At 60.6% G+C, this 55999-nt stretch carries 55 protein-coding genes, 1 tRNA gene and 1 other RNA gene (2 of these 57 only partly in view); 28 read left to right on the forward strand and 29 right to left on the reverse strand.

All coding sequences use genetic code 11. From position 1 onward, the window contains the following. Positions 1–1360 carry the 3' portion of a site-2 protease family protein gene (locus DFO48_RS00250; RefSeq protein WP_199406925.1) on the forward strand. 752 nt of this gene lie to the left of the window's left edge, so 1360 of the gene's 2112 nt are visible here — the last part of the coding sequence; the start codon falls outside the window, past its left edge; it ends in the stop codon at positions 1358–1360. 174 nt (positions 1361–1534) lie between these two features. Here DFO48_RS00250 and DFO48_RS00255 read toward each other — a convergent pair whose 3' ends face one another. From DFO48_RS00255 to DFO48_RS00275, 5 genes are all read right to left on the reverse strand, one after another. Beyond that, on the reverse strand, positions 1535–2122 hold the full coding sequence (locus DFO48_RS00255) for an NAD(P)H-dependent oxidoreductase (RefSeq protein ID WP_114862195.1): 588 nt from the start codon (positions 2120–2122) through the stop codon (positions 1535–1537). A gap of 74 nt (positions 2123–2196) precedes the next feature. Continuing rightward, positions 2197–2577, reverse strand: a complete 381-nt coding sequence (locus DFO48_RS00260; RefSeq protein ID WP_114862196.1) for a MerR family transcriptional regulator — start codon at positions 2575–2577, stop codon at positions 2197–2199. 910 nt (positions 2578–3487) lie between these two features. Further along, positions 3488–3982: a helix-turn-helix domain-containing protein gene (locus DFO48_RS00265; RefSeq protein WP_233506319.1), complete on the reverse strand. Its 495-nt coding sequence runs from the start codon at positions 3980–3982 to the stop codon at positions 3488–3490. 286 nt (positions 3983–4268) lie between these two features. After that, a complete protein-coding gene (locus DFO48_RS00270) occupies positions 4269–5132 on the reverse strand; it encodes a reverse transcriptase family protein (RefSeq protein WP_233506252.1) in 864 nt (287 codons plus the stop codon). Next, positions 5113–5424 carry a helix-turn-helix transcriptional regulator gene (locus tag DFO48_RS00275; RefSeq protein ID WP_114862664.1) on the reverse strand — a complete coding sequence of 104 codons (312 nt, stop codon included), beginning with the start codon at positions 5422–5424 and terminating at the stop codon, positions 5113–5115. The genes DFO48_RS00270 and DFO48_RS00275 overlap by 20 nt, the downstream gene beginning before the upstream one ends. A 776-nt stretch (positions 5425–6200) precedes the next feature. On the opposite strand from DFO48_RS00275, the gene rimO reads away from it, so the two are divergent. Beyond that, positions 6201–7598 carry a 30S ribosomal protein S12 methylthiotransferase RimO gene (gene rimO / locus DFO48_RS00285; protein ID WP_114862199.1) on the forward strand — a complete coding sequence of 466 codons (1398 nt, stop codon included), beginning with the start codon at positions 6201–6203 and terminating at the stop codon, positions 7596–7598. Positions 7599–7902: 304 nt separating this feature from the next. Here rimO and ffs read toward each other — a convergent pair. Then, positions 7903–7998, reverse strand: an RNA gene (ffs, locus tag DFO48_RS00290) — signal recognition particle sRNA small type. Positions 7999–8101: 103 nt separating this feature from the next. On the opposite strand from ffs, the gene dnaX reads away from it, so the two are divergent. The 3 genes from dnaX (at position 8102) to recR (ending at position 11375) form a co-directional block, all read left to right on the forward strand. After that, the gene (dnaX, locus tag DFO48_RS00295; protein WP_114862200.1) at positions 8102–10261 is read left to right on the forward strand and encodes a DNA polymerase III subunit gamma/tau; all 2160 of its coding nucleotides are present in this window, start codon (positions 8102–8104) and stop codon (positions 10259–10261) included. Between the two features lie 27 nt (positions 10262–10288). Then, on the forward strand, positions 10289–10621 hold the full coding sequence (locus DFO48_RS00300; protein ID WP_003066189.1) for a YbaB/EbfC family nucleoid-associated protein: 333 nt from the start codon (positions 10289–10291) through the stop codon (positions 10619–10621). A 163-nt stretch (positions 10622–10784) separates the two neighbouring features. Next, on the forward strand, positions 10785–11375 hold the full coding sequence (gene recR / locus DFO48_RS00305) for a recombination mediator RecR (RefSeq protein ID WP_003066191.1): 591 nt from the start codon (positions 10785–10787) through the stop codon (positions 11373–11375). 127 nt (positions 11376–11502) lie between these two features. Here the strand turns inward: recR and DFO48_RS00310 are convergent, their stop codons facing one another. Then, the gene (locus DFO48_RS00310; protein WP_003080869.1) at positions 11503–13038 is read right to left on the reverse strand and encodes a transglycosylase SLT domain-containing protein; all 1536 of its coding nucleotides are present in this window, start codon (positions 13036–13038) and stop codon (positions 11503–11505) included. Beyond that, a complete protein-coding gene (gene gloB, locus DFO48_RS00315) occupies positions 13038–13811 on the reverse strand; it encodes a hydroxyacylglutathione hydrolase (RefSeq protein ID WP_114862201.1) in 774 nt (257 codons plus the stop codon). Before gloB ends, DFO48_RS00310 begins: the two co-directional genes overlap by 1 nt. A gap of 19 nt (positions 13812–13830) precedes the next feature. Between gloB and DFO48_RS00320 the strand changes: the two genes are divergently transcribed. Next, the gene (locus DFO48_RS00320; protein ID WP_114862202.1) at positions 13831–14664 is read left to right on the forward strand and encodes a class I SAM-dependent methyltransferase; all 834 of its coding nucleotides are present in this window, start codon (positions 13831–13833) and stop codon (positions 14662–14664) included. Then, the gene (rnhA, locus tag DFO48_RS00325) at positions 14661–15110 is read left to right on the forward strand and encodes a ribonuclease HI (RefSeq protein ID WP_003056672.1); all 450 of its coding nucleotides are present in this window, start codon (positions 14661–14663) and stop codon (positions 15108–15110) included. The genes DFO48_RS00320 and rnhA overlap by 4 nt, the downstream gene beginning before the upstream one ends. Positions 15111–15137: 27 nt before the next feature. Here the strand turns inward: rnhA and DFO48_RS00330 are convergent, their stop codons facing one another. The 6 genes from DFO48_RS00330 to DFO48_RS00355 all read right to left on the reverse strand — a co-directional run bounded on the left by DFO48_RS00330 (position 15138) and on the right by DFO48_RS00355 (position 20462). Continuing rightward, complete coding sequence (locus DFO48_RS00330; RefSeq protein WP_114862203.1) at positions 15138–15464, reverse strand: thioredoxin family protein; 327 nt, start codon at positions 15462–15464, stop codon at positions 15138–15140. 53 nt (positions 15465–15517) lie between these two features. Continuing rightward, a complete protein-coding gene (locus tag DFO48_RS00335) occupies positions 15518–16891 on the reverse strand; it encodes a molybdopterin molybdotransferase MoeA (protein WP_114862204.1) in 1374 nt (457 codons plus the stop codon). Positions 16892–16978: 87 nt separating this feature from the next. Further along, a complete protein-coding gene (gene mobA / locus DFO48_RS00340; protein WP_114862205.1) occupies positions 16979–17644 on the reverse strand; it encodes a molybdenum cofactor guanylyltransferase MobA in 666 nt (221 codons plus the stop codon). Next, positions 17637–18779, reverse strand: coding sequence for a GTP 3',8-cyclase MoaA (gene moaA, locus DFO48_RS00345; RefSeq protein ID WP_114862206.1), 1143 nt, complete (start codon positions 18777–18779; stop codon positions 17637–17639). Before moaA ends, mobA begins: the two co-directional genes overlap by 8 nt. Before the next feature lie 97 nt (positions 18780–18876). Further along, positions 18877–19461, reverse strand: coding sequence for a DUF2889 domain-containing protein (locus tag DFO48_RS00350; protein ID WP_114862207.1), 585 nt, complete (start codon positions 19459–19461; stop codon positions 18877–18879). 188 nt (positions 19462–19649) lie between these two features. Further along, positions 19650–20462 carry a Crp/Fnr family transcriptional regulator gene (locus DFO48_RS00355; protein ID WP_370449540.1) on the reverse strand — a complete coding sequence of 271 codons (813 nt, stop codon included), beginning with the start codon at positions 20460–20462 and terminating at the stop codon, positions 19650–19652. 61 nt (positions 20463–20523) lie between these two features. On the opposite strand from DFO48_RS00355, the gene DFO48_RS00360 reads away from it, so the two are divergent. The 4 genes from DFO48_RS00360 (at position 20524) to DFO48_RS00375 (ending at position 25906) form a co-directional block, all read left to right on the forward strand. Continuing rightward, complete coding sequence (locus DFO48_RS00360) at positions 20524–21048, forward strand: DUF962 domain-containing protein (RefSeq protein ID WP_114862208.1); 525 nt, start codon at positions 20524–20526, stop codon at positions 21046–21048. Between the two features lie 227 nt (positions 21049–21275). Then, positions 21276–21803: an inorganic diphosphatase gene (gene ppa, locus DFO48_RS00365; protein ID WP_003080844.1), complete on the forward strand. Its 528-nt coding sequence runs from the start codon at positions 21276–21278 to the stop codon at positions 21801–21803. A 139-nt stretch (positions 21804–21942) separates the two neighbouring features. Beyond that, the gene (locus DFO48_RS00370) at positions 21943–23706 is read left to right on the forward strand and encodes a methyl-accepting chemotaxis protein (protein ID WP_114862666.1); all 1764 of its coding nucleotides are present in this window, start codon (positions 21943–21945) and stop codon (positions 23704–23706) included. Between the two features lie 430 nt (positions 23707–24136). After that, positions 24137–25906 (forward strand): methyl-accepting chemotaxis protein, encoded by a 1770-nt coding sequence (locus DFO48_RS00375; RefSeq protein WP_003080838.1) that lies wholly within the window; start codon positions 24137–24139, stop codon positions 25904–25906. Between the two features lie 59 nt (positions 25907–25965). Here DFO48_RS00375 and DFO48_RS00380 read toward each other — a convergent pair whose 3' ends face one another. Then, a complete protein-coding gene (locus tag DFO48_RS00380; RefSeq protein ID WP_199406926.1) occupies positions 25966–27327 on the reverse strand; it encodes a GNAT family N-acetyltransferase in 1362 nt (453 codons plus the stop codon). On the opposite strand from DFO48_RS00380, the gene DFO48_RS00385 reads away from it, so the two are divergent. Together DFO48_RS00385 and DFO48_RS00390 are read left to right on the forward strand one after the other, a co-directional pair. Beyond that, positions 27326–28972 carry an NAD+ synthase gene (locus tag DFO48_RS00385; RefSeq protein ID WP_114862209.1) on the forward strand — a complete coding sequence of 549 codons (1647 nt, stop codon included), beginning with the start codon at positions 27326–27328 and terminating at the stop codon, positions 28970–28972. The two genes, DFO48_RS00380 and DFO48_RS00385, sit on opposite strands and share 2 nt — an antisense overlap. A 51-nt stretch (positions 28973–29023) precedes the next feature. Beyond that, on the forward strand, positions 29024–29362 hold the full coding sequence (locus tag DFO48_RS00390) for a P-II family nitrogen regulator (RefSeq protein WP_003056652.1): 339 nt from the start codon (positions 29024–29026) through the stop codon (positions 29360–29362). Positions 29363–29496: 134 nt separating this feature from the next. Here the strand turns inward: DFO48_RS00390 and DFO48_RS00395 are convergent, their stop codons facing one another. Genes DFO48_RS00395 through DFO48_RS00410 form a run of 4 tightly spaced genes read right to left on the reverse strand, consistent with a single transcriptional unit; the run spans position 29497 to position 31758 of the window. Continuing rightward, the gene (locus DFO48_RS00395) at positions 29497–30090 is read right to left on the reverse strand and encodes a TIGR00730 family Rossman fold protein (RefSeq protein ID WP_003080827.1); all 594 of its coding nucleotides are present in this window, start codon (positions 30088–30090) and stop codon (positions 29497–29499) included. Beyond that, positions 30087–30485, reverse strand: coding sequence for a diacylglycerol kinase (locus DFO48_RS00400; RefSeq protein ID WP_034350025.1), 399 nt, complete (start codon positions 30483–30485; stop codon positions 30087–30089). The genes DFO48_RS00395 and DFO48_RS00400 overlap by 4 nt, the downstream gene beginning before the upstream one ends. A gap of 12 nt (positions 30486–30497) precedes the next feature. Then, positions 30498–31046, reverse strand: coding sequence for an RDD family protein (locus DFO48_RS00405; protein ID WP_114862210.1), 549 nt, complete (start codon positions 31044–31046; stop codon positions 30498–30500). 58 nt (positions 31047–31104) lie between these two features. Beyond that, positions 31105–31758, reverse strand: a complete 654-nt coding sequence (locus DFO48_RS00410) for a DUF3106 domain-containing protein (protein WP_233506253.1) — start codon at positions 31756–31758, stop codon at positions 31105–31107. Here DFO48_RS00410 and DFO48_RS25525 point away from each other — a divergent pair. Next, the gene (locus DFO48_RS25525; RefSeq protein ID WP_233506254.1) at positions 31757–31954 is read left to right on the forward strand and encodes a hypothetical protein; all 198 of its coding nucleotides are present in this window, start codon (positions 31757–31759) and stop codon (positions 31952–31954) included. The genes DFO48_RS00410 and DFO48_RS25525 overlap by 2 nt on opposite strands. Here DFO48_RS25525 and DFO48_RS00415 read toward each other — a convergent pair. Continuing rightward, positions 31943–32398: a DUF3619 family protein gene (locus DFO48_RS00415; RefSeq protein ID WP_003080811.1), complete on the reverse strand. Its 456-nt coding sequence runs from the start codon at positions 32396–32398 to the stop codon at positions 31943–31945. The two genes, DFO48_RS25525 and DFO48_RS00415, sit on opposite strands and share 12 nt — an antisense overlap. Beyond that, positions 32395–32964 carry an RNA polymerase sigma factor gene (locus tag DFO48_RS00420; protein WP_003080808.1) on the reverse strand — a complete coding sequence of 190 codons (570 nt, stop codon included), beginning with the start codon at positions 32962–32964 and terminating at the stop codon, positions 32395–32397. Before DFO48_RS00420 ends, DFO48_RS00415 begins: the two co-directional genes overlap by 4 nt. Before the next feature lie 265 nt (positions 32965–33229). On the opposite strand from DFO48_RS00420, the gene DFO48_RS00425 reads away from it, so the two are divergent. From DFO48_RS00425 to pbpG, 7 genes are all read left to right on the forward strand, one after another. Then, entirely contained in the window at positions 33230–35017 is a 1788-nt protein-coding gene (locus DFO48_RS00425; protein WP_003080805.1) for an acetolactate synthase 3 catalytic subunit, read from the forward strand. Between the two features lie 158 nt (positions 35018–35175). Continuing rightward, positions 35176–35667 carry an acetolactate synthase small subunit gene (gene ilvN, locus DFO48_RS00430; RefSeq protein ID WP_003056638.1) on the forward strand — a complete coding sequence of 164 codons (492 nt, stop codon included), beginning with the start codon at positions 35176–35178 and terminating at the stop codon, positions 35665–35667. 72 nt (positions 35668–35739) lie between these two features. Continuing rightward, complete coding sequence (gene ilvC / locus DFO48_RS00435) at positions 35740–36756, forward strand: ketol-acid reductoisomerase (protein WP_003080801.1); 1017 nt, start codon at positions 35740–35742, stop codon at positions 36754–36756. A gap of 199 nt (positions 36757–36955) precedes the next feature. Continuing rightward, the gene (pssA, locus tag DFO48_RS00440; RefSeq protein WP_114862668.1) at positions 36956–37825 is read left to right on the forward strand and encodes a CDP-diacylglycerol--serine O-phosphatidyltransferase; all 870 of its coding nucleotides are present in this window, start codon (positions 36956–36958) and stop codon (positions 37823–37825) included. 231 nt (positions 37826–38056) lie between these two features. Next, on the forward strand, positions 38057–39730 hold the full coding sequence (gene leuA, locus DFO48_RS00445) for a 2-isopropylmalate synthase (protein WP_114862211.1): 1674 nt from the start codon (positions 38057–38059) through the stop codon (positions 39728–39730). A 103-nt stretch (positions 39731–39833) separates the two neighbouring features. Further along, positions 39834–41372 carry a 2-isopropylmalate synthase gene (locus DFO48_RS00450; protein WP_114862212.1) on the forward strand — a complete coding sequence of 513 codons (1539 nt, stop codon included), beginning with the start codon at positions 39834–39836 and terminating at the stop codon, positions 41370–41372. A gap of 112 nt (positions 41373–41484) precedes the next feature. Beyond that, positions 41485–42699 carry a D-alanyl-D-alanine endopeptidase gene (pbpG, locus tag DFO48_RS00455; protein WP_003080786.1) on the forward strand — a complete coding sequence of 405 codons (1215 nt, stop codon included), beginning with the start codon at positions 41485–41487 and terminating at the stop codon, positions 42697–42699. Positions 42700–42809: 110 nt separating this feature from the next. Here pbpG and DFO48_RS00460 read toward each other — a convergent pair whose 3' ends face one another. The 6 genes from DFO48_RS00460 to DFO48_RS00485 form a co-directional block, all read right to left on the reverse strand. Continuing rightward, the gene (locus tag DFO48_RS00460; RefSeq protein WP_003080783.1) at positions 42810–43643 is read right to left on the reverse strand and encodes an IclR family transcriptional regulator; all 834 of its coding nucleotides are present in this window, start codon (positions 43641–43643) and stop codon (positions 42810–42812) included. A 98-nt stretch (positions 43644–43741) separates the two neighbouring features. Next, a complete protein-coding gene (locus tag DFO48_RS00465) occupies positions 43742–44512 on the reverse strand; it encodes an arginyltransferase (RefSeq protein ID WP_114862213.1) in 771 nt (256 codons plus the stop codon). A 28-nt stretch (positions 44513–44540) separates the two neighbouring features. Continuing rightward, positions 44541–45290 (reverse strand): leucyl/phenylalanyl-tRNA--protein transferase, encoded by a 750-nt coding sequence (aat, locus tag DFO48_RS00470; RefSeq protein ID WP_114862214.1) that lies wholly within the window; start codon positions 45288–45290, stop codon positions 44541–44543. A gap of 172 nt (positions 45291–45462) precedes the next feature. Continuing rightward, entirely contained in the window at positions 45463–46017 is a 555-nt protein-coding gene (gene efp / locus DFO48_RS00475; RefSeq protein ID WP_003056627.1) for an elongation factor P, read from the reverse strand. Between the two features lie 194 nt (positions 46018–46211). Further along, complete coding sequence (gene earP / locus DFO48_RS00480; RefSeq protein ID WP_114862215.1) at positions 46212–47333, reverse strand: elongation factor P maturation arginine rhamnosyltransferase EarP; 1122 nt, start codon at positions 47331–47333, stop codon at positions 46212–46214. Between the two features lie 4 nt (positions 47334–47337). Then, positions 47338–48252, reverse strand: coding sequence for a LysR family transcriptional regulator (locus tag DFO48_RS00485; protein ID WP_114862216.1), 915 nt, complete (start codon positions 48250–48252; stop codon positions 47338–47340). A 208-nt stretch (positions 48253–48460) separates the two neighbouring features. Between DFO48_RS00485 and DFO48_RS00490 the strand changes: the two genes are divergently transcribed. The 7 genes from DFO48_RS00490 (at position 48461) to DFO48_RS00520 (ending at position 55376) form a co-directional block, all read left to right on the forward strand. Further along, positions 48461–49693: a CaiB/BaiF CoA-transferase family protein gene (locus DFO48_RS00490; RefSeq protein ID WP_114862669.1), complete on the forward strand. Its 1233-nt coding sequence runs from the start codon at positions 48461–48463 to the stop codon at positions 49691–49693. After that, the gene (locus DFO48_RS00495) at positions 49690–50670 is read left to right on the forward strand and encodes a hydroxymethylglutaryl-CoA lyase (protein ID WP_114862217.1); all 981 of its coding nucleotides are present in this window, start codon (positions 49690–49692) and stop codon (positions 50668–50670) included. The genes DFO48_RS00490 and DFO48_RS00495 overlap by 4 nt, the downstream gene beginning before the upstream one ends. Before the next feature lie 165 nt (positions 50671–50835). Next, positions 50836–51822: a tripartite tricarboxylate transporter substrate binding protein gene (locus DFO48_RS00500; protein ID WP_114862218.1), complete on the forward strand. Its 987-nt coding sequence runs from the start codon at positions 50836–50838 to the stop codon at positions 51820–51822. 206 nt (positions 51823–52028) lie between these two features. Further along, entirely contained in the window at positions 52029–53981 is a 1953-nt protein-coding gene (gene uvrC, locus DFO48_RS00505; protein ID WP_114862219.1) for an excinuclease ABC subunit UvrC, read from the forward strand. A gap of 60 nt (positions 53982–54041) precedes the next feature. After that, the gene (pgsA, locus tag DFO48_RS00510; RefSeq protein ID WP_003066269.1) at positions 54042–54605 is read left to right on the forward strand and encodes a CDP-diacylglycerol--glycerol-3-phosphate 3-phosphatidyltransferase; all 564 of its coding nucleotides are present in this window, start codon (positions 54042–54044) and stop codon (positions 54603–54605) included. Between the two features lie 408 nt (positions 54606–55013). After that, complete coding sequence (locus tag DFO48_RS00515) at positions 55014–55286, forward strand: HU family DNA-binding protein (RefSeq protein WP_003056615.1); 273 nt, start codon at positions 55014–55016, stop codon at positions 55284–55286. A gap of 14 nt (positions 55287–55300) precedes the next feature. Then, positions 55301–55376 (forward strand) — tRNA-Val (locus tag DFO48_RS00520). A 59-nt stretch (positions 55377–55435) separates the two neighbouring features. Here the strand turns inward: DFO48_RS00520 and DFO48_RS25085 are convergent. Both DFO48_RS25085 and DFO48_RS00525 read right to left on the reverse strand, forming a co-directional pair. Beyond that, positions 55436–55669 carry a hypothetical protein gene (locus DFO48_RS25085; protein ID WP_147282717.1) on the reverse strand — a complete coding sequence of 78 codons (234 nt, stop codon included), beginning with the start codon at positions 55667–55669 and terminating at the stop codon, positions 55436–55438. Continuing rightward, positions 55666–55999: the final stretch of a diguanylate cyclase gene (locus DFO48_RS00525; RefSeq protein WP_114862220.1), read on the reverse strand. 869 nt of this gene lie beyond the right edge of the window; the window shows 334 of its 1203 coding nt (coding positions 870–1203); its start codon lies beyond the right edge, outside the window — the gene reads right to left on this strand; the stop codon is at positions 55666–55668. Before DFO48_RS00525 ends, DFO48_RS25085 begins: the two co-directional genes overlap by 4 nt.

Genomic DNA, 55999 nt, shown 5'->3' on the forward strand with positions numbered 1-55999 from the left:
GGAGCTGATGATTGCCGCATGGGCCTTGCTGGCGTGGGTCTGGTTGCCTGAAGGAGCCACCAAGTCCATGGCTTTTTTGCTGGCCACCACGACATGGGTCAGCACGCTGGCCATCAATGCAAGTCCGTTCATGCGTTTTGATGGGTATTTTCTGTTGTCCGACTTTCTACAGATGCCTAATCTGCACTCACGCGCCTTTGCGCTGGCACGCTGGGATCTCAGAGAGAAATTATTCAGGCTCGGTGAATCTCCCCCGGAGTCTTTTACCGATGCCAAACGTCGCGGGCTGATTTTGTTTGCCTGGGCTACCTGGATCTATCGACTGGTCCTTTTCTTGGGTATTGCGGCCTTGGTCTATCACTTCTTCATCAAGGCGTTGGGCATCTTGCTGTTTCTGGTGGAGATTGTGTGGTTCATTGCCAAGCCTGTGTGGTCAGAGATTTCAGCGTGGTCTTCACGCTGGCCTCAAATCGTGCGTAGTCGAAGAGCACGTTGGAGTGCCATCGGAGTCTTTGCACTTATTGCACTTTGCTGGCTGCCCCTGCCTGCCCCAATCCGCACCGAGGGTATGTTGCAATCCAGCGAGATATGGCCTTTGCATGCGCTTGATGCATCGCAGCTGCAGCAGCAAATGTTTGGCGACGCACGCATGGTCGAGGTTGATGCCCCTGTCTTTATGCTGGACTCTCCGGCTCTCAAGGCGGCTCAGGCTCAAAACGATGCGCAGAGGACTCAATATTCGCAGCAAATAGCGGCAGCAGGTTTCGACTCGGAGCTGCGCAGAGACTGGCAAGTTCTGCAAGAGCGTCAACTACAGGCGGCCACCCAACAGCAGGCGATGGAAACCGAAGCCAGTCGCTACCGTCTGAATGCCTCGGGCGCTGGAGTGCTGCGCGACGTGGATCCGGATCTTCGAACGGGAGACTGGCTGGCACGGAATGAATTGCTGGGAAGGGTCGTGGGCAGCGATCGGCTTGAGGTTCTTGCCTATGTGCCTGAGGAAGATGTTCAACGCATCAGCATCGGCGATAGCGCAATATTTATCGCTGACGCTGGCGTGGGGCCGGTACTGGATTTGACAGTGCGCAGCGTTGATCAGGATGCGAGTCGTACCCTCTCGGAGGCAGCGCTGTCTGCGGCAGCTGGAGGCATGATTCAGGTCCGAAGCATGCAAGGCACCCTATACCCGGAGCGTCCGGTCTACAGAGTGGTGCTGGATGTGGTGACACCGCTTGAAACAGACGCTGTTTTGCAACACCGTTGGCGTGGCAAAGTCAGCATTCGCGGCCAATGGGAAGCGGCTGCGGCGCAGTTTGTGAAAACTGCGACGAGTGTCTTTTGGAGGGAGGCAGGTTTTTAGCATCAATGAATGACTGCAATGGGCGGCGATTCAACCGGTCGATGCATCCGCCCCGCAGCAGTCTGTGGCCGTATTCCTTGGTTGCGTGGAGCTTCACGCAACGAAAGTCAGGTGACTTGCCGATCCTTCCTGACGCAGCAAAGAGCGGTGGGTGAGAACTAAGGACGGACGCTGTCAGCGTAAGCCTGCACGAGTGCCCAGCATGCGCACGTGCTCTATCCAGGCGGCGCGCTTGGCTGCACTGGACTTGACTACCGGGCCGAAACTGTGCACGCGCACGGGCCGGATCCCGCTGAACTCAAGGATGCTCTGCTTCATTTGCCGATGACCCGGTTGGCGCTGTACCCAGCGGTAGTACCAAGGAGGGAAGTCCATCGTCACAAGCAGCTCGGCAGTGCGGCCGGCGAGCAGGCGGTCCCACAATGCAGAGTTGGATCGGTATTTGAAGGCGAAACCTGGCAGGAAGATGCGATCCAGAAAGCCCTTGAGCAGCGCAGGCAGTCCGCCCCACCATATCGGATAGACCCACACCAGGTGTTGCGCCCAGGTAATGTCGACCTGAGCGTTCCGCAGGTCGGTTTCCAGCGGCTGGCTATGCTCGTATCCGTGGTGCAGGATGGGGTCGAATTGCATTTCACCCAGCTCCAGCAGCCGGACCTCGGCCCCGGCGTGGCGTGCGGCATCGGCATAGGTGCTCGCCAAGGCGGCGCATAGACTGTTGGAAGAGGGGTGGCCGAGGATGATGAGGATGCGACGGGACATGGTGATAGAGGGGCCTGAGTTCGTAAGCCGTCAGCATCACCTTGCCCTTGGGGACAGAGTCAAGCCCTACAACGTCAAATGGAGAGTGGCTCTGGTGAACGGCATGTCTTTGCACCGTCGCATGTGCTCAGTTCCATGGTCAATGCAGCCAGGGCGATGTCGGTAGCTTGGAGTCGCGCCAATTCGTCGGCAATGGCGCGTCGCCGGGTCTGGAGCAGCGCCTGGACGGCAGCAGCGCCGGAGGGGGTGTCGATGCTGCGTAGAGGCTGTAGCGCAGCCAGACGAAAACCGAGCGACAGCGCCTGGCGGATCCACTGCACGCGCTGCACATCTTCCGGGTCGTAGTTGCGGTAGTTGCCCCGGCGTGCCACGGTGCCGAGCAAACCGTGCGCCTCATACAGGCGTAGCGCTTTGGGCGTGCAGCCTGTGAGTGCGGCGAGTTCACCGATACGCATAGGTGACTCCCGCGCGCTTGGAAGCATGTATCTTTCTTGCTGAAAGTGCTGTTGGCTCAGGGTGCATGGATGCTTGGAGTCGTTTGAATATGTTGTGGGAGTTGTTGGCCCATGAATTCCGAGCGGTCGTGACAGGGCGGGCTCACGGTCATAGGCCTTGTCGGGAGCCATTGAGCGAATTTACGCCAATCCCATGGCGCGATTACAGCAAATTTCGGCGCGGCCCTGGCTTGTGTGCCTTGGCCTTCTGTCGGAAAAACTGATATGTCAGGTGTGCTTGCTCTGCGAGGTGATGATGTAGGCGCTGCCCAGGCGGAGTGGATTGGGTGTTTGCGCCGGCCTGCCTTGATGCAACGCATGCTCGACAATCGTCAGGGTTGTCGGCTTGTTCAGTGCTTGTCGGAAATCCTCTGCCAACGGCTTTTCTCTAGTGAGCAATGCCTTGCAGTCGCTCCTTTATCTGCTCATTTATCGGCTCATATTGACTGGGCTCGCTGCAGCGAGCATTGAGGGGCAACTATTGGATGCCTCTGGCTATCCAGAGGGTGAAGGTGGTTGCAAGCTTCCGTCGGCATACCTTAGCCCAGGGGAGACCTGGAGGGCGCGAGCAGCCTGGGGGCGCAGCTGGTAAAATCAGCTGATTAACCTGTTTTGGGCCGTGTCAATGCTTGTTGATGACTCGGTCTTTTAATCCGTTGGTCGCGAGATGGAATCTCGTGGAGCCAGCCAGAATACAGGCGCTACAGCTATAGAAGCGGTAGCGCCTTTTTCGTTTACCAGTTTTTCATCGTGCGTGTGGCTGGCTCGAACAACAGAGTCGAGTCTGCTGATCTGGCCGTTGAAATAAAATTTCTGCTTGGCGCGTAGACGCTGCGCTGCTGGAAAAATCAAATGAAATCAATCGACTCCGTTAGCTCCACGCAAACCGCAATCCCCAAAGTGGGCTTTGTTTCGTTGGGCTGACCGAAGGAGTCTCTATGTATCTTGTAGTGGTCTTCGGTTGGGCCTGATCTTCTCTCTTTCGCGATGAGAGGACCGGTTTATCAGCCAGCATCCGAGCAAAGACCATCAGCATCTCCTGCTTTGTCTCATCGAGTGTTTTGTGAATCTGCAAGAGCTCTGCTTGTGGGTCATCTTCGGGCTCAGCAGATGAAAGCGCAAATCCTGTCCCGTACATGATGAAGCTGGGTGAGGTGCTTAAGCCACGGGATAGCTTCATTAGAGCTTGCGCGCTGGGGTTACGTGCCCCGTTGATGATGTTTGCGATAGCTGCCTGTGTAATGCCAACCTGCTTTGCGGCCGCAGTCTGAGTGAGCTTTCGACGAATCAGCAGCCATTGAACACGTTGACCCAGAGTGAGTTCTTCAAACGGCGTTTGAGGGCGGCGGTACCGTAGTTTCTCCATAATCAGCACTGATGAATTCTATGAGGCAGGGTTGTCACAGTTTTGCTTCTGTCCCAGTCTATATATGGGAAAGGAGGAGACATGAAGCAACTAACAATACTATTGTTGACGCTCGCCATCTGCGTGCTAGTCATAAAAGTCTAAGAAAAAGCGCCTCATGAGGCGCTTTTTTGCTACCGATAAGAGATGTTTACCGTAAGTTGTTCGGGCATCTGACTGGCTTGTGCCTTGGGTTCCAAACTGCTGTGTGCGACAGCCCTTGGGCTGGCTGCATGTCGGGTGACATCTACGGGGAAAGTATTTGCTTGGCTTCTTGCATGCGCCCACGGAGTACTCGCTGAAGACGTGGCTTTTCAGTGTCAGACGCTGCTGCTAGTTCTTTCCGAACCTCGTGAATTTTCTTGTGCCGCTCATTGGGTAGGCGCAGTTCATTGCCAGAAATTACAGCTCCTGTAACAGGCTTGGCCGCCGTGGCTGCATAGGTTTTGGACTTTTTCTGCTTTGTCTTTAGACCATGCTGGTGAACAAGCTTTCTAACTTCACCCAACAAGCTCTTTGAGGCGGAATCACCAGAAATAGTGATGTCGTCAACGTAAGCGGTCATAGTGCATCCCTGAGCAACTGCCAATTTCGAGATGCTGTCGAACAACTGCCGTGCTGCAAAGAATGCAACGCGACCACTTACAGCGCTGCCAGTGGGCAAGTGCTTTTGACGATAGCAGCAAAGATCGGTTAGCCGCTGTGCGACATCCTCTGCGCATTCAAAATCTTCTACAAACATCTTGAACACCATTGACCATGTGGTGCTCGGATAGAACTTGTGAATATCTGTCTTTACTAACGGAATTTCTCCCACGTGTTGTCGAGCGTTGTCCGCGTAGGAGCGGCCACGCTGGGAGTAAAGGTAGTCTGGCAGTTCGATTCGTGCTAGAAAATTACCAATTCGTCGATGCACATCTGCGAGCTGGCCGAGTGGCTGTTGTATCTCCCTGCCTTTTTCATTCACCCAAACTCGATAGAGAGCAGGATGTAAAAGTGAGGGTGCCGTATCCCAATCGATCCCAGTAATGGACTTGAACTGTCCCTTGCCTCGGATGCGAAACAGGGGGGATTGATTGATCGGATACCGTTTACGCGGGGGCTTTGACATTGTTGCGCTCGTCAAGCCATTCCAACAGTCGAAGTATCTTATCGGCAGCTGCAACGCGCAATTTCGTGCCTGGCTTCCCGCCGCTCTCTATTTGCTCAGAAAAGAGCAAGATTGACGAAATAGGCATCTTGAAAATTTCAGCGTACTTGGCTAGTAGCTCCAGAGATGGCTCTTTTCCATCGCCTTTTTCCAGCTCACTTAAGTAGGAGTTGGAAATTCCAAGACGCTTTGCTAATTCGATTTGAGATAGTTGGTGATATGTTCTCAACAACCGCAATGCTCTGTGCAGCATGATCATTCCCTGTTGAAAAGGGGGGAGCCGAAGAGTTACAGCAACTTGCAAATGATCCGAATTAGGAGATCAACAATGCGCAGCACAAAAAATGCTGTCTTGATAGTCTCCGGGCGGATCCAGCGAGAACGCTGTTTCTTCAACTCACGCCGCTTGTGGGTATTCAGAATGTCCTTAGGCATGGACAGTTCTCCTTGGCTGCACCAACCAACAAATGCGATATGCATTTGCTGTGGCTGTCGTCCGCAACCGAGCAGAGCAAACGGCGGTATCCCCATAATCTCTCAACAGCCCATCCGGGAGTCGTCCCGGATGGGCTCGCACCGACGTACATCGTGGAGCTGCGTGGTGTGGCTCCATGGTGCGCGCGTGGCACGAATGCTCAGGGTCTTTCGACCCCACAGGATGTTGGTACATCCCAAATTTAACGACAGTTATCTCTGTTGACCCAGTGTCAGTATAAGCAATTCACTTTTCTTGTGCAAATTATTTTCGCTGACAGCGAAAATTTTTCTCTGCAACGAGATGGCGTCTAGTTGGGCGCATAGTTTGAACTGCAATGCTCGGCGCTCTGATTGCTGGCGTTTGCCTGGTGTAGACGGAATTCTGAGTGCTGGATCACTTGCAGGCGCTTGTGCTGGCAATGTTCGGTTGGCAGATGGCTGATCTGACCTTTAAGGGGGAAAATTAGTGTTGCCTTTGCGTTTATAGCGTTTGAAATAGAATGCTTGACTCCCGAATGAAGGCTGTGCGGCCTAAAAAATCAAATGAAATCAATGGATTACAAAGAAAAGGCTGGCTCTTTCATTCCCAAAATTGGGATGGTCTCTCTAGGTTGCCCCAAGGCCTTGACTGATAGCGAGCTGATTCTCACGCAGCTCAGCGCCGAGGGTTACCAGACTTCCAAGACCTTTGAAGGTGCGGATTTGGTCATCGTCAACACCTGCGGCTTCATCGACGATGCCGTCAAGGAAAGCCTGGACACCATTGGCGAAGCTCTGGCAGCCAACGGCAAGGTGATCGTGACCGGTTGCCTGGGTGCCAAGGCTGGCAAAGAGGGGGGCTCCACCATGGTGGCCGAGGTGCATCCCAGCGTGCTGGCAGTCACGGGACCCCATGCGACGCAGGAAGTGATGGATGCGGTGCACACTCATCTGCCCAAGCCGCACGACCCGTTCGTGGACCTGGTGCCTGGCAGCTTTGGCGACGCTGGCATCAAGCTCACGCCCAAGCACTATGCCTATCTGAAGATTTCCGAAGGCTGCAACCATCGCTGCACCTTTTGCATCATCCCCAGCATGCGCGGCGATTTGGTTTCGCGTCCGATCGGCGATGTGCTCAAGGAGGCCAAGGCGCTGTTCGAAGGGGGCGTGAAAGAGCTGTTGGTAATCAGCCAGGATACCTCGGCCTATGGTGTGGACGTGAAGTACCGTACCGGCTTCTGGGACGGCAAGCCCGTCAAGACCCGCATGCTGGAGCTGGCCGACGAGCTAGGCAAGCTGGCGCAGCAGCACGGTGCCTGGGTGCGTTTGCACTATGTCTACCCCTATCCAACCGTGGATGCGGTCCTGCCCCTGATGGCCGAGGGCAAGATCCTGCCTTACCTGGATGTGCCCTTGCAGCACAGCCACCCTGATGTACTCAAGCGCATGAAGCGACCCGCATCGGGCGAAAAGAACCTGGACCGTATCCGCGAGTGGCGCAAGATCTGCCCCGAGCTGGTGATTCGGTCCACCTTCATTGCCGGTTTCCCCGGCGAGACCGAGGAAGAGTTCGAGCATCTGCTTAACTTTATCCGCGAAGCCGAGATCGACCGTGCCGGCTGCTTTGCCTACAGCCCCGTTGAAGGCGCCACCGCTAACGAACTTCCCGGCATGCTGCCCGAAGAGGTGCGCGAAGCACGTCGTGCGCGCTTCATGGAGGTGGCCGAGGAGGTCTCCACCAAGCGTCTGCAGCGCCGGGTGGGCCAGGTCATGAAGGTATTGGTGGACAAGGCGGTCAGCCTGGGCAAAAAGGGAGGTGTGGGCCGAACCTATGCCGATGCTCCCGAGATCGACGGCGTGGTTCACATCCAGCCGCCTGAAAAGGCCAGCAAGACCTACAAGGTGGGCGAGCTGATCAGCGTGCGCATCGTGGGCACGCAGGGGCATGATCTGGTGGGCGTTCCGGTTTGAGTTTCCAGGGCGCCGCTGCACGGCGCCATGTCAGTCCGGTAAAAACAAAAAGGCCGCAATTGCCATTGCGGCCTTTTTTGCATCCGATTTCTTGGTTGCCACTTTTGTCTGCTGGTGGCCTGCAGGCGATCTCGACGCAATGGCGGGGTCAGGCTCGGCGTTGAGCGGTGCCGCCTACCCAAGCATGGGGCGTCAATGCGAAACACTTTTCCTGGGTAAAGTGCTACAGCATGGTGTTTCTCATGGTGAAAAATGGCCTTTCTCGGAAGACAGCCTCTTGTCTGTAAAGAGGTTTCCATCGAAAGGTGACGAGCCTGATCTCGGCACTGTATCCACAGTTAGGGCTGCTTGGTTCCCCACCTGACCCGGTTGGCTGCTTCCCCATGCGAGGAGGCCCGTCACGCTCGATTATAGATGCAAAACCGACACAGCTTCGAGAGCTGTGAAATGAGATTCCAGGAGCAGGCTTGTTGGCATGTCCCGGCCCCGTAGAATCAGAGGCTATGTCTTATTTAGTGCTTGCTCGCAAATACCGGCCCCGTACCTTCACTGAAATGGTGGGGCAGGAGCACGTGGTTCAGGCTCTGACCAATGCGTTGACCCAGCAGCGCCTGCATCACGCCTATCTGTTCACGGGCACACGTGGCGTGGGCAAGACCACGGTATCGCGCATTCTGGCCAAGTCTCTGAATTGCCAGGGCCTGGACGGTAACGGTGGGATCACCGCAACCCCCTGCGGAGTTTGCGCAGCATGCACTGAAATCGATAGCGGTCGTTTCCCCGACTACACCGAGCTGGATGCAGCATCCAACCGCGGTGTGGATGAGGTGCAGAGCCTGCTGGAGCAGGCGGTGTACAAACCGGTGCAGGGGCGCTTCAAGGTCTTCATGATCGACGAGGTGCACATGCTGACAAACACCGCGTTCAACGCCATGCTCAAGACGCTGGAAGAGCCTCCGGAGTATCTGAAGTTCGTGCTTGCCACGACCGATCCGCAGAAAGTGCCGGTTACTGTGCTCTCGCGCTGCCTGCAGTTCAATCTGCGCCCGATGGCGCCCGAGACGGTTCTGGAGCACCTGACCCATGTGCTGGACAAGGAAAGCGTGCCGGCAGAGCCGCAGGCGCTGCGCCTGCTGTCGCGTGCTGCGCGTGGCTCCATGCGTGATGCGCTGAGCCTGACCGACCAGGCGATTGCCTTTGGCAGCGGTCAGTTGCAGGAGGCGACGGTGCGCCAGATGCTGGGCAGCGTGGATCGCAGCCATGTGTTCCGCCTGATTGATGCCCTGGCCCAGGGTCAGGGGCGCACGGTGGTTGAAGTCTCCGAAGAGCTGCGCCACAACGGTCTGTCTGCAGCATCGACTCTGGAAGAAATGTGCGCCGTACTGCAGCGCATGGCCGTGTTGCAGGCCGTGCCCGATATGCCGCTGGATGCCAGCGACCCGGAGGCCGCGGAAGTAGACCGGCTGGCCAGTCTGATGCCACGCGACGAGACTCAACTGCTCTACAGCATCTGCCTGCACGGCCGTGCCGAACTGGGGCTGGCCCCGGATGAGTACGCTGCGCTGACCATGGCGCTGCTGCGGCTGCTGGCCTTCAAGCCGGAAAATGCCGAAGCCGGCACGGCTGAAAAAAAAACTCCAGCGCTGAGGCCTAGCCGCCCGGTTGCCCAGGCTCCGAATCCGATTCAGCAGCCTTCGGCTTCACCGTCAGCGGCGATGGAGGCACCACCGGCCAAGGTTCAGTCCGTGCAGCCTGTTGTGGAGCCTGCACTGGAGTGCGCACCGGCGCAGGAGCCTGCGTCAGTGGTCGGCATGGCCGAGCCAGAACATATTCAAGCTGTGGCCGATCGCTCGGATTCAGCTGCATATTCCATAGCAGAGCCGGTGGTGCAGGCCGTCCCGGAGTCGACCCGGTCGCCAGTTCCTGCGGTGACGCCTGAGCCTGCTGCGGTTCAGCAAACCATGCCCTCGGCGAATCATGAAGCTGTCGCAGAGGCAGGCCAAATGCCCGCCGACGATGAGTCTGAGAGCGCCGAGGCCGTCGATATGGCTGATGCTCCCGAAGAGCAGGATGCCAGCGAGGCGGCTTGGGCAGGCATGCCCGATGAGGGCTGGTCTGACGATGGGCGTTGGGGCGATGATGCCGACCTGGATGTCGGGCAGCCCCTGCATGCCATGCCGCCCATGGAGTCTGACGAGCCGGCGGCCCAGAGCGCAAGCGGCGGCTATGTCAGCACGGCCCAGGATGCAGCCCCTGTGGAGCGTACAGCCGAGGGCGATCTGTGGTTTGGCGTGGTGCAGCAGTTGCTGCAGAGTGAAGCCGTGGTGGCCGTTGCGCGACAGCTGGCGCTTCAGTCGCAGCTGCTGGGTCGTGAGGGCGATCTGTGGCGATTGCGCGTGGAGTCCAGCTCGCTCAATCAGGCAGGCACACGTGATCGTCTGCGTGCTGCGCTGGAAGCAGCCGGTCATGCGCGACAATTGCAGGTTGAGCAAGGGCCGGTGACGGACAGTCCTGCCCGCCGGCTGGCCCTGGAAAGGCAAGCCAGCCAGTTGCTGGCCGAGGAAATTGTCAAAAGCAATCCGCAGGTGCAAACCTTGATGCGAGACTTTGGCGCGAAAATCGTGCCCGGTAGTATCAAGCCCATATCTATTCAGCCTGAATAAGGCGTTTCAACAAAAGAAGGAATTCTCATGTTCAACAAAGGACAACTCGCCGGTTTGATGAAGCAAGCTCAGGCCATGCAGGACAACCTGAAGAAGGCTCAGGAAGAGCTGGGCAATATCGAAGTCGAAGGCGAATCCGGTGCCGGCCTGGTCAAGGTCGTGATGACCTGCAAGCATGACGTCAAGCGCATCACCATCGACCCCAGCCTGCTGGCCGAAGACAAGGACATGCTGGAAGACCTGGTGGCTGCTGCCTTCAACGCGGCTGTGCGCAAGGCCGAAGAGACCTCTAACGAGAAGATGGGCAAGATCACCGCCGGTATGCCCGGCCTGCCCGGTGGTATGAAGTTCCCGTTCTGACGGATTTTCCCCTGAGCGGCAGTGCCGCTTCCCCGGCCAAGGGATGGCTGCGATGCCGCGATGAGGCTTTTGCTTGCTGCCCCTGGACGGGGTGTGCAGGGGACGAATGGCGATCTGCGCAATGGCAGATCGCTTTTTTTCTGGTGACTGAAAGGACAAGCCCGTGTCTGATGTGCAATCTCTGGATGCCTTGATCGAGGCCTTGCGCCGGCTGCCGGGCGTGGGCATCAAGTCGGCGCAGCGCATGGCGTTTCATTTGCTGCAGCGTGATCAGGCCGGGGCGCTGCAGCTGGCGCGGGCGCTGGATTCTGCGGTGAACTCGGTGCATCACTGCGAGCGCTGCCACACGTTTACCGAAGGCGCTATCTGCAGCATCTGTGATGACGCCGGGCGCGATGGGGCGCGTCTGTGCGTGGTCGAGGCGCCGGCCGATCTGGCTGCCATGGAGCGCACGGGGGCCTACCAGGGCTACTACTATGTGCTGATGGGGCGGCTGTCGCCGCTCGATGGCGTGGGTCCCAAGGAAATCGGCATGAAGCAGTTGCTGGAGCGTGCCTGTGACGGCGTGGTGCAGGAGGTGATTCTGGCCACCAGCTTCACGGCCGAGGGTGAGGCCACGGCCCACGCAGTCAGCGAGGCGCTCAAGTCGCGCGGCATTCTGGTCACGCGGCTGGCACGTGGCGTGCCGATAGGCAGCGAACTCGAATATGTGGATCTGGGCACGATTGCCCACGCACTGGTGGACAGGCGCTGAAAATATGGCTTGAATTGGCTGTCGGCGCCTTTTTATAAAGCGCATGCTGCTATTGATTTCTTTGAATGAACAGAGAAAAAAGCCCGCTGGTTTTGAAAACAGCGGGCTTTTTTGCGGGCGGTGAAGCTTATTTACGCTTCTTGGCTGGTGTGCCGCCGCGTGCCTTGGGTTCGCTCTTGCCGCCGCGGGGCGCGGGGGCGCTGCTGGTCTTGGCGCTCTTGCTGGTGGCGGCTGCCACCTTGCTGCCGCCACGGGTGTTGCGGGCTGACTCGCGTGGGCTGTCGTTGGCCTCGGCGCGTGCGCTGCGGGCTGCGCGGCTGGGCAGGTAGGCAATCAGCGACTGGCCGGGGCGCAAGGATGCCGTGGACTTGAGGTCGTTCCAGTCCGCGAGGTTGGAGACGCTGATGCCATAGCGGCTGGCCACGCTGACCAGCGTATCGCGCTTGCGCGCCTTGACCGTGGTGCGCACGGTCACGACTTCAGGTGCGAAGGAGATCTGACCGTTGTCGGCCACATGGCCGGGCACATCAGTCTTGACATTGGCATCGCGCGGCACCATCAGAGCCGATCCTGCCTTGATCAACATGCGCGGCGGGATGTTGTTGATGGCGCGCAGATCGGCTTCGCCCAGGCCTGCACGCTGGGCGGCTTCGGCCACGGTGATGGTGGTTGGCACGGTCCACACTGTCCAGCTGGCGAACTGGCCTTCGCTATAGGCCTGCAAATTGCGGCGGAAAACCTTGGCGTTGTCCCAGGGCAGCAGCACCTGCGGCGTGGCGCGCGCAAAGATCACCGGCTTGTGAAAGCTGGGGTTGAGTGCCTTGAAGTCCTTGACGCTGACATCGGCCAGCTTGGCCACCAGCTCCACGTCAATGTCGTGCGGCAGATCCACGGCCTGGAAATAGGGGTGGTTTTCGATGATGGGAAGCTCGGTGTTGAACTTCTCGGGTTCGGCCACGATGTTCTTGACGGCTTGCAGCTTGGGCACGTAGTTGCGGGTTTCGGCCGGCATCTGCAGGTCGAGGTAGCCAGCGGGCTGGCCCAGCTTTTCGTTGCGCTTGATGGCGCGGCCGACGCTGCCCTCTCCCCAGTTATAGGCGGCCAGGGCCAGATGCCAGTCGCCGAACATGTTGTAGAGCTTTTGCAGATAGTCGAGCGCGGCACGGGTCGAGGCCAGCACATCGCGGCGATCATCGCGGAAGACATTCTGCTTGAGGTCGAAATAGGTGCCCGTGGCCGGCATGAACTGCCACATGCCGGCCGCCTTGGCGCTGGATACGGCCTGAGGGTTGAAGGCGCTCTCGATGAAGGGCAACAGCGCCAGCTCTGTCGGCATATTGCGGCGCTCCAGTTCCTCGACGATGTGGAACAGGTATTTGCTCGATCGCTCCGTCATGCGCTGGATGTAGTCGGGGCGCGTGGCATACCACTGCTCCTGGTTCTGGACCAGGTCCTGCTCAAGATTGGGCATGGCAAAGCCCTTGCGGATGCGAACCCAGAGATCGCCCGTGGCTTCCAGTTCAGCGACTTCGGAGCTGCCGACTTTGCCCTGGCCCAGGGGTTTGAGAGGGCCGTTCGGATACATGGGGTCGACGCTGCTGGTGGTAGCGCAGCCGGTCAATATCAGTGCGCTTGTCAGCAGCAGGGTGGATAGCAGCTTCATCAGAAAACGTTTTTCCATTGGCGCAGGGTAGCCAGCACGCTGGCGGGCTCCTCAGGCCTGGTTTGAGGATCATGGTGCACGGCGGCTGCGATCACATCGGCAGCGCGGCTTCGCATGAACGGGTTGATGGCCAGCTCGGTCTGCAATGTGGAGGGCAGCGTGGGCCGCCCGCTCTTGCGCAGTAGCTGGCAATGTTCCAGATACTGAGCCAGTTCCGGATTGTTTGGTTCCACGGCCTGCGCAAATCGCAGGTTGGAAATTGTGTACTCATGTGCGCAGCACACCAGCGTGTTGGCTGGCAGGGCGGCCAGTGCGTCCAGCGAAGCCTGCATCTGCGCTGCCGTGCCTTCGAAAAGGCGACCGCAGCCGCCCGAGAACAGCGTGTCGCCGCAGAACAGCAGGGGCTGGTCTTGCGCCTGGGTACTGAAGAAGGCGATATGACCGCTGGTGTGCCCAGGCACATCGATGACCCGCCAGGGGCCGCCGAGCAGCTCCACGCTGTCGCCGCCCTGCACGCGTGTGACGGGCTCGGGCAGGGACTCGTAGGCGGGGCCCCAGACAGGGGCGCCAGTGGCCTCACGAATGGCCTCGACGCCGGCCACATGGTCGGCATGATGGTGGGTGACTAAAATGCCCTGCAGTTTCAGACCCCGCTGTGCCAATGTGCTCAGCACAGGCTCGGCCTGACCCGGATCGACGACCACGGCATGTTCTGCATCGTGGAGCATCCAGATGTAGTTGTCGGAGAAAGCGGGAATGGGCAACAGGTTCATGAACTGCAAAATTATAGAGATGCATCACTGGACGGATTCAGCCCTCGGGCACTATCTCCTGGAATGGGAGCAGCAGCGCTTTGACGAGGCGGTGGCCGATATCTTTGGCTACCATGCCTTGCAGCTGGGCTTGCCGCAGTTGCAAGGCCTGCGCGGCAACCGCATGCCTCATCGCTGGCTGGCGCTGGAGGGCCTGGATCCCGTTTCGGATGCAAAAGCAGGCACTGTAGCGCAAGCGAAGGCGGCTGCAGTGTCGCAGCAGCAGCCGACCGTTGATGAAGTACAGAATTTTGCCCCGTTGATGCCGGCGCTCAGAACCGCCCCGGAAGCCCTGCCTTTTGCCGAGGCCAGCCTCGACCTGCTGCTGATGCCGCATACGCTGGAGGCCTCCAACGACCCGCATGCCGCGCTGCGCGAGGCTGCGCGTGTGCTGGTGCCCGAAGGTCGGTTGGTGATCAGCGGGCTGAACCCCTCCAGTCTGCTGGGCTTGCAGCGCCGTGTGGAGCGCAGTGCGGGTTATTTGCCGGACCTGAGCCTGGGCGTGGGCTACTGGCGCTTGCGCGATTGGCTGCGATTGCTGAGCTTCGAGATCGAAGCAGTGCAATTTGGCTGTTATCGTCCTGCTACTCAAAGTGAAAAGTGGCTGAGCCGCTGGCAGTTCATGGAAGGCTTGGGCCACCGCTGCTGGCCGGTGATGGGGGGCGTCTATTGCGTGGTGGCCGTCAAGCGCGTGCAGGGCATGCGGCTGATGAGCCCGAGCTGGCGCAAGAACAGCGTGCCAGCTGGCATGAAAGCGCCCGTGACCCAGAGACAGCCGCCGGACATGTCCTGGCGTAACAAGGAAGAAAATTGAATCAAGTTGTGATCTATACCGACGGTGCCTGCAAGGGCAATCCCGGCCCTGGCGGCTGGGGAGCATTGCTGCAGGCCGGATCGGCACAGAAGGAGCTCTTCGGTGGTGAACTGGGAACCACCAATAACCGCATGGAACTCAAGGCCGTGATCGAGGCGCTGTCTGCGCTCAAGCGTCCCTGCGATGTGGTGTTGTATCTGGACAGTCAGTACGTGCGCAAAGGCATTACCGAGTGGATCCAGGGTTGGAAGGCCAAAGGCTGGGTTACCGCTTCCAAAGAACCCGTCAAGAATGTCGAACTCTGGAAGCAGCTGGACGCGCTGGTGCAGGGCAGCGGCCACCGTATCGACTGGCGCTGGGTCAAGGGTCATGCCGGAGACCCCGGCAACGAGCGCGCCGATGCGCTTGCCAACAAGGGCGTGGAGCTGGCGCTCAAGAACGGCTGAGCCAGGAGCCGGACCCGTTGCGCTGGCTCAGCTCGTGATCTGGGCCAGCGCTTCTTGGATCTGCTGCTCGGATTCGGGGCGCACGATGCGCGCCACTTCCTTGCCGTCACGCAGAAAAATCAGCGTGGGCCAGAGCTTGACGCGATAGCTGCGTCCCAGCGGCCGGCCGGGACCGTCTTCCACCTTGATGTGCGCCACTTCCGGCTGGGCTTCCAGCGCAGCCTGCAACAGCGGCTGGGCGCGCTGGCAGTAGCCGCACCAGGGCGTGCCGAATTCCAGCAAATTCGCGCCCTTGAGCGCATCGATGGCCTGCCTTGTGGGTTCTGTGGCCCAGTGGGTGGCTTGGTATGGCATGAAATATTTTCCAGAATGGATCGAGGGTCTAAGCGCAGACGGCAAGTCTGTCTTCAGATCAGGCCTTGCAGCAGCAGGACGTTGACGGATTCTCCGGGCAGGACATCGCCGCGCGCATCGTCGAGCACGATGATGCAGTCGGCTGCGACCATGGAGCTGAGCACGCCCGAGCCTTGCGGGCCCGTGGTGCGCACGGCGGCCTGGCCCTTCTCATTGAGTTCGAGTACGCCGCGCAGATATTCGGTACGACCCGGGCGTTTGCGCAGGCGCTCGCTGCTGATCGCCTGCAGCAATGGCACGGGGGCGCCGCGTTCGCCTGCCAGCATGGCCAGGGCCGGGCGCACGAACATCAGAAAGCTCACCATGGCGGCCACCGGGTTGCCTGGCAGTCCCAGCAGCACCGCAGGGCGCTGAGTGGGTGGCGGATTGCTCAGATTTTGGGAGCTGTTTGCGCTTGTCTTGATGGGGATACCTGCCGATTTGGTCAAGGAGATCCCGCCAGCGGGAGCGAGCAGGCCCACCGCCAGTGGCCGACCGGGACGCATGGCTACTAGCCAGAACTGCACGGTGCCCAGGCGTTGCAACATCGCGCGGGTGTGGTCGGCCTCGCCGGCGCTGATGCCGCCACTGGTCAGCACCACATCGGCCAGGGTGGCTGCTTCGCGCAGGCGCTCTTCCAGCGCGGCCGGCTCATCGGGCACGGCTCCCAGATCCAGCACATGGGCACCCAGTCGGCGCAACAGCGCTTGCAGGCTGAAGCGGTTGCTGTCGTAGATGGCTCCTTCGCGCGGCTCGGCGCCTGGGCTCAGCAGCTCGTCGCCGGTGGAGAAGTAAGCCACGCTGAGCCTGCGCCGCACGTTGACCTGGCCCAGTCCCAGACTGGCCAGCAGGCCAAGAGCGGCTGGTGTGAGACGCTGGCCGGCCTGCAGCGCCACAGAGCCTTGCTCCAGGTCTTCGCCGCGCAGACGACGATTGGCGCCCGCACGCAGGGCATGGCCGTCAAACTGAATGCATTCCTGGTCAGCGCTGGCCTGCTCGTGGGCGACTACCGTGTCCGCACCCACAGGCATGACCGCACCCGTCATGATCTTCACGCATTGGCCCGCGCCAAGCCGGCCTTGCCAGGGCCCTCCTGCCAGCGCCGTTCCCACCACACGAAGCATCAGTGGCCGGTCAGGCTGCGCCTGCTCCAGCTCACTGCCGGCAAAGGCATAGCCGTCCATGGCGCTGTTGTCATGGGGGGGGACGTTGACTGGGCAGATCACATCGGCTGCCAGCACACGATCCAGAGCATCGGGCAGGGCGACGGCTTCCACCTCGGCGACCGCACCCAGCGGCTGCAGCAAGGCTTGCAGCTGTTGCAGCACCTGGTCAGTGGTCAGCGTCTGGGCGCTGGTGGAGGCGGCAGGTTGAAAAGTCGCAGTCATAACAGCAAAAAATAAAAAATACCTCATGACGGATGTGGCCATGGGGCTGCGTGGCACTTTACGCTTTTGGCTGGTGGTGCCGGTGACTCAGGATTGGCGTTCGGGGGCGATTTGCTCCAGATCAAGCAACTGGGCCAGCGTGTTGGCGTTGCTGAAGGCCTGCTCGTCCCCGGGGCGATCAAATAGGGCCTGGGCGCAGCGATGCTGGCCGGTCCAGGCGTCTATCTTGCGGCCGCCGCTGGTGATGAAGCGCTCAAGGCTGGAGGCGAGCCCTGCCCGCAGCAGGCAGAACACGGGCTGGGCGCGCAGTTGCGGCGATTGCCCCGGCTTGGAATGCTCGGTATCCCAGCCGTGAGCGATGACGATATCGGCATCGCCGCGCGAGGCCAGCATTTGCGCCGCCAGATCGAGGGGCAGCAGCGGTGTATCGCAGGGCACGCAAAGCAGCCATGGCGTGCGGCAATGCGCGAGGCCGGCCATGAATCCCGCCAACGGGCCGGGGTAGTCGGGAAGGCTGTCGGCGCAGACCTCGGCAGCCAGTGACTGGCCCAGCTCGGCATAGGCCGCTGCATTGCGATTGGCATTGATGAGCAGGGGGCCGACCTGGGGCGCAAGGCGCTGCAATGCATGCAGTGCCAGCGGCAAGCCTTGAAAACGCTGCAGGCCCTTGTCCACGCCGCCCATGCGCGCGCCGCGTCCCCCGGCCAGCACGCAGCCGGTGATCTGCTCAGGAGTGATGTGTGAGTCAGCCACCGATATAGCTCATCTCGATGCGTCGACCTTGCCGCACTGGCGCCACATCGGGGGGCATTTCGCTGCGCAGCTGCGAGTAGCGATCGTCGCGCTGCTGCCAGATGGGGGCGATGGCGCCGGCAATCTCGGCATCGCTGGCGCCGCTGCGCAGCAGGCTTCGCAAGTCCCAGCCCTGGCTGGCGAACAGGCACAGATAGAGCTGGCCCTCGGTGGACAGGCGTGCGCGGTTGCAGTCGCCGCAGAAAGCATGGGTCACACTGCTGATGACGCCCACCTCGCCCAGTTGCGGATCATATTGACCGCTGGCATCGGCATAGCCCCAGCGCACGGCGGTCTCGCCCGGGGCACTGGGCGCCAGCGGGATCAGCGGCAGCTCGGCGCGCAGACGCGCTATGACCTCGTCCGAGGGAAGCACCTCGTCCATGCGCCAGCCGTTGGTGGCGCCCACGTCCATGTATTCGATGAAGCGCAGCGTGATTCCCGTGCCGCGGAAGTAGCGGGCCATGGGCAGGATCTGGTCGTCATTGGTGCCGCGCTTGACCACCATGTTGACCTTGATGTGCGACAGGCCCACGGCCTGCGCAGCCTCGATGCCGGCCAGCACATCGGTCACGGGAAAGTCCACATCGTTCATGCGCCGGAACACGGCGTCGTCCAGTCCGTCGAGGCTGACGGTCACGCGATTCAGGCCGGCGTCCTTCAGAGCGCGGGCCTTGCGTGCCAGCAGCGAGGCGTTGGTGGTCAGTGTCAGGTCCAGCGGCTGGCCATCGGGCGTACGCAGCTCGGCCAGCTGGGCGATCAGGGCTTCGATGTTCTTGCGCAGCAGCGGCTCGCCGCCGGTCAGGCGCAGCTTGCGCACGCCATGGGCGACAAACAATCTGGCCAGGCGCGTAATTTCCTCGAAGCTCAACAGCGAGCTGTGGGGCAGATATTGGTAGTTCTTGTCAAAAACTTCCTTGGGCATGCAGTAGTTGCAGCGGAAGTTGCAGCGGTCGGTGACGCTGATGCGCAGGTCGCGCAAAGGCCGCCCCCATTGATCCTGCAGCAGCCCGGTAGGGGCCTGCAGGGGGCTGGGGACGATTGCGCTGCGGGTTGCCGTACGCTCATCGACCAAGGGGATCACACGTTCTGCCATGGGCTCGATTGTGCCGCAAGCGCGAAGTCCGGGCCGGCTGCGGGCTTGTTGTAGGCTATCAAAATTGATAGCTGGTAGCGCTTGTCGGTATTGTGGATCAGGCTTGTGTAGTGGTTTCCCTTGGTTGCTGCTGGGTCAGCGGCTGCCAGTTTTTGAACTCGGGGTAGAACTCGGCCACGCCGGGGCCGTTGAAGTCCCAGCCCAGGCATTGGCCCAGGTGTCGAGGCGGCAGGCCCGAGCCATTGGGGCCGAACTGGTTGAGCACGGTGTGAAAAGCGGGCGTTGCCATATTGAACAGCAGCTCGCGCAGATGCGTGCAGCCCACCACCCCGCCCAGATTGTCGGCAATGGCACGGCGCCAGCCGCGGGCTATGCAGCAGCCCACCATCTTCTGCATGGACTTTGTGGCCTGGGGGCAGTGGCCCAGAGGGTGGTCGTCCATGGCAGCCTCTATGCCGTGCACCACCATGTCGGCATCGATGGTCAGGCGGATCCACATATGGTGAATCGGCTTGCCTGCCGGCACTTTGCGGCGGCCGTGCAGCTCGATGTCATAGGTTTTCTGGTCGATCAGCTCGGCTTCCACATCCCACATGCCGTCATCACGGGCATAGCCCCGGTATTTGACGTCGCGCATATTGATGGGGACTGGCGTGCGGCTGGCGCTGGGAGGCAGGGGCATGGGGTATCCGTTGTTATGGCGGGCGACGACGACGGCATGTCGGAACCTGGCTGGGTCGCCCGCGCTGATTCTTGAACCGGGTCTGCTGCGTCAGACCCGATTTCATTATCAAAGAGATAGCAGGCTTGTCCAGTACCAAGCGGACAGCGGGGCGGCAGGGGCGAGCCCCTCGTCCCGGCGGCAAGCGCCTAGCTGCTCGTGGGTATCTGCCCGGTGAGCGCTGCAGCCTTGAGTGCGGCCAGGTCGAGAACTTCCAGTTTGCCGCGCCGCAGTTGCAACCAGCCGGCCTGCTGCAGCTCCTGCAGGATCTGGTTGGTGGTCTGGCGTGACAGGCCCAGCATGCGTGCGATCTGCTCCTGCGAGACTGCCAGTTCGCGGTGAGTGCGCATGCGATCGGCCCATTGCTCGTGGCCCATGGCCATCTGCACCAGGCGGCACATCACGCGCTGCGGTGCAGGCAGCACGGTCTGCTCCTCCAGCGCAATCAGGCTGGAGCGCAGCTTGTGCGTCAGCAGCAAGGCCATGTGGCGCCAGCAATGCGGGTTGGCATCCAGCCACTCGCGCAGCGGCGGTATCGGGATATGCAGCAGGGCGCAGGCGGTGTTGGCGCAGGCATCGTGGGTACGGGGCTCGCCATCGAAGAGGGCGATCTCGCCCAGCCAGCTCGGCGGCTCGATCAGGGTCAGCAAGGCTGTGCGGGTGTTTTCCTGAAGTGCTGCCGTGCCGGAGATGCTGAGTGAGCCCCTGGCCACCGCATACAGGCCGCAGGGGGCATCGCCGCGGCGAAAAAGCCATTCGCCAGCGGTCAGCAGCCTTGGCTGGGCCAGTTGCTGCATCTGGGCGGTCAACTCCGGCGGCAGGGAGCGGAACCAGCGTCCGGCCTGCACAATGGCCCAGAGGTCATTGGAGTTGACATGCTCGAAGCTGCCGCGCTGGCGTGCAGTGGGCACTGAGGCCAATGCAGGCCTGGGTGAGGGGTTTAGCGCTTGTGTCGGTGGCATGACAGACGGCAAGGTTGATGCTGCGTCACCATGCTCTGACAAGCGACCAGGAGATACAGCGATGAAAACCCTAATCGATCAACTGTCCAACTACGCCGACTACCACCGCGACCCGCGCAATATCGTCACGCACTACATAGGCGTACCCATGATCATGCAGGCAGTGGTGATTTTGCTGGCCAGGCTGCAATGGGGAACGCTTGGCGGTGTACCGATCTCGCTGGCCCTGCTGGCAGCGGTTGCTGCCGCGGTGTATTACTGGCGACTGGACGGGCGCTATGGCTTGTTCATGAGCGTGCTGCTGGCCGCCATGCTGGCGCTGGCCACTCCCATCGCCGCGCAGCCCATGGGCAACTGGCTGGCCTGGGGGCTGGGTTTGTTTGCGCTGGGCTGGGTGATCCAGTTCATCGGTCACTACTGGGAAGGACGCAAGCCCGCCTTTTTTGACGATGTGATGGGCCTGCTGATAGGCCCGCTGTTTGTGGCGGCCGAGCTGGGCTTTGCGCTCGGGCTGCGCAAGGAAGTGCAGGCGGCGATGGAGCAGCGCAGCGGCCCCGTGCGTCGCCGGCACCCGGTGAACGCCTGATATGCTCTGGTTCTGAGAGCTAAGTCCGCTGTATGTATATTGGTTTGAGTGAGTTTTTATGGGTATTGTGGCTAGCGGCGCCTGGCGGTAATACACAACTACGCGTGCATCTTTCAAACATGTAATGCCTGCGTTAGGGTCATGCGCCTAAAATCGCGGGTTGACCCTCGGGGGCTGATGCCTTGTTGGCTCTTGCGGGGCTTTTTGTATTACTTCACCCAACCATCATGTCTCTGAACAATGTGACCCCCGGCTCCAAGACGCCTGAAGTCTTCAACGTCGTCATCGAAATCTCGGCCAACTCGGCTCCCGTGAAGTACGAAGTGGACAAGGAGTCCGGCTGCCTGTTCGTGGATCGTTTCCTGGGCACTGCCATGCACTACCCCGTGAACTACGGCTACGTGCCCAAGACCCTGTCTGGCGACGGTGACCCCGTGGACGTGCTGGTGATGACTCCCTTCCCCCTGCCCAGCGGCGTGGTGGTGCCCTGCCGTGCCATCGGCATTCTGGAGATGGAAGACGAGTCCGGCGTCGACGGCAAGGTGCTGGCAGTGCCCACACAGAAGCTGCTGCCTTCCTACGACAAGATCAACCACCTCAGCGACATCCATGAGCTGACCCTGCAGCAGATCGCCCACTTCTTCGAGCACTACAAGGATCTGGAAAAGGGCAAGTGGGTCAAGGTTCTGGGTTGGAAGGGTGTGGACGCAGCACACAAGGAAATCGTGGACGGTATCGCCAACTACAAGGGCTGATCCAAACTAGTAAAGGGTCTCTAACCTTTACTTGCAGAGAAGCCCAGCAATCTGCATATATACAATTTGAAACGCACCCGGCGGACCTCGCTTGGTGCGTTTTTTTATGGCCTGCATCGATAAATACGAGGGGGAGCGCATGAGTTGGAAGATTTCGGACTGGCGCGTGGGGACCAAGTTGGGCATCAGCTTTACGGCGCTGGTGTTGTTGTCTGCATTGCTCGGGCTGGTGGCCTGGTTGCAGCTGTCCAGCATTCATGCAGCGGGCCGCGAGGTATCCGAGGTGGCGCTGCCCAGCGTCTACAACGCAGCCTCCATGCGTTCCGAGTACAACCGGCTGCGCCGCCATGAGGCAGGTATCGCCACCGCTCGCACCCTGGTCGAGATTGAAGGCTATGAGCAGCAGATCCAGCAGCGCCTGAAAACCATTGCCGAGCAGGAGAAAGTGGTCAACGACCTGATTGCGAGTCAGCCGCTGCGCGAGGCCTACGAGGGCTATCAGGCCAACAAGGCGAATTTCCTGAAGTTGCACGAGCAGTTGCTGGCACGGGCACGTGATGGCGACTACAACACCGTGGACAGCCAGGCAGGCATGGCCGACGAGCTGGGACTGTTCTTTGCCGGGCTGTCCGAACAGGCCTTCAGCCAGCTGGCGGAAAGCACGGGCAAGCTGATGACGCAGCAGCTCGAGAACGCGGCCAAGGCCCAGCAGGCCGAAAAGTCCAGTTTCGAGCTGGCCCGCTACTGGCTGCTAGGCACGCTGGCGCTGGTGGTGCTGTTTGCCGCCGTGGTCGGCATTGCGATGACACGTGCCATCACGGCCCCCGTGGCCACGGCCGTGGAGCTGGCGCAGGCCGTGGCTGCCGGCAGACTGGGCATGGTAGTGAAGAACCAGCGCCGCGATGAAATGGGCTTGCTGCTCAATGCGCTGGAAGACATGCGTCGGCAGCTGTCCGCCGTGGTCCAGGATGTGCGCGGCAATGCCCATGGCGTGGCCCTGGCGTCCAACGAAATCGCTCAGGGCAATGCGGATCTCTCGGCGCGCACCGAAAGCCAGGCCAGCGCCCTGGAGGAAACGGCGGCATCCATGGAGCAGCTGGGCTCGACCGTGCGTCAGAACGCCGACAACGCCCAGACCGCCAATCAAATGGCAAAGAATGCCTCCGATGTCGCGGGTCGCGGCGGGGATGTGGTTGCCCAGGTGGTGGACACCATGAAGGGCATCAACGACAGCAGCCGCCAGATCGCCGACATCATCGGCGTGATCGACTCGATTGCCTTCCAGACCAATATCCTGGCCCTGAATGCGGCCGTGGAAGCCGCGCGTGCCGGCGAGCAAGGCCGTGGCTTTGCCGTGGTGGCGGGAGAGGTGCGCACGCTGGCCCAGCGCAGCGCCGAGGCGGCCAAGGAAATCAAGCAGCTCATCCATGCCAGCGTGGAGCGCGTGGAGCAAGGCTCGCAGCTGGTGGACAAGGCCGGGGACACCATGGCTGAAATCGTGACGGCCATAGGCCGTGTGACGGACATCATGGGCGAGATCAGCGCGGCCAGCCGTGAGCAGAGCCAGGGCGTGGCCCAGGTGGGCGAAGCCGTCACCCAGATGGATCAGACCACACAGCAGAATGCGGCCCTGGTGGAGCAGAGCGCGGCAGCTGCCGACTCTTTGCAGCGCCAGGCCAAGGCTCTGGTCGATTCGGTGGCGATTTTTCAGTTGGGGAATCAGGCCCAGAGCTTTGCCACTTCGGCGCTGAAAAATCGGGTCGAGCCGGTTGCAAAGGCCGGCATGAGCGCTGGCCCGAGGGCTGCTGCGTTAGCCGATCAAGGCCCGGGCAAGGCTGTGCTGGCGTCAGTCAAAACGGCTCAGCCCGCTTTGACCAATGACCAGGATTGGGAGCAGTTCTGAGGTATTGCCAGTTTCAACGACTTCTGTCTCAGAACCCCGATAGCGAACGCTGTCGGGGTTTTTTTACAAGCTTTCTTCAAACTGTCTTGATATTGATCAAGAAGAGGGGTGGCTTGATGCTTTTTCAAGGTTATGTAGGTTGCGATGGCATCGAGAATCTCTGTTGTCACTTGTTAGTAACTTTAAGTAACTTTGGTGCGGCGTAAGTGACTGCCTACATGACTGTAGGCTCTTGAAGATAGGCAAGGACTATGAAACTGGAAACAATTGAAAACATATAAGCCGGTATCAAGGATCATTCCATCTCTGGCATGCCATTCAGAGAGATATTCCCGATCGAGCAGAAAAAATTGAATCCTTGCGCTTCGTGGGCATGGATTCAAAAGAAGTATTTATAAAAACTAATTGGTAATAGAGGGAGGTGCAATCAATGAAAAGCATCAAAATCTCCACGCGGATTCTCGGCACGTTCGGGGTTCTGGTCTTGCTGCTGGTCGTGGTGGTTGCCATGGCACTGCTGCAGCTGCGCTCCATGCGCTCCAGCGCTGAAACCATCACCGGCAATGCGTTGCCCAGCGTGGAAGTGATCAATACCCTCAATACCGACCTGGCGCGCACCCGCTTGCTCGAGTTGCGGCATGTCAACAATGACGAGCCTGGCTATATGGCTCGGGTGGAAGCTCAATTCGAGCAATTGCAGAAACACCTGGCGGAGGCAAAAAAGCTCTATGAGCCCTTGATTGTCACTGCCGAGGAGCGCGAGCTCTACACGCAGTTCCTGCGCGAACGGGAGCGTTACGTCGAGTTGAACAAGCAACTGTTCGAAATTTCGCGTCGAGGCGATAAAGAGCAGGCCAAGCAATTGTTGGGAGGGGAATCTCTCAAGCTCTATGACCAGTCTTCGGCGACTCTGCAAAAGCTGATCAAGTTCAACGGCGATGTGGCAAGGGGCGAGACGCTGGCTTCGGAGAAGGTTTACGACCGGGCTGTGAGCATGCTTGCCTTGGCTGCCCTGGTTGCGGTGCTGGTGGCTGCAGGGGCAGGCATCTGGCTGGTGCGTTCCATCCGTGCGCCGCTGGAGCAGGCGATGCAGGCCGCGGACCGCGTGGCCAATGGGGATCTGAGCGGCGTCATCCGCGTGGAGCGACAGGACGAAACAGGCCGCTTGCTCGGCGCCCTGGAGCGTATGCAAAACAGTCTGGTGCAGACCGTGCGCACGGTGCGCCAGAACGCGGAAGGCGTGGCCTCGGCCAGTTCGCAGATTGCCTCGGGCAACGCCGATCTCTCCGGTCGCACCGAGGAGCAGGCCAGTGCGCTGGAGGAAACCGCCGCCTCCATGGAGCAGCTGGGCTCTACCGTGCGCCAGAACGCCGATAACGCCCGTGCTGCCAATCAAATGGCGATGAATGCTTCCCAGGTGGCAGCGCAGGGCGGTGCCGTGGTGGCTGAAGTGGTGGAAACCATGAAGGGCATCAACAACAGCAGCCAGCAGATTGCCGACATCATCACGGTCATCGACTCCATCGCCTTCCAGACCAATATCCTGGCGCTGAATGCGGCTGTGGAAGCAGCGCGCGCCGGTGAGCAGGGCCGTGGTTTTGCCGTGGTGGCGGGCGAGGTGCGTACCCTGGCCCAGCGCAGTGCCGAGGCCGCCAAGGAAATCAAGGCCTTGATCAGCACCAGCGTGCAGCGGGTGGAGCAGGGCACGCAGCTGGTGGACAAGGCCGGTGCCACCATGGCCGACATCGTGTCGGCGATCAGCAGGGTGACGGATCTGATGGCCGAGATCAGTGCCGCCAGCCAGGAGCAGAGCCAGGGTGTGGCCCAGGTTGGCGAGGCGGTGACGCAGATGGATCAGACGACGCAGCAAAACGCGGCGCTGGTGGAGGAAAGTGCTGCCGCCGCCGGCGCGCTGCGCAAGCAGGCGCAGGATCTGGTTCAGGCCGTGGCGGTCTTCCAGCTGCCTGCCAGTGCGCTTTATGACCAGGCACCCAAGGCTGCAGCCCGCGCAACGGCACCGGCCGTGGTCGCCGCTGCCGCCCCGGCGCGTCAGGCACCTGTGCGTCGTGTGGCCACCCGTCCTGCCCCCATGCCGGCAGCCCCGCGCTCTTTGATGGGGGGCGCTGTTGCGGGTGAATCTGCACCTGCCCGCAATGCGCCCAAGTCCTCGCTGAACGAGGATGACTGGGAAACCTTCTGAATGTCCCCCGGAGTCTGAGCTTCAAGGCCGCTGCAAAGTGGCCTTTTTTGTCTCTGCCTTCAGGTCTTGCGCAGCGGGCTATGGGATTGCAGCTCCTGCACATACTGGGCCATGCCTTCGCCTTCGCGCTGCAAAAAGCGCTCGATGGCATCGGCAAAAGCCGGGTGGGCCACCCAGTGGGCACTCGGCGTTTCCACGGGCAGCAGCGCGCGGGCCATCTTGTGCTCGCCCTGGGCGCCGCCCTCGAAGCGGGCAAAGCCGTTGGCGATGCACCATTCGATGGGCTGGTAGTAACAGGCTTCGAAATGCAAGCTGTCGATCCGCTCCAGAGCGCCCCAGTAGCGGCCATAGGCGACATTGTTATTGATAGCTGCTTGCGCTTGTCCACCATCAAAAACCAATGGTTTTAATGCTGAATTCATTGGTTGATGGGCGGTAATAGCTATCAAACTTGATGCTACAGGTTGTCCGTTGCGCTCGGCAATGAACATCACCCAGTTCTCGGGCATGGCAGAGGCTATGGCGGCAAAGAACTCCGGTGTCAGATATGGCGGGTTGCCATGCTCCAGGTAGGTGCGCTCGTAGCAACGGTAGAAGAAGGACCAGTCCTGCGCACCAATGTCGCGGCCCTGCAGGGCCTTGAAGCTCACGCCGGCCTCGACAACCTTGCGCCGCTCCTGGCGGATCTTCTTGCGCTTTTCCTGGTTCAGCGAGCCCAGAAAATCGTCGAAGTCCTTCCAGCAGGGAGGTGTCGTTGCGGTGCCGGCGCAGGCCTGCATGCTGGCGGGTTCTGCCTTGGCGGGCACGGTGGTGCGCGCAGTGGGGAGCGCGGGCGGCGTGTTCGTCCAGTGAAACTGCACCGTGCTGCGCTGCATCCAGCCGGCCGCAGCGCAGGCGGCAAGGTCATCGGCATCGCCAAACAGCAGGTGCAGCGATGACAGCTGCTGCTCGGCTGCCCAGGCCTGGACGGCATGCACCAGCGCCACGCGCAGCGCCTGGCTGCGTGCCAGCAGACGCGAGCCGGGAACGGGCGTGAAGGGGACGGCCAGCAAGCCCTTGGGGTAGTAAGGCAGGCCATGCTGCTGATAGGCGCGCGCCCAGGCCCAGTCGAAGACATATTCGCCGTAAGAGTGGGTCTTGATGTAGAGGGGGCAGGCAGCCAGCAGCTCATCGCCATCCCAGACGGTGATGACCCGGGCGATCCAGCCGGTGTCGGGCGTGGCGCTGCCGCTTTGCTCCATGGCCGCCAGGTATTCGTGGCGCATGAAGGGCGTGGGCGTGGATTGAGAGGCCAGCAGCACATTCCAGGTTTGTGCGTCCAGCTGCTGCACGCTGGCAAGCACGCGAGTGATAATCTTGTTTTCGGCCATGCCCTGATTGTCGCGGGGGCTGGTGGCCTCACCGCCTAGCTTGCTTTTCATGACGCTTTCCATTTGCTGTGCCCAACGCAATTTTGTTGTGGGAGACCTCTCTGGCAATGTCCAGAAAATCATCGCCGCTGCTGCTGAAGCTTATGCCAACGGTGCCCGCCTGCTGCTCACGCCCGAGCTTGCCCTGTGCGGCTACGCGGCTGAGGATCTGTATCTGCGTCCGGCATTCTTGGAGGCCTGCGACGCGGCCCTGCAGCAGTTGCAGCAAGCCAGTGTCCAATGGCCGGGACTGGCGCTGGTCATCGGTCACCCGCAGCGCGATGCGCAAGGTGAGAAACTGTTCAACGCTGCCAGCGTGCTGCGCGATGGTCAGCAGATTGCGCGCTATTTCAAGCAACTGCTGCCCAATTTTGGCGTGTTCGACGAGCAGCGCTACTTTGCGGCCGGCGAAGAGAGCTGTGTCTTTGAGCTCGACGGCATCCAGATCGGGGTGCTGATTTGCGAAGACGCCTGGCATGCCGGCCCGGCTCGTACCGCCGTGGCCGCAGGCGCCCAGTTGCTGGTCGTCATCAATGCCTCGCCATTTCATAGTGGCAAACCCCTGGAGCGCGAGGCGGTGATAGCGCAGCGCGCCGTGGAAAACGCGGTCCCACTGGTCTATGCCCATCTGGTGGGCGGCCAGGACGAAGTCGTGTTCGACGGCTGCTCGTTTGCGGTGGCTGCCAGCGGTCAGGTGGCGGCTCGCGCGGCAGCTTTCGAGGAAGAGCTGCCCATGGTGGCCGCGCAACTGGTGGATGGATGCGTGACGCTGATGGGCCAAGTCAAGCCCCAGCTGAGCCACCACCATGCGCTTTGGTCTGCGCTGGTGCTGTCCGTGCGCGACTATGTCGGCAAGAACCGTTTTCCGGGGGCACTCATCGGCCTGTCGGGCGGCATGGACTCGGCCCTGGTACTGGCTATCGCCGTGGACGCGCTGGGGGCGGACAAGGTGCGCACGGTCATGATGCCTTCGCCCTATACGGCCGATATCAGCTGGCTTGATGCGCGCGAGATGTCCGAGCGCGTGGGCGTGCAGCACGAAGAGATCGATATCGCGCCGCAGTTCGAAGCCTTCAAGGCTGCGCTGGCAGGCACTTTTGCCGGGCGCGCCGAAGACACGACCGAGGAAAACCTGCAAGCCCGTATTCGCGGTACCTTGCTGATGGCCATGAGCAACAAGTTTGGCTCCATCGTGCTGACCACAGGCAACAAGAGCGAGATGTCCACCGGCTATTGCACGCTGTACGGCGACATGGCCGGAGGCTTTGCCGTCATCAAGGATGTGTTCAAGACAGAGGTTTTTGCGCTGGCACGCTGGCGCAATGCCAACGACCCCTTCGGCACGGGGCTCGATCCCATTCCCGAGCGCATCATCACGCGTCCGCCCAGCGCCGAGTTGCGCCCCGATCAGAAGGATCAGGACAGTCTGCCGGACTACGAGGTGCTGGATGCCATCGTGTCCCGTTACATGGAAAACAACGAGAGCATAAGCTCCATCGTCGCCGAGGGTTTTGCGCCGGCGGATGTGGAGCGAGTCACGCGTCTGATACAAATCAACGAGTACAAGCGTCGCCAGGCGCCGGTCGGTCCACGCCTGACGATGCGCAGCTTTGGCAAGGACTGGCGCTACCCCATCACCAACAAATTTCGCGCCTGAGGCTCTGCCTCCGGTGTTTTGCCGATTTCAATCAATTGAGGAACCAGCCCCATGAAAATGATTACCGCCGTCATCAAGCCCTTCAAGCTCGAGGAAGTGCGCGAGGCCCTGGCCGAGTGTGGGGTGAATGGTCTGACCGTGACCGAAGTCAAGGGTTTTGGTCGCCAGAAGGGCCATACCGAGCTCTATCGTGGCGCTGAGTATGTGGTCGATTTCCTGCCCAAGGTGAAGATCGAAGTCGTGGTGCGAGATGAGGACGTGGACCGCTGCGTGGATGCAGTCGTCAATGTCGCGCGCACCGGCAAGATTGGTGACGGCAAGATCTTCATCACCCCCGTGGAGCGGGTGGTGCGCATCCGCACGGGCGAGCTGGACGACACTGCTGTCTGAGCCGCCATGTCGCGCCCCTGTCATGCGCCCCAGTCAAAAAGCCAGACCTTGAGTCTGGCTTTTTTCATGGCCCGGAGCCGGGCGTGCGCATTGCCTGCAGGCCGGCGGATGCCGCCCTGCAGGGTTTTCAGGGCTCAGATCACCGAGCGCAGAGGCGGGGTATCCAGTTGGCTGCCGGCATTCTGGACGAGATTTTGCAGCAGGGCCGAGGTGTCGCTGCTGCTTTCGATCAGGCCCATCTGCCACTCGCCCATGAAGCCGTTGCCCACACAGGACTGAAGAAACTGCAGCATGGCGTCGTAATAGCCATCCACATTGAGAATGCCGACGGGCTTGTCGTGGTAGCCCAGCTGGCGCCAGGTCCAGACTTCGAACAGCTCTTCAAACGTGCCGATGCCGCCGGGCAGGGCCACGAAGGCATCGCTGCGCTCGGCCATCATGGCCTTGCGTTCGTGCATGTTCTTGACGATGTGCAGTTCGTCGCAGGCCTGGTTGGCCAGTTCCTTGTCGACCAGTGCCTGAGGGATGATGCCGACGACGCGGCCGCCAGCTTGTTGCGTGGCTTCGGCCACCACGCCCATCAGGCCGCTGCGTCCACCGCCATAGACCAGCTGGCCGCCGCGCGAGCCTATCCATTGGCCCACGGCCTTGGCGACTTCGGTGAATTGAGGGTTGGTGCCGGGGCGTGAGCCGCAGTACACGCAAATGGAAAAAGCGGGTTGAGTCATACGATGAAACGGTGATAAAGAGCGGCAGCCCAGACGGCTGCGCACAGGCACAGGGCCAGAAATACGGCGGCGCTGCCCATGTCCTTGGCTTTCTTGGATAGCTCGTGCCATTCGGGGCCGATACGGTCTATGGCTGCCTCTATGCCGGTATTGAGCAATTCCACAATGAGCACCAGGATGACGCTGCCGGCCAGCAGCGCTGTCTGCTCCCAGCTCTGGCCCAGCCAGAGCGCCAGAGGAATCATGACAGCAGCACAGATGGCTTCTTGCTGAAATGCCTTTTCATGCCAGCCGGCCTTGAGGCCAGCCAGCGAGTAGCCGCCGGCATGCAGCACCCGGGACAGTCCGGTACGGCTTTTTTGCGGGTTGACGGGGTCGGGTGAGGAGGTGCTCATGGAGAGGTCGGGTCAGCGGATGCGTTTGGGAGTGGGGGGCTGATGCACCAGTTGGGTGCCGGCCCAGGCATCGTGCCAGAACTGCTTTCGGGGGTGAAAGCGGCTCAGCAAGGCCCAGATCAGAATCCAGCCCATGAGCAGCACCAGCACTTCCAGTGGCGGCAGGCCCAGCGGGTAGAGCAGGGCCAGCGGCGGCAGCCACCACATCCAGCTGGCTGCGTAGCGCAGCAGGGCGCGGGTTTGCGTCAGGGGGCGGCCTTGGGTATCGACCACGCGGATATGCCAGGTCTTCATGGCCAGCGTCTGCCCCTTGCTCCAGAACCAGACAAAGTAAATCCCCAGCACCACCAGCATGAAGGCCTGCAGCAGATGACGGTTGTCGAGTGCATTGCGCGTCTGCGACAGCGTGCCGAACAGATAGCCGGCGATGAACACCACGCCAAACAAAAGCATGCCTTCATAAAGCCAGCAGGCCATGCGGCGGCGCAGGCTTGGAGCTATGAAATCAGGAGTGGATAAAGGTGCTGCACTGCCTTCGCGGATCGGGGTGTCTTGCTGCATGAGGGCATTGTAGGGCTCAGGTCAGCGGGCTTGGCGCTCGGTTGCCGCGCCGATACTGTCATTGGTGGGCGTCTTGACTTGGCGCATCCAGCGGAGGCAGGGTGATCGGTGTGGCGCGAGGAATGTCTACGGGAGCCGTCTCCACAATCACCGAGGGCGTACGGATGGGGTGCGTCTCCACCATGGCTGGTGTTGCGGGCACGGGCGGTGGTGGGTGATGAATGGTTGCGGGCGGAATCTTGGGCAGATTGGGCACCGTATTGGGTGAGGCCGTGGCAGCAGGAATGCGCGCCAGCTTCTTGGAAGGCACGGGCTTGATGGCGGGTGCGGCGCTTACCACCTTGGGGGTGGCGCGGGCGGCCAACAGTCGCTTTTCCTCATCGCTCAGAGCCTGGTAGGCCTCCCACTGGGCCTGTTTGTCGGTCGCGAGCTTGTTGGTAATGGCGAAGTTCAGCCGGGCCTGGTTGCGCTGGGCGGCACTCAGGCCGGACCAGGCTTCCATGCGGTCATGAAGCTTTTGCTGTTCGCGCTCGCTGAGTTTGTCAAAGCCATCCGCCAGGGCAATCCAGCGGCGCTTCTGTACCGAGCCGATCATGGCCCAGCGCTCTTGCAGCGGCTGCAGAATCTCGCGCTGGTGGCTGCTGAGCTCGCCCCAGCGTGGGCCCGAAGCCTGTGCCGTGGCTCTTTGGCGCGTGGACGGGTCTGCATGCATGGATCTGGATGCAGCGACCGTGGCGGGGGGCACGGAGCTCGGTGCCAGCCTGACTTGCTGTACAACATTCCATCCTGTCCAGCCCAAGGCCACCAACAACAGCGCCGCCATGATGGCGGCGGTGTTGTCGGGTTTCAGGAGGGAGCGCTTCTCAGTGGGCATCAAGACAGAGGTGGCAGGCTGTTTAGTGTTCTGATGGAGTGGCTGCCGAGGTCTTGAGGTACTGGATGAAACCAGGGTCAGAGTAGGCAGCAGGGGGCAGATCATCGGTCAGCAAGGCGGTATCGACCTCGGTGACTTCGCTCAGCATACTTTGTTCGGTGTCGGAGTTGTAGATTACCAGGCCCGCAATGAGTGCAAAAACGGGGATGGCCGAGACCAGGGTGCGCCACCAGCCGTTACCCTCGTCGGGGTTGCCCAGTGTCAGGGTGCTGCCCTGGGCAGAGGTTGCGGTGCTGGCCTGAACGCGCAGCACAGACGCTTCGCGGCGGCGTATGGACACGGCTTGCTCGCGGGAGGCGCGCAGGCGTTCGGTGACTTCATACGGGAGCAAGGCTTCACCCTCACTCAGTCGGGCAGTGATTTGACGGGCAATACGGTCGACGGCCTGTTCTTGCCGGAGGGTGGGCACGGATTTCATAACTCGATTCCTTTGGCCTTGAGTGCCTTGCTCAATGTTTGGATGGCGCGGAAGCAATGGGTTTTGACGCTACCTTCTGAGCAACCCATGGCGGCAGCGGTCTCCGCGACATCCATCTCTTCCCAGTAACGCATGAGAAAGGCCTCGCGTTGACGTGCAGGCAGCTCCTGTATCTCTTTTTCTATGCTTTGCAGTGTCTGCTTGCGTTCGGTCAGGCTCTCGGCGTTGCTGGAGGCTGCTTCGTTGCTATTGGTGGCATAGGTTTCCAGCCAGTCGAAGTCGCTGTCCCCGTCTACGGAAGACTCCAGGTCGCTGAAGTGGGTGAAAACGGCTTTCTGGGTCTTTTGGCGGCGAAACCAGTCCAGGGTGCTGTTCGACAGAATGCGCTGGAACAGCATCGGCAGCTCGTTGACGGGCTTGTCCCCATAGTGCTGGGCCAGCTTGAGCATGCTGTCCTGCACGATATCCAGGGCGGCCTCCTCGTCACGGACATGGAAAACGCTGCGTTTGAAGGCGCGCTTTTCGACGTCTTTGAGGAATGCAGACAGTTCTTGTTCTGTGGCCAAGAGAGAGTAACCCTGGAGAAAGCGGGAGTTAGGTAGTGGCGAAAGCGGCCGATTATCGCATCCGATGATGTTTTTTTGTGTACTGCATTTGAAGGTCTTGTTGCAGTGCGATAATGATCTTCAACTTAAAGAAGCAAACGGATCACGGTCCGGCGTACACACAAACGTCCATGGCATGTGGTCTTAAGTCCTAAACCGGCCTCACAAGGGCTTCAGGCTAAGGGCACCGAAGGTTTTTCGTTAGAGAAATTCACAAAGGTTGATCATGGAAATCTCCAAAGCCGAGCTGGCCTCTGCAGCCGCTGCATCGTCCCCCAAGGGCGCCCAGGAATTGATGGGCTCCGAAATCCTCATCAAGTCTCTTCAGGCTGAAGGTGTCAAGCACCTGTGGGGTTACCCTGGCGGGGCAGTTCTCTATATCTACGACGCGCTCTACAAGCAGGACAGCATTCAGCATGTGCTGGTGCGCCACGAGCAGGCGGCCGTGCATGCTGCCGACGGTTTTGCGCGTGCCACCGGCGAGGTGGGCGTGGCGCTGGTGACTTCCGGCCCCGGTCTGACCAACGCGGTGACGGGCATTGCTACCGCCTATACCGACTCCATCCCCATGGTGGTGATTGCGGGTCAGACATCGACCAATTACATCGGTACCGACGCATTTCAAGAGTGCGACACCGTGGGCATCACTCGTCCCATCGTCAAGCACAACTTCCTGGTCAAGGATGTGCGCGAGCTGGCCGAGACCATGAAAAAGGCTTTCCACATTGCCCGCACCGGCCGTCCCGGCCCTGTGGTGGTGGATATTCCCAAGGACGTGTCCTTCAAGAAGGCGCTGTACACGGGCTATCCTGAAAAAGTGGAAATGCGTTCGTACAACCCCGTCAAAAAGGGTCATGCGGGTCAGATTCGCAAGGCTCTGCAGCTGCTGTTGACGGCCAAGCGCCCCTATATCTATACCGGCGGCGGCGTGCTTCTGGGCAATGCCTGCAACGAGCTGCGCCAGCTGGTGGACATGCTGGGCTACCCCGTCACTCACACTCTGATGGGTCTGGGTGCCTACCCCGCCAGCGACAAGAAGTTCCTGGGCATGCTGGGCATGCACGGCACCATCGAAGCCAACAATGCCATGCAGAACTGCGATGTGCTGCTGGCTGTGGGTGCTCGCTTTGACGACCGCGTGATCGGCAATCCCAAGCATTTCATGTCGGTGGAGCGCAAGATCATCCATATCGACATCGATCCTTCCTCCATCTCCAAGCGCGTGAAGGTGGACGTGCCTATCGTGGGCGATGTCAAGGATGTGCTGAGCGAGCTGATCGCCATGCTGCGCGAGTCGGCCCAGCGTCCCGATGAGGCAGCTCTGGGTCAATGGTGGAACACCATCGAAGGCTGGCGCAGCCGCGACTGCCTGAGCTACGACAAGTCCAATACCGAAGTCATCAAGCCCCAGTACGTGGTCGACACGCTGTGGAACATGACCAAGGATGCGGACGCCTACATCACCTCCGATGTGGGTCAGCACCAGATGTGGGCGGCGCAGTATTACCGCTTTGATGAACCCCGTCGCTGGATCAACTCCGGCGGTCTGGGCACCATGGGTGTGGGTCTGCCTTACGCCATGGGTATCAAGCTGGCCAAGCCCGACTCCGAAGTCTTCTGCATCACGGGCGAAGGCTCGATCCAGATGAACATCCAGGAGCTGGCTACCTGCAAGCAGTACAACACCCCGGTGGTCATCTGCGCGCTGAACAACCGCTTCCTGGGCATGGTGCGTCAGTGGCAGGAAATTGAATACTCGGGTCGCTACTCGAGCAGCTACATGGATTCGCTGCCCGACTTCGTGAAGCTGGCGGAGGCCTTCGGTCACCGTGGCCTGCTGATCGAAAAGCCTGCCGATGTCGAAGCTGCGCTGCGCGAGGCACGCCGCATCGTGCGCGAGGAAAGCAAGACGGTCTTCCTGGACTTCCGCACCGATCCGACCGAGAACGTGTTCCCCATGGTGCAGGCCGGCCGTGGCATCACGGAAATGCTGCTGGGCGCTGACGACCTGTGATGCGTGGACAGCCGGTTCTTCAGTGAAATCGGTCTCAAACGCTTACATTTCAATCGCAAGCAGCTATATTTTAAATAGCATCTTTTGACGAATCTATTGTCCGCCGAGCCTGGCACTTACCGGTGTCAGGGGAGGGCGGCGAAAAGAGGAATCTCCCAATGAAACACATTATTGCCGTGCTGCTCGAGAACGAGCCTGGAGCACTGTCGCGCGTCGTGGGCCTGTTTTCTGCCCGTGGCTACAACATCGAATCCCTGACTGTCGCACCGACCGAGGACCCCTCGCTGTCGCGCATGACCATCCTCACCACGGGCTCGGACGATGTGATTGAGCAAATCACAAAACACCTGAACCGACTGATTGAAGTGGTTAAAGTGGTGGACCTGACCGAAGGTGCCTACACCGAGCGCGAGTTGATGATGGTCAAGGTGCGTGCCGTGGGCAAGGAGCGCGAGGAAATGAAGCGCATGGCGGACATCTTCCGCGGCCGCATCATCGACGTGACCGAGAAGAGCTACACCGTGGAGCTGACCGGCGACCAGTCCAAGAACGACGCCTTCCTGCAGGCCATTGATCGCACTGCCATCCTTGAGACCGTTCGCACGGGCGCCTCGGGTATTGGCCGCGGCGAACGCATTCTGCGTGTCTAATGGCTGTTTGCACCACTTTTGAATCTGAATAAACCTTTTCAACCCCCTCAAGATAAGAGACCTGGAGCCATCATGAAAGTTTTCTACGACAAGGACTGTGACCTGAGCCTGATCAAGGGCAAGACTGTTGCCATCATCGGCTACGGCAGCCAAGGCCACGCACATGCTCAAAACCTGAACGACAGCGGCGTGAAGGTTGTGGTCGGTCTGCGCAAGGGCGGCTCTTCCTGGGACAAGGTCGGCAAGGCCGGTCTGACCGTGATGGAAGTGAACGACGCGGTGAAGGCTGCCGACGTGGTCATGATCCTGCTGCCCGACGAGAACATCCCCGAGGTGTACAAGAACAACGTCGAGCCCAACATCAAGTCCGGCGCTACCCTGGCTTTTGCTCACGGCTTCAACGTGCACTACAACCAGGTCGTGCCCCGCGCCGATCTGGACGTGATCATGGTCGCCCCCAAGGGCCCCGGCCACACCGTGCGCTCCGAATACCTGAAGGGCGGCGGCGTGCCTTCCCTGATCGCCATCTACCAGGACCAGTCCGGCAAGGCCCGTGACGTGGCCCTGTCCTACGCTTCCGCCAACGGCGGCGGCAAGGGCGGCATCATCGAGACCAACTTCAAGGAAGAAACCGAGACCGACCTGTTCGGCGAGCAGGCCGTGCTGTGCGGCGGTGCCGTGGAACTGGTGAAGATGGGCTTCGAGACTCTGACCGAAGCTGGCTACGCTCCCGAAATGGCCTACTTCGAGTGCCTGCACGAGCTGAAGCTGATCGTTGACCTGATGTATGAAGGCGGCATCGCCAACATGAACTACTCCATCTCCAACAACGCGGAGTATGGCGAGTACGTGACCGGCCCCGAAGTCATCAACGAAGAATCCCGCAAGGCCATGCGCAACGCCTTGAAGCGCATCCAGAGCGGTGAATACGCCAAGATGTTCATCAGCGAAGGCCGTCTGAACTATCCTTCGATGACTGCCCGTCGTCGCCAGAACGCCGATCACGCCATCGAGCAAGTGGGCGGTCAGCTGCGCTCCATGATGCCCTGGATCTCCAAGAACAAGCTGGTCGACCAGACCCGCAACTGATGCAGGCAAGTCATTCGGCGCGAGCCGGATGACTGCGCTTGGGCAAGAGGCCACCTTCGAGGTGGCCTTTTTTCATTCCGGAGGCGATCTGTGTGGCGGGTACACTGGTGGCAGGGACATGGCCGTGATGGCCGTGCTTGAAATACTATCGTTTTAATAGCTGCATGCATTTGACATGCAAGCACTGGAGGTCTGTTTGATGCAAAACAGCAATGATTCTGCCGATCTGAGTGGAATGCCGCGCAAGCCGCGCAAAGGCATTTATGTGCTGCCCAATCTGTTCACGCTGGCAGCGCTGTTTGGCGGTTTCTACGCCATCGTCATGGCCATGAACAACAAGTTCGAACTGGCGGCCGTGGGCGTTTTCTGCGCCATGGTGCTCGACAGTCTTGACGGCCGCGTGGCGCGCATGACGCACACGCAAAGCGCGTTCGGCGAGCAGATGGATTCGCTCTCCGACATGGTGTCCTTTGGTGCCGCGCCTGCGCTGATTGCCTATGAATGGGCCTTGCGTCCCCTGGGGCGCTGGGGCTGGATTGCCGCCTTCGTCTATTGCGCCTGCGCGGCATTGCGCCTGGCGCGCTTCAACGTGAATACGGCCGTGGTGGACAAGCGCTACTTTCAGGGCATGCCCTCGCCTGCGGCAGCGGCTCTGGTGGCAGGCTTTATCTGGCTGACCAGTGCCTTGATGGTTTCCCATCGCGATGTGCCCATCTTTGGCGATGTGATTTCCTGGTTCGGCGGCTATCCCACGGATCGGGCCGATCTGTCCTGGATCATGTTCGCCATCACGCTGTTCGCGGGCCTGACCATGGTCACCAATATTCCCTATTACAGCTTCAAGGACATCGGCGGCGCCAAGAGCATGCCGTTCGTCTCGCTGGTGGTGGTGGCGCTGCTGATGGCCGTGGTCAGTATCGAGCCTGCAACCATGCTGTTCCTGGTGTTTGTCGGCTACTCGATCTCGGGCTATGTGATCTATGTCTGGCGTCGTGCTAAGGGCGAGCAGGTCAGCATCGTGGCGACCTCCAAGGACGAACCCGACGAGCGCGGCCTGCACGACGATTGAAACCTTCGCCGAAAAAATTCTGGCCCTGTCAACTTTTCTTGTGTTAAAGTGAGCCGCATGCAAAACCTGTCGCTAGCTCTACTACTAATGTCCAACGGGCAGAGAAAGTAGCGCGCGCGTACAAACACACCCTACTTGGCGGCCCGTAGCATCAGCGACGGGCCGTTTTTGCTTTTGGGCGTCGCTGGAGCTGGGTTCAATTTCCTCTAATTTCGACTAAAGAGACTCACCATGTTGCAAAACCCTTCCACCAAATACCGCGCTTTCGCCCCCGTGCGTCTGACCGATCGCACCTGGCCCGACGCGGTCATCACCAAGCCCCCGGTCTGGTGCAGCGTGGATCTGCGTGACGGCAACCAGGCCCTGATCGAGCCCATGGACATCGAGCGCAAGGTGCGCATGTTCGAGCAACTGGTGAAGATCGGTTTCAAGGAAATCGAAGTCGGCTTTCCTTCGGCCTCGCAGGTCGAGTTTGAGTTCATGCGCAAGCTCATCGAGGAAAACCGCATTCCCGACGACGTGACCGTACAGGTGCTGACCCAGGCGCGCGAGCATCTGATTCGCCGCACTTTCGAGGCGCTCGAAGGCGTGCCTCGCGCGATTGTCCATCTCTACAACGCCACGGCTCCCGTGATGCGCCGCGTGGTGCTGAACATGAGTGAAGACGAGATTGTGGAGTTGGCAGTGACCAATGCGCAGATGTTCAAGGACATCGCGGCCCAGCACCCCCAGACCAAGTGGACTTTCCAGTATTCGCCCGAAATGTATTCGGACACCGAGCTGGAGTTCTCCAAGCGCGTGATCGACGCCGTCACCGATGTCTGGCAACCCACGCCCGAGAACAAGTGCATCATCAACCTGCCCACCACGGTGGAGCACTCCACGCCCAATATCTTTGCCGACATGGTGGAGTGGACACATCGCAACATCAAGCGCCGTGACAGCGTGGTGATCTCGGTTCATCCGCATAACGACCGCGGCACGGGAACGGCGGCTGCCGAGCTGTCCCTGATGGCTGGCGCGGACCGTCTGGAAGGTTGTCTCTTCGGTAACGGCGAGCGCACCGGCAATCTGGACGTGGTGAATGTGGCGCTCAATATGTATATCCAGGGCGTGAACCCCGGCCTGGATTTCTCCGATATCGACGATATCCGCGCAACGGTCGAGCATTGCAACCAGTTGCCCGTGCATCCTCGTCATCCTTACGTGGGTGACTTGGTCTACACCTCCTTCTCCGGCTCCCACCAGGACGCCATCAAGAAGGCTTTCGCCGCCCACAAGGAAGGCGATATCTGGGATATGCCTTATCTGCCCATCGATCCCAAGGATCTGGGCCGCAGCTATGAGGCAGTGATTCGCGTGAACAGCCAGTCGGGCAAGGGCGGCATTGCCTATCTCCTCGAGAGCGAATACGGACTTCAGCTGCCCCGCCGCCTGCAGATCGAATTCAGCCAGGTCGTGCAGCGCGAGATGGATGCCAGCGGCAAGGAGTTGTCAGCTGCGGATCTGTGGGAGCTGTTCCAGCGCGAATATGGAGTCAACACCGTCAAGGCGCCTCAATATCGCCTGAGCGAGGCAGATGGGGTGGTCAATATGACTTCCCACATCGAGATCGCCGGAGAAAAGTATTTTTTGGAAGGCGAAGGTACGGGCCCCATTGATGCCTTCGTGCAGGCGTTGTCGGCTAACGTCGGTCGCAATGTTCGCGTGCTCAACTATGCCGAGCATGCGATTGGCGAGGGTGCGAATGCCAAGGCGATTGCCTATGTGGAATTGCGCGTGGATGACGCTCAGGTCTGCTACGGCGTAGGGGTGGATGCCAATATCGTTTCCGCCTCGTTGCGCGCCATCATCTCGGGAGTACAGCGCGTTACCGCTGTCGCTGAAGAGGCGGTAGCTGCTTAAAAGGTTCAAAGCCGGTGTCGCCAAAAGCGCACCGGCTTTTTTGTCGGCAATCCTCCAGTCAAAACAGGCGTCTACCGGCGCCATCACATAGAGAGTCCCCACCATGTCCGATCAGCTCATTATTTTTGACACCACCTTGCGTGACGGCGAGCAGTCGCCCGGCGCTTCCATGACACGCGATGAAAAGCTGCGCATTGCCCGTCAGCTGGAGCGTCTGAAGGTCGATGTGATCGAGGCGGGGTTTGCTGCGGCATCCAATGGCGACTTCGAGTCCATCCAGACCATTGCACGTGCCATCAAGGACTCCACGGTCTGCTCGCTGTCCCGCGCCAACGACCGCGACATCGCGCGTGCGGCCGAGTCGTTGAAGGGGGCCAACCGCGCTCGCATTCACACCTTCATCGCCACCAGTGCGCTGCACATGGAGAAAAAGCTGCGCATGACACCCGAGCAGGTGCTGGAGCAGGCCAAGCAGGCGGTGCGCTTCGGGCGCAATCTCATTGAAGACATCGAGTTCAGTGCCGAGGACGGCTATCGCAGCGAGCCCGATTTTCTGGCGCGTGTGATCGAGGCGGTCATCAAGGAGGGTGCAACCACCATCAACGTGCCCGACACCGTGGGTTACGCGATTCCCGAGCTCTATGGCGAATTCATTCGCAACTTGCGCGAGCGCGTGCCCAACAGCGACAAGGCCGTCTGGTCCGTGCATTGCCACAACGACCTGGGCATGGCGGTTGCCAATTCGCTGGCGGGCGTGAAGATCGGCGGTGCGCGCCAGATCGAGTGCACCATCAACGGTCTGGGCGAGCGCGCGGGTAACTGCTCACTCGAAGAAGTGGTCATGGCCATCAAGACGCGCAAGGACTACTTCGGCCTGGATGTGAATATCGATACCCAGCACATCGTGGCCGCCAGCCGCCTGGTCAGCCAGACCACGGGCTTTGTGGTGCAGCCCAACAAGGCTGTGGTGGGGGCCAATGCCTTTGCCCATGCCTCCGGCATTCATCAGGATGGCGTGCTCAAGGCACGTGACACCTACGAAATCATGCGTGCCGAGGATGTGGGCTGGGCGGCCAACAAGATCGTGCTGGGCAAGCTCAGCGGCCGCAACGCCTTCAAGCAGCGCCTGCAGGAGCTGGGGGTGGAGCTGGACAGCGAAGCTGCCATCAACCAGGCCTTCACGCGCTTCAAGGAGCTCGCGGACCGAAAGAGCGAGATTTTTGACGAGGACATTCTGGCGCTGGTGAATGCCGAAGGCGCGGAGCACCAGGACAATCAGTTCCAGTTCATTTCGCTGGCCCAGCAAAGCGAAACAGGTGAGCGCCCACATGCCTGCGTGGTCTTCAGCAATGCAGGCCGGGAAATCAAGGCCAGCTCCGAGGGCAATGGCCCGGTCGATGCCTCGTTCAAGGCCATCGAGTCCGAAGTCAAGAGCGGTGCTGAGATGGTGCTTTATTCCGTCAATGCCATCAGCGGCTCAACCGAGAGTCAGGGCGAAGTGACGGTGCGCCTGCAGCGCAGTGGTCGCGTCGTCAACGGAGTGGGTGCTGACCCCGATATTGTGGTCGCTTCGGCCAAGGCTTATCTGAGCGCTTTGAACAAATTGCATAGCAATCAGGAAGTTGTTGCAGCACAAGGTTGACTGCTGGATTTATAATTTCACTCAGATTATCGAGAAGGTTGTGCAAGTGCTTGTCACTGCACGACTTTTTTGATTGAATTAAATCCTTACACCTTGTTGTCTGGAGTATCGCATGCAGCTGCTGCGTCCATTTCGCCTTGCAAAACTCACTCAGGTGGTGTCTTTGGCTCTGTTGAGCTGCGCTCTGGCTGCTCCGGCAGCGCATGCGGCAGCGCCCAAAAAAGACTCCAAAAAGCCCGTGGCTGCTGCGGCTTCGGCTAAGAAAGCGGCCAAGGAGCCGGCTGGCAAGGTTCGAGCTGCAGCGCAGCCCAAAAGCGCAAAGGTCGCCAAAGGCAAGCCGGAAAAGGCAGACGCCAAGCTTGCAAGCAAGAAGGGCGGAAAGACTGTCCTAGCAGCCAAGGCCGAAAGAGACGAGAAGAGCGGCGGCAAGAAGCGTCTGGCCAGGGCAGGAGCGGCTGGCGCTGCGGTTGCGGCGGCCGCAGCTGCCACGGCGGTCGAGCCCGCACGCCTGTCCTATGGGCAGATGGCGGGTCTTCACTCCGTCTCGGATCCCCTGGATCTGCAAAGCAGCGTGGCTTATGTGATCGACCAGGACACACATGAGGTGCTGCTGAGCAAGAACGATCAGGCAGTGCTGCCGATTGCTTCGCTGACCAAGCTGATGACGGGTCTGCTGATCTCTCAGGCTCGTCTGCCCATGGACGAGATGATCACCATCACGCAGGACGATGTGGATACTGAAAAGCACAGCAGCTCTCGCCTGCGTGTCGGTACCACCTTGACGCGTGCCGAGATGATGCATCTGGCGCTGATGTCCAGCGAGAACCGTGCTGCCCATGCCCTGGGGCGCACCTATCCCGGCGGTCTGGCGCAGTTTGTGCAACTGATGAACTCCAAGGCGCTGCAACTGGGCATGAAGGACACGCGCTATGTCGAGCCAACCGGCCTGTCCAGCAGCAACCAGTCCAGCGCACGTGACCTGGCGCGCCTGGTGGCGGTGGCCCACGCGGATCCGTTGATGCGCGAATACTCCACATCGCCCGGTTATGAAGTGGCCGTGGGTCGCCGTACGCTGCAGTTCAACAACACCAACCGTCTGGTCAAGAGCGACAACTGGGATATTGGCCTGCAAAAGACCGGCTATATCTCCGAAGCCGGACGCTGCCTTGTGATGCAGGCCCATGTGGCCGGCCGCAAGCTGATCATGGTGTTCCTGGATTCTGCCGGCAAGTTCAGCCGTCTGGCGGATGCCGAGCGTGTGCGCCACTGGATGGAAAGCAAGGGACCCACCGCCAGCAATACGATTGCAAGCCGTATCAGGGGCTAAGCAGGTAAAGGTCCAGTCAAAAAGCGCTACCCAGGTAGCGCTTTTTTATTGGGTCTACACCTGAAAGGGCATTCCAGCCCTTTTGCGGATTGCGAGAGACGCCCCTGTATTCAACTGTGCTGGCTGCGGCTGTAGGGATTGGGGGCGGCCTGAGCCGGGGCCGGGCGCGTGCCGCTGAAGCCCAGGGCCACGGAAATCTCCTGCACCGTGGCCTGCAGCCTGGGGGCCCAGCTCTCATCGAGCCGGTCGGCCGGGGCAGAGATGGACAGGCCCGCAATCAGCTTGCTCTGGTCGTCGTAAATGCCGGCGGCCATGCAGCGCACGCCCAATTCCAGCTCTTCGTTGTCGCGAGCAATGCCGTATTGGCGTACCTTGGCCAGCTCATGCTCCAGATCACCCAGCTGGGTGATGCTGAAATGGGTCTTGCCCGGCAGGCCGGTGCGCATGGCGTAGGCGCGTACCTGCTGGGAGTCATCGGCCGCCAGGAACAGCTTGCCGTTGGAGGTCAGATGCAAAGGAGCATGGCCGCCAATGGCGCGTACCACCTGCATGCCCGAGCGCTCGCTGTAGGCGCGTTCCACATACACAATCTCGTCGCCCTGGCGCACGGACAGGCTGATGGGCTGCTGAATCTGCTTGTAGAGCTGGCGCATGGGCGTCAGCGCCACTTCACGCACATTCAGCCGGGCCTTGACCAGGTTGCCCAGTTCCAGAAAGCGCATGCCCAGACGGTAACTGCCCGATTCGGGACGATCCACAAAGCGGCCCAGTGCAAGGTCATTGAGGATGCGGTGCGTGGTCGATGGATGCAGGCCTGTGCGTTCGCTGATCTCCTTCAAAGAAACCGCTTCCTCACGCGATGCCAGCACGTCGATCAACGTGAACATGCGTTCCAGAACCTGGACGCTGGGCTTTGCGGAGGCCGATAGGTCGTCTTTTTTCATGCGTTGGAGATACTTTGCGGGATGAGGGCATTCTAGCGGTGCTGCAGCCGTGCAGCCATGTCATCCGCTCATATATCCATGTGCTGTTTTTTGTGGCGTCACTCTTCAATTTGCGAGCGCACAATGCTCTGCCTGTCTACGCGTTGCCATAGCTCGCCCTGGCGAATCTCATGTGGCAGAAAGCTGGCCTTGTAGCGCATCTTCTGGCTCTCGGAGATCCAGTAACCAAGATAGACATAAGGCAGGTTCATGGCTTTCGCCTGCTGGATTTGCCACAGCACATTGAAGGTGCCGTAGCTGGCGTGGTCTTCCGGGTCGTAGAAGGTGTAGACCGCCGACAGCCCGTCCTCCAGTACATCCAGAATGGAGAGCATTTTGAGTGTGCCGGGCTGACCGTCTGTGCCCGGCTCGCGGAATTCGACCAATCGGGAGTTGACTCTGCTTTGCAGCAGAAACTGCGTGTACTGGTCCACGCTGTCGTTGTCCATGCCGCCGCCGCTATGGCGGTGCTGCTGGTAGCGTAGGTAGAGCTGGTAATGCTCGTCGGAGTAGTGCAGGCGCTGAATGGAGGCGACAAGTTGCCCATGCTCTTTTGCAGCGCGCCGCTGGCTGCGGCTGGGGCGGAACTCCTGCGCCAGAATTCGCAGGGGAACGCAGGCCTTGCAGCCATCGCAATAGGGGCGGTAGGTGAACATGCCGCTGCGCCTGAAGCCCAGCGTGACCAGTTCCGAATAGGTGTTGTTCTGAATCAGGTGACTGGGTGTGGCGACCTGAGAACGTGCCAGCCGGCCCGGCAGGTAGCTGCAGGGATAGGCTGCCGTGGCATAGAACTGCAGGGCATGTAGCGGGAGATCGTTCGGGTGCGTCATGATCGGACTCGGCTGCAGATGCGGTGCGTCAAGCTTCACTGTGGCTTAGCAACTGCTCCCAGTATATGGGGCTGAATTGCCACTGCATATCAGGCAGCTGCGCCTGGGCTTGAACAGTCCGGGCAAATTGTGCTCTGGTGATCTCTCGTGCGCCCATGAAGGAAAGGTGTGCCGTGGCCTGCTGGCAGTCGATCTGCGGCACCTGATGAGCCCTGCACAGGGCCACCAGTGCCGACAGTGCGATCTTGGAAGCATCGGTTTGCAGGGCGAACATGGATTCGCCAAACACCGCTTTGCCAAGCGCCACGCAGTAGAGGCCGCCTGCCAGCTGGCCGTCGATCCAGGTTTCCACGCTATGTGCAGCGCCTTGCTGATGCAGTTCGGTATAGGCATCGACGATGCTCTGCACAATCCAGGTACCGTTCTGTCCGTCGCGAGGGGTCTGGGCGCAATGCTGCATCACTGTGGCAAAAGCGCTGTCGATGCGAATTTCACAGCGCGGATCGTTGCGAAATTTCTGAAGTCTCTTGCGCAGGCTGCGGTGCAGGCGAAACTCGTCGGGATGCAGGGCCATGCGCGGGTTGGGAGACCACCAGAGCACCGGCTGTCCCTCGCTGAACCACGGGAAAATGCCTTGACTGTAGGCAGTACGAAGACGTGCTGCATCAAGCGTATTGCCGGCGGCAAGCAGTCCGGGAATGGGATCCCGCTCGCCCCAGGTCTGATCAATGGGGGGGAATTCTTGTTCGGGCTGCAGCCAGGGCAGGGAGTGCGTCATTGGCAGTGGGAGTGGATGGACTGCCCTTAGTCTTGCACAGACTGAAGCGGTTTTGCGCGTCGCGGCGGATGACGGGGGCTGGCGTAATCCCGCTGCCGGCGGCGGAAATGAAAAAAGGCTTCTCGAAGGAAGCCTTTTTTCTGGGGGAGCAGCTGCGGCAGCTGCCGCCACATTACACGCGCTTGCGGTATTCGCCGGTGCGGGTGTCGATTTCGATCTTGTCTTCCTGGGACACGAACAGGGGCACGGCCACTTCGAAGCCGGTAGCGATCTTGGCGGGCTTCAGAACCTTGCCGGAGGTGTCGCCCTTGACGGCGGGCTCGGTCCAGGTGATTTCGCGCACGATGGTGGTGGGCAGCTCGACGGAGATGGCCTTGCCGTCATAGAACACCACTTCGGCAGTCATGCCGTCTTCCAGGTAGTTCAGTGCGTCAGCCATGTTTTCGGCTTCGACTTCGTACTGGTTGAACTCTTCGTCCATCCACACGTACATGGGGTCGGCGAAGTAGGAGTAGGTGCAATCCTTCTTGTCCAGGATCACGTTGTCGATCTTGTCGTCGGCCTTGAACACGTTTTCCGTGCCGAAGTTGCCGATCAGGCTCTTGAGCTTCATGCGCACGGTAGCAGCGCCACGGCCGCCACGAGCGTATTCGGTCTTCAGAACGATCATGGGGTCCTTGCCGAACATGATCACATTGCCTGCGCGGATTTCTTGAGCGATTTTCATGGCTTGCTTGCGTTTGAAAGGTTGGAGCCGCTCTACACGGCAGGCAAGCTGTTCGCAATGGTCGCTGGAGAAAGCAACGCATCAAAGGTGCGGCGGCGGGGCCTGCCGCATGTACCGCGGCGGGGCGCGACCCCGAAAGCAAGATCGCTCGGCATACCGGCTGCGACTGCCCTCAGAGAGGCAAAACGTGGATTTTAGCTTTTTTCGGCGACAAAAGCTTGAAGCTGCTCAATCAGTTCGGTTTGCTCCATCAATCTGGCGCGTGCAGCCCTGATGCAGCAGGCCCATTCGTCCAGCATTTGTCGGTTGAGCAAAGGCAATGTTTGCGGTGCGGTCATGCCATTCCAGGTGTGGTGAAAGCGCCTGAGGCTGTCCGGGGCCTGGAGCCAGTCCAGAAAAGCGTTCAGCTTGTCGTGGTGGGCGTTGTCATGCTGAGGGTAGATCTGCCAGACCATGGGCTGGCCGGCCCAGAGCGCACGTACCAGGGAATCCTCGCCACGCACCAGATTCAGGTCGCAGGCCCAGAGCATTTCGTCGAACCGGGCCTGAGGGCGGGCTGGCAGATAGAGCGGCTGCATCTGCTGCGCTTGGGGCAGCGCCTGCACGGCCGTCGTGGCGCGTCCGGGGGTCACCAGCAGCCTCGCATTGAGCGCCTGCTTGTCCGAGAGCTGCGCGAGCAACTGGGGCAGGGCGGCGGGCTCGTAGCAAAACAGCGAGACGGCACATTCGCCGTGCTTAATGCCTTGTGCGCGGCGCCACGAGTCGCGTTGGGCCATGAAGGCCTGCTGGCGCTCGGCCAGGTTCTGCTCGCGTACCAGTGAGCCGGTTGCCGCCGTAAAGCCGGGGTAGAAGAACCAGCGTGTCAGCCCGGACGCGGGGCCGCTCATGATGCGTGAGGGCAGGCGATGGCAGCGCTCCACATAGTCTTCGGCCGAGAGATATTCGAGATTGATCCAGACCGGGGGCTTGCTCTTCGACGCCTTGTCTGCAATGGCGCTCACGAATGCTGCGGGAATCTCGCAGCCGAAGGCCTCGATGACCACATCGCCAATCGACGCAGGGATGTCAGCAGCCTGCGCGGGCCAGGCATGGACGCTCAGGCCGGGCGGCCAGGGCTGAGGAGCCATCCATTGCAGGGCGCTGGCATCGTCCATCCACAGGCGTACCTGCTGGCCGCGTGCGGCCAGTTCTGCGGCCGTGCGCCAGCACACCCCCACGTCGCCAAAGTTGTCTATGACCTGGCAGAAGATGTCCCAGCACAGCGATGGATGCGGTGGCGTGCTGGCGGATAGGGGCAATGGTGCGAATTCGGGCATGGGTTCAGTCTTGATGGGTTGAGGCGCTCTGGCACAGGTGCTCGACCAGCAGTTGCGCGACGCTCGAGAGTGCGTCCTGGGAGCGTACGCAGAGCATGAGCTGGCGCTCGGCCCAGACTTCGTCCAGGCGGATGCAGCGCAAGGGCAGTGCGCCCATGTAGATATGGGCGCTGCCCTCGGGGAGAATGCCCACGCCCAGGCCGGCGGCCACCATCAGGCACAGGGCGTCGTAGCCCGTCACCTTCATGCGCAGACGCGGCTGCAGGCCCTGGTCGGCGGCAGAGCGGGTGATGAGATGGTTGAGCGCGCTGTCGGCATGCATGCCGATCAGATCATGCTCGAGGACCTGCTCCAGGCGCAGTCTGTGCTCGCCGGCCAGCGGATGCGATCGAGGCATGACCACGGCCAGCCGGTCCCTGCGATAGGGACGCAGGCTGATCTTGCTGCCGTAGCTGCCGTTGTTGAGCAGGCCGATATCGGCTTCGTTGTCGGCCACGGCTCGCGCGATATCGGTGCTCACGCGCTCCTGCAGCCTCACGTCCACCAGTGGGTGCCGGCTCAGAAAGCTCTGCAGCTGGGCCGGCAGAAACTGGGTGATGCTGGAAATATTGGCCATCACCCGCACATGACCGCGCAGGCCTTGCTCGCCACCCTGGGCATAGTCCTTCATCTGCGTGGCGATGCCGTCCAGCTCGTTGAGCACGCCACGCGCCATGTTCAGCAGGGCGTAGGCGGCGGCCGTGGGCTGGCTGCCCCGATTGCTGCGTGTGAACAGCTCAAGCTGCAGCTGATCCTCCAGCTCGGCCAGGCGGCGGCTGGCGGCCGAGGGGGCGATGTGCTCGCGTGCTGCGGCACGCGCGATGGCGTTTTCCTCCATCACGGCCACAAACAGGCGCAGGGTGATCGGGTCCAGTTTCATGAGGACTGCATTATCCCGCCTGGCTATGCCCAAATGCGATGGCAGCTTCGCATTTCAGCGTTTTGCAGGACTGTTCTTCAAGGGCAAGATGATTGAAAAGCCGCTTTGCGTGGTGTTGGTCAACGCAAAGCAGCACAGCAAGACAGGTAGCGAGAGACAAACAAGAGACAAACAAGAGACAAACAAGAGACAAACAAGAGACAAACGCATGACGACGATGAATATCTACGACCCTGCCACACAGACTGCCACGCCGCGCGCGCTGGAAGGGGTGAAAGTGGTGGAAATGGGCCAGCTGATTGCCGGTCCCTTCTGCGGCAAGACCCTGGGCGAGTTTGGTGCCGATGTCATCAAGATCGAGGCGCCCGGTGCGGGCGACCCGCTGCGCAACTGGCGTCTGATCAAGGAAGGCACCTCCGTCTGGTGGCAGGTGCAGTCGCGCAACAAGCGCTCGGTTGCACTCGATCTGCGCCAGCAGGAGGCGCAGGCCGTGGCGCGTCAGCTCATTGCCGAAGCCGATGTGCTGGTCGAGAACTTCCGTCCCGGCACGCTGGAGGGCTGGGGCATGTCGCCCGAGGAGCTGCACGCCATCAACCCCGGGCTGGTGATTCTGCGCATCTCTGGCTACGGCCAGACCGGCCCCTATCGCGATCTGCCGGGCTTTGGTGTGATCGGCGAGGCCATGGGCGGGCTGCGCCATCTGACGGCCGAGCCGGGCCGGGTGCCGGTGCGCGTGGGCGTGTCGATCGGCGATACGCTGGCGGCCCTGCACGGCGTGATCGGCGTGATGATGGCGCTGTACCACCGCAAGGTGAACGGCGGCCCCGGCCAGGTGATTGACGTGGCCCTGCATGAGGCCGTGTTCAACATCATGGAGAGCCTGATCCCTGAGTACAGCGCCTTTGGCGCCGTGCGCGAGGCCGCCGGCAGTGCGCTGCCGGGCATTGCGCCCTCGAATGCCTACCCCTGCCAGGATGGCTGGGTGCTGGTGGCGGGTAATGGTGACTCCATCTTCAAGCGACTCATGACGGCCATCGGTCGCCAGGATCTGGCCGATGCGCCCGACCTGGCCGACAACGCGGGCCGCGTCCGGCGCGTGGCCGAGATCGATGCCGCGATTGGCGCCTGGACGCAGGCGCGCAGCGTGCAGACGGTGATGGACGAGCTGGGCGCGGCACGCGTGCCGGCCGGCAAGGTCTACACGGCTAAGGATATTGCCGAGGATCCGCATTACCGGGCGCGCGAGATGATCCTGACCCAGCGCACCCGCGATGGTTTCGAGCTTCAGGTGCCGGGCGTGGTGCCCAAGCTTTCGCTGACGCCGGGCACGGTGCGCAGCAGCGCCCCCCATGTGGGTGACGACACCGATGCCGTGCTGGCTGAAATTGGTCTGAGCGCCGAGCAGGTCGCCCGGCTGCGCGAGAAAGGCATCATCCAATGAGCACGCCAAATGTCTGGAATGGCGCGGGTCGCCGTATCCATATGAACGAAGTCGGCACGCGCGACGGCCTGCAGATGGAGCAGGCCTTTGTGCCCACCGAGGACAAGATCGCGCTGGTCAATGCGCTGTCTGAGGCTGGCCTGTCCAAGATCGAAGTCACGGCCTTTGTCTCGCCCAAGGCCATCCCGGCCCTGCGCGACGGCGAGATCGTGATGCGCGAGATCGTGCGCCGACCGGGCACGGTCTACACGGCCCTGGTGCCCAATGTGCGCGGCGCGGAGCGTGCCATCGATGCACGGACCGACGAGCTCAATCTGGTGATGTCGGTCAGCGAGACGCACAACCTTTGCAATCTGCGCATGCAGCGCAGCCAGTCCTTCGAGGCGCTCAGGCAGGTGATCGCCACGGCGCAGCAGGCGGCAACGCCCGTCAATGTGTCGCTGTCCTGCTGCTTCGGCTGCCCCATGGAGGGCGATGTGGCCGAGGCCGAAGTGCTGGACTGGGTGCAGCGCTTTGCCGATCTGGGTGTGCAGGGCATCACGCTGTGCGACACCACGGGCATGGCCTATCCGAGCCAGGTGCATTCCATGGTTCTGGCCTTCAAGGCGCGCTGGCCGCAGCTGGGCCTGACCCTGCATTTCCACAATACGCGCGGCATGGCGCTGGCCAATGTGCTGGCCTCCATAGCTGCGGGTGCGGATCGCTTCGACGCCTCGATTGGCGGTCTGGGCGGCTGTCCCTATGCACCGGGCGCCTCAGGCAATGCCTGCACGGAAGAGATCGTGCATGCGCTGCAGCTCATGGGCTATGACACAGGCACAGACCTGGCCCGCATCGTGGCCGCTGCTCGCAGCCTGCCGGCACTGATTGGTCACGAGACGCCCAGCCAGATCGTCAAGGCCGGCACGCGCTGGGATCTGCACCAGCCGCCAGCGGATTTTTCCGAGATCAAGGAACGCGCCCAGGCCAGGGCCTGAGACTGCTTTCGCCCCCACTGCATCGGCTCTTTCGGGGGAAGGAGCTGACGCGGTTTACCGCCCCACGGCTTGCGCAAATTCGGATCAGGCATGGTGTCTGGCCAATACAGATACCCGCTGCCCACCCTTGTTGGCGCAAGTCCCCATTCCAATCAGGAGACAAACATGACTGTTCAACGTCAACGCCTTCATTTCATGCTTGCGACGGCCGCTGCCGCGGTCGGCCTTGCCAGCGCCCCGGCCATGGCCCAGGGCAGCTATCCCAGCAAAACCGTGCTGATGATCGTGCCCGCCGCCGCGGGTGGCACCACCGATCTTGCCGGTCGCATGGCCGCACAGGCGCTGGCGCCGGTGATGGGGCAATCGGTGGTGGTGGACAACAAGGGCGGCGGCAACGGCGCCATTGCAGCCAATCTGGTCAAGCGTGCCGATGCCGACGGCTACACGCTGCTGATGCAGTACTCCGGCTACCACGTCATCTCCCCGCATCTGACCAAGGCCCGAAGCTGGGAACAAAGCGACTTTGCCCCTGTGGCCAATGTGCTGTCGGCGCCGCAGATCATCGTGGTGCGCTCCGAGCTGCCCGTGAAGACGCTGGCCGAGCTGGTGAGCTACACCAAGGCCAATCCCGGCAAGCTCAACTACGCCTCGTCGGGCAACGGCTCGTTGCAGCATGTGACGGGCGCAATGCTGGAGCAGCAGGCCGGCGTGAAGATGGTGCACGTGCCCTACAAGGGCACGGGCCCGGCGCTGCAGGACTTGCTGGGCGGCCAGGTGGACCTGACCTTCGGCACCGCGCCTCCCTTCATGCCGCATGTGCAAAGCGGCAAGCTGCGCGTGCTGGCCGTGACGGGCAAGCAGCGCCTGCCCAGCCTGCCCAATGTTCCCACCACGGCGGAAGCCGGCTACCCGGGCGTGAACGCCACGTCCTGGTTTGCCGTGTTTGCGCCCAAGGCCACGCCACAGCCCGTGATCGACAAGCTTGCTGCCGATATCAAGAAGGTGGTGGAGGACCCCGCCTTCAGGAAAAAGGCCGAAGAGCAGGGCGCCACGGCAGACTATATGAACCCGCAGCAACTGGCGGCCATGGTCAAGACCGAATATGGCAACTGGGCGCAAGTGGTGAAGTCGTCCAAAATCGAAGCCGAGTAAGCTGCAGGGCGCAGGGATTGCCCCAAATCCCTTGGATCTAAAAAAGGAGCTGCTACCGTTTGATTGATAAGGATCTCAGATTGAAAAGTATCTGAAATTCAATCTCATCAAGCGATGGAAGCTCCTTTTATTGATATGCAGAACGTTGCCCGGTCGTTTGAGCCGCTTGCTGCCGGATTCGTCCACATGCGCAGACAATAGCGCCCATGTCTTCCACGCATTCCGCCGAATTGCTGGCCCAGGTGGCCGCGCTGCCGCCATTGCCCGGCGTCTATCGCTATTTCGATGCTGCCGGTGTCCTGCTCTATGTGGGCAAGGCCATCAACCTCAAGCGCCGCGTTTCCAGCTATTTCCAGAAGGACCATGGCGGCACGCGCATAGGCCATATGGTCAGCAAGATCGCGCGGCTGGAGACTACGGTGGTGCGCTCCGAAGCCGAGGCGCTGCTGCTGGAAAACAACCTCATCAAGACGCTGTACCCCAAGTACAACATCCTGTTCAGGGACGACAAAAGCTATCCCTATCTCAAGATCACCGGTGTGGCCCACCGTGACGGCAAGGAGGGCGAACCTGCGTTTCAGGAGTTCCCGCGCATTGCCTACTACCGCGGCGCCGTGGACAAGAAGCACCGCTACTTCGGCCCCTATCCCAGTGCCTGGGCGGTCAAGGAAAGCATTCAGCTGCTGCAGAAAGTCTTTCGGCTGCGTACCTGCGAAGACACGGTGTTTGCCAACCGCAGCCGCCCCTGTCTGCTCTATCAGATCAAGCGCTGCACCGGCCCCTGCGTGGACCTGATATCGCCCGAGGCCTATGCGCTGGATGTGCGCAATGCCGAGGCCATGCTGCGCGGCGAAACCAGCGAGCTGCTGCAGCAGCTCGAAGCGCGCATGATGGCGCATTCCGACAGGCTGGAGTTCGAGCAGGCGGCCGAGGTGCGCAACCAGCTCACGGCCTTGTCGCGCGTGCTGCACCAGCAGGCGATCGAAACCACGGACGACAAGGATGTGGACATCCTGGCCGTGCGCGTGCAGGGCGGCCGCGCCTGCGTGAATCTGGCCATGGTGCGCGGCGGCCGCCACCTGGGTGACCGGCCTTACTTTCCGGCGAATCTGGGCGATGCCGCGTCGGTCTACTCCAGCGAGGAAGAGGTGGACGCCGCAGCCGAAGCGCGGCCCGTGGAGGAGCTGGTGCTGGAGGCCTTTATCGCCCAGCACTATGTGGGCGTTGCCGTGCCGCCCACGCTTGTCGTCAGCCATCCCGTGGAGAAGCGGCTGGTGGAGTTGCTGACCGAGCAGACCGGCGTGCGCATCACCGTGGTTCAGCAGCCGCGCGAGCAGCGCCGCATCTGGCTGGAGATGGCGCAGAAAAATGCCGACATCCAGCTGGCCCGCCTGCTGGCCGAAGAAGGCTCGCAACAGGCGCGCACGCGCGCCCTGGCCGAGGCGCTGGACCTGCCGGTCGAGAATCTCGACGAGCTGACCATCGAATGCTTCGATATCTCGCACACCAGCGGCGAAAGCACCAAGGCGTCCTGCGTGGTGTTCCATCACCACAAGATGCAGAGCAGCGACTACCGCCGCTTCAATATCGAAGGCATCACCGGCGGCGACGACTATGCGGCCATGCGCCAGGTGCTCACGCGGCGCTACAAACCCGTGGCCGAGGCGCAGCGCGAGGCGGGCGGCGTCGAGCTGAGCGGCAAGCAGCCGCATTTGCCCGATCTGGTGCTGGTTGACGGCGGCAAGGGCCAGGTCAGCATGGCGCGCGAGGTATTCACGGAACTGGGCCTCGATCTGTCGCGCATCGTGGGCGTGGAAAAAGGCGAGGGCCGCAAGGTCGGCCTGGAAGAGCTGGTGTTTGCCGACGGACGCGACAAGGTCTACCTGGGTCATGACTCGGCGGCGCTGATGCTGGTGGCGCAGATTCGCGACGAGGCGCACCGCTTCGCCATCACCGGCATGCGCGCGGCCCGCGCCAAGGTGCGCACGGGCAGCAGCAGTCTGGAAGACATTGCCGGCGTGGGGCCCAAGAAACGGGCGCGATTGCTGCAGCGCTTTGGCGGCGTGCGCGGCGTGGCCGATGCCAGCGTGGACGATCTGATGACCGTGGAGGGCATTTCCGCAACGCTGGCCGAAGAAATCTACAAGGCACTGCATTGATGCAGGCTGCGCAAGCACGAATCCGCGCTAGCGCTGCGTGCTCGTGACACAATGACACCCATGTTCTTCACCATCCCTACTGTGCTGACCCTTACGCGGATCGTGGCGATTCCGCTCATCGTGGGGGTGTTTTACGCGCCGCTGGATCAGGCGACCCGCAATCTCATCGCCACCGTGATGTTCATCGTGTTTGCCGCCACCGACTGGTTTGACGGCTATCTGGCGCGCAAGCTCAATCAGACATCGGCATTCGGTGCTTTTCTAGATCCCGTTGCCGACAAATTCCTGGTCTGTGCATCGCTGCTGGTACTGGTTCATCTGCAACGCGCCGATGTGTTCGTGGCGCTGATCATCATCGGACGCGAGATCGCCATCTCGGCACTGCGTGAATGGATGGCTCAGATCGGTGCCAGCAAGAGCGTGGCCGTGCACATGATCGGCAAGGCCAAGACCATGGCCCAGATGGTGGCCATTCCCTTTCTGCTCTATGACGGAGTGGCGTTCGGGGTGATCGATACCGGCGTCTGGGGACAGTGGCTGATCTGGATTGCAGCGGTGCTGACCGTCTGGTCCATGGTCTACTACCTGCAAAAGGCATTGCCCGAAATTCGTGCCAGGCTCTGACATCCGAAGTGGAGCTCTCTGAAAGCGCTTGTTCATCAAGCGCTTTTTTGCTATTTGGTGGGCTGTTTTCGAAGCGGCAAAAAGACTTTGCAGCGCTGCCTCGCGTGACTTGATCGGACTGCAGATTTTGTCAATTGTTGTCAATCGGTGAAGCCGACACGGAAGAAGCTTGAAAAAAGCCGCTGTGGATGGCCGAACCCGCTCAAAAACCGCATAGAATCTGGTTCTGTCGCTGGAATGCGCAGCGCGAGTTGGCGTCAAAAATGTCAGCGGCTTCAGGTAAAAATGGGCTTGCCCATACGCAAAAACTGATAGGCTGGCTTCCGTCTTCATCGCGACTGGTTTCTTGTTACGCAAGACTTGCGTTTGCAGAGACATTCCATTCACTTATTTCTCGAGAGGCATCTTGTGAATAAAACCGAACTGATTGAGCACATCGCTAACAACGCCGATATTTCCAAGGCCGCAGCTGCGCGTGCACTGGACTCCACGATCGACGCAGTGAAGAAAACACTGAAAAAAGGTGGTACAGTATCGCTTGTTGGTTTTGGCACATTTGCTGTTGGCAAGCGTGCAGCTCGCACCGGTCGTAATCCCCGCACCGGCGATTCCATCAAGATCAAAGCGGCCAAGGTGCCTAAATTCCGTCCGGGCAAAGCATTGAAAGATGCTCTGAACTGACACCCAGTTTTAGTGGGTCCTTAGCTCAGTTGGTAGAGCGGCTCCTTTACACGGAGTAGGTCGGCGGTTCGAGACCGTCAGGACCCACCACTAAAAAACTAAAGAAATCAAGGGCTTAGAGCGATCTAAGCCCTTTTTCTTTGCCCTCTCTACCAACCAAAATAGCCGCCACAAGCCGCCTCTACCAACCGAAAATCGTTGTCTGCCAGCTTTGCACGGATTTGCATGGCGCGTCTTTTCAGGTGGTAGGCATGGCAGGCAAGAAGTAGTTTTCCAACGGCTCCTGGCAATTCACGTTCAAGAAAAGTGCGTGCTCGATAGGCCTTCGGTACTTCACGTTTTCCGCAGCGGCCGAGGGTGATGAATACGCAGCTAATTTTCAAGCTGCAGGTCTGCTCCACAGCCGATGAGTCTCTACAGATATATCCGGATAGAAAACCCCTGATACATGAACCCGATCACGCCCAGCATTCTTGGCTTGGTAGAGGAGTTGATCGGCTTCCTTCATGGCTTGCTCAAACTGGAATGACTTGGTGATCAATGAAATCCCAAAGCTCATGGTCAATTTCGGGCCCGTCGGAAGAACGGTATTTTTTGACCCGAGGTCACGCTGGATTCGCTGGGCAATGAGCTCTGCATCTCCCAGCGTTATGTCGGCCAATAGCAGCACAAACTCCTCACCACCGAACCGAGCAACCAGGTCGTGCTCTCGC

The organism is Comamonas sp. AG1104 (genome assembly GCF_003350425.1).
GTDB classification, from domain to species: Bacteria; Pseudomonadota; Gammaproteobacteria; order Burkholderiales; family Burkholderiaceae_C; genus Comamonas; species Comamonas testosteroni.

Bases quoted from the DNA above. Each gene is read 5' to 3' on its own strand.
- DFO48_RS00255 (WP_114862195.1), bottom strand. From the start codon at position 2,122: ATGTCCCGTCGCATCCTCATCATCCTCGGCCACCCCTCTTCCAACAGT.
- DFO48_RS00260 (WP_114862196.1), bottom strand. From the start codon at position 2,577: ATGCGTATCGGTGAACTCGCCGCACTCACAGGCTGCACGCCCAAAGCG.
- DFO48_RS00265 (WP_233506319.1), bottom strand. From the start codon at position 3,982: ATGGAGAAACTACGGTACCGCCGCCCTCAAACGCCGTTTGAAGAACTC.
- DFO48_RS00270 (WP_233506252.1), bottom strand. From the start codon at position 5,132: ATGTCAAAGCCCCCGCGTAAACGGTATCCGATCAATCAATCCCCCCTG.
- DFO48_RS00275 (WP_114862664.1), bottom strand. From the start codon at position 5,424: ATGCTGCACAGAGCATTGCGGTTGTTGAGAACATATCACCAACTATCT.
- rimO (WP_114862199.1), top strand. From the start codon at position 6,201: ATGGATTACAAAGAAAAGGCTGGCTCTTTCATTCCCAAAATTGGGATG.
- dnaX (WP_114862200.1), top strand. From the start codon at position 8,102: ATGTCTTATTTAGTGCTTGCTCGCAAATACCGGCCCCGTACCTTCACT.
- DFO48_RS00300 (WP_003066189.1), top strand. From the start codon at position 10,289: ATGTTCAACAAAGGACAACTCGCCGGTTTGATGAAGCAAGCTCAGGCC.
- DFO48_RS00310 (WP_003080869.1), bottom strand. From the start codon at position 13,038: ATGAAGCTGCTATCCACCCTGCTGCTGACAAGCGCACTGATATTGACC.
- gloB (WP_114862201.1), bottom strand. From the start codon at position 13,811: ATGAACCTGTTGCCCATTCCCGCTTTCTCCGACAACTACATCTGGATG.
- DFO48_RS00320 (WP_114862202.1), top strand. From the start codon at position 13,831: ATGCATCACTGGACGGATTCAGCCCTCGGGCACTATCTCCTGGAATGG.
- DFO48_RS00330 (WP_114862203.1), bottom strand. From the start codon at position 15,464: ATGCCATACCAAGCCACCCACTGGGCCACAGAACCCACAAGGCAGGCC.
- DFO48_RS00335 (WP_114862204.1), bottom strand. From the start codon at position 16,891: ATGACTGCGACTTTTCAACCTGCCGCCTCCACCAGCGCCCAGACGCTG.
- moaA (WP_114862206.1), bottom strand. From the start codon at position 18,779: ATGGCAGAACGTGTGATCCCCTTGGTCGATGAGCGTACGGCAACCCGC.
- DFO48_RS00350 (WP_114862207.1), bottom strand. From the start codon at position 19,461: ATGCCCCTGCCTCCCAGCGCCAGCCGCACGCCAGTCCCCATCAATATG.
- DFO48_RS00355 (WP_370449540.1), bottom strand. From the start codon at position 20,462: ATGCCACCGACACAAGCGCTAAACCCCTCACCCAGGCCTGCATTGGCC.
- DFO48_RS00360 (WP_114862208.1), top strand. From the start codon at position 20,524: ATGAAAACCCTAATCGATCAACTGTCCAACTACGCCGACTACCACCGC.
- ppa (WP_003080844.1), top strand. From the start codon at position 21,276: ATGTCTCTGAACAATGTGACCCCCGGCTCCAAGACGCCTGAAGTCTTC.
- DFO48_RS00370 (WP_114862666.1), top strand. From the start codon at position 21,943: ATGAGTTGGAAGATTTCGGACTGGCGCGTGGGGACCAAGTTGGGCATC.
- DFO48_RS00375 (WP_003080838.1), top strand. From the start codon at position 24,137: ATGAAAAGCATCAAAATCTCCACGCGGATTCTCGGCACGTTCGGGGTT.
- DFO48_RS00385 (WP_114862209.1), top strand. From the start codon at position 27,326: ATGACGCTTTCCATTTGCTGTGCCCAACGCAATTTTGTTGTGGGAGAC.
- DFO48_RS00380 (WP_199406926.1), bottom strand. From the start codon at position 27,327: ATGAAAAGCAAGCTAGGCGGTGAGGCCACCAGCCCCCGCGACAATCAG.
- DFO48_RS00390 (WP_003056652.1), top strand. From the start codon at position 29,024: ATGAAAATGATTACCGCCGTCATCAAGCCCTTCAAGCTCGAGGAAGTG.
- DFO48_RS00395 (WP_003080827.1), bottom strand. From the start codon at position 30,090: ATGACTCAACCCGCTTTTTCCATTTGCGTGTACTGCGGCTCACGCCCC.
- DFO48_RS00400 (WP_034350025.1), bottom strand. From the start codon at position 30,485: ATGAGCACCTCCTCACCCGACCCCGTCAACCCGCAAAAAAGCCGTACC.
- DFO48_RS00405 (WP_114862210.1), bottom strand. From the start codon at position 31,046: ATGCAGCAAGACACCCCGATCCGCGAAGGCAGTGCAGCACCTTTATCC.
- DFO48_RS25525 (WP_233506254.1), top strand. From the start codon at position 31,757: ATGGATCTGGATGCAGCGACCGTGGCGGGGGGCACGGAGCTCGGTGCC.
- DFO48_RS00410 (WP_233506253.1), bottom strand. From the start codon at position 31,758: ATGCATGCAGACCCGTCCACGCGCCAAAGAGCCACGGCACAGGCTTCG.
- DFO48_RS00415 (WP_003080811.1), bottom strand. From the start codon at position 32,398: ATGAAATCCGTGCCCACCCTCCGGCAAGAACAGGCCGTCGACCGTATT.
- DFO48_RS00425 (WP_003080805.1), top strand. From the start codon at position 33,230: ATGGAAATCTCCAAAGCCGAGCTGGCCTCTGCAGCCGCTGCATCGTCC.
- ilvN (WP_003056638.1), top strand. From the start codon at position 35,176: ATGAAACACATTATTGCCGTGCTGCTCGAGAACGAGCCTGGAGCACTG.
- ilvC (WP_003080801.1), top strand. From the start codon at position 35,740: ATGAAAGTTTTCTACGACAAGGACTGTGACCTGAGCCTGATCAAGGGC.
- pssA (WP_114862668.1), top strand. From the start codon at position 36,956: ATGCAAAACAGCAATGATTCTGCCGATCTGAGTGGAATGCCGCGCAAG.
- leuA (WP_114862211.1), top strand. From the start codon at position 38,057: ATGTTGCAAAACCCTTCCACCAAATACCGCGCTTTCGCCCCCGTGCGT.
- DFO48_RS00450 (WP_114862212.1), top strand. From the start codon at position 39,834: ATGTCCGATCAGCTCATTATTTTTGACACCACCTTGCGTGACGGCGAG.
- pbpG (WP_003080786.1), top strand. From the start codon at position 41,485: ATGCAGCTGCTGCGTCCATTTCGCCTTGCAAAACTCACTCAGGTGGTG.
- DFO48_RS00460 (WP_003080783.1), bottom strand. From the start codon at position 43,643: ATGAAAAAAGACGACCTATCGGCCTCCGCAAAGCCCAGCGTCCAGGTT.
- DFO48_RS00465 (WP_114862213.1), bottom strand. From the start codon at position 44,512: ATGACGCACCCGAACGATCTCCCGCTACATGCCCTGCAGTTCTATGCC.
- aat (WP_114862214.1), bottom strand. From the start codon at position 45,290: ATGACGCACTCCCTGCCCTGGCTGCAGCCCGAACAAGAATTCCCCCCC.
- efp (WP_003056627.1), bottom strand. From the start codon at position 46,017: ATGAAAATCGCTCAAGAAATCCGCGCAGGCAATGTGATCATGTTCGGC.
- earP (WP_114862215.1), bottom strand. From the start codon at position 47,333: ATGCCCGAATTCGCACCATTGCCCCTATCCGCCAGCACGCCACCGCAT.
- DFO48_RS00485 (WP_114862216.1), bottom strand. From the start codon at position 48,252: ATGAAACTGGACCCGATCACCCTGCGCCTGTTTGTGGCCGTGATGGAG.
- DFO48_RS00490 (WP_114862669.1), top strand. From the start codon at position 48,461: ATGACGACGATGAATATCTACGACCCTGCCACACAGACTGCCACGCCG.
- DFO48_RS00495 (WP_114862217.1), top strand. From the start codon at position 49,690: ATGAGCACGCCAAATGTCTGGAATGGCGCGGGTCGCCGTATCCATATG.
- DFO48_RS00500 (WP_114862218.1), top strand. From the start codon at position 50,836: ATGACTGTTCAACGTCAACGCCTTCATTTCATGCTTGCGACGGCCGCT.
- uvrC (WP_114862219.1), top strand. From the start codon at position 52,029: ATGTCTTCCACGCATTCCGCCGAATTGCTGGCCCAGGTGGCCGCGCTG.
- pgsA (WP_003066269.1), top strand. From the start codon at position 54,042: ATGTTCTTCACCATCCCTACTGTGCTGACCCTTACGCGGATCGTGGCG.